This window comes from Janthinobacterium sp. DSP2-3-3 (assembly GCF_049897325.1).
Taxonomy (GTDB): domain Bacteria; phylum Pseudomonadota; class Gammaproteobacteria; order Burkholderiales; family Burkholderiaceae_D; genus Janthinobacterium.
The window spans coordinates 1-56,363 of sequence record NZ_JAFCWA010000008.1 but is presented as its reverse complement, the minus strand read 5'-3'; the positions used below and the strand labels follow the sequence as shown (position 1 = coordinate 56,363).

The window sequence follows — 56,363 nt, the reverse complement described above, 5'->3', positions numbered from 1 at the left end:
AGTTTTCTGCGCCATGCACGCGCACGTCGAGAAAATACGGGCCGCTTGATTCCAGGCAGGCTGCCAGCGCTGCGTCGAGTTCCTCGCGCCGGCTCACCGTGTGCGCCTGCCAGCCAAACGCCCGCGCCAGGGCGACGAAATCGGGCAGCGCTTCCATGTAGCTGTGGCTGTAGCGCCCGCCATGGATGAGTTCCTGCCACTGGCGCACCATGCCCATGGTGCCATTGTTCGACAACACCACTTTCACAGGCAGACGGTGTTGCGTGGCGGTCGCCAATTCCTGGATATTCATCAAAATCGAGGCATCGCCGCTGACGCACACCACGCACTTTTCAGGATGGGCGACCTGCGCGCCGATGGCGGCCGGCAAGCCATAGCCCATGGTGCCGGCGCCGCCCGAAGTCAGCCAGCGGCGCGGCTGCTCGACGCGCAAGTGCTGCGCCGCCCACATCTGGTGCTGGCCCACGTCGGTGGACACGATGGCGTCCATTCCGTCGAGCGCTGCCTGCAGCCGGCGCATCAGCGCCTGCGGCGCGATCACCTCCGGCGTGTCGTCGAACGCCAGGCTGTCTTGCGCGCGCCAGCCATCGATGCGCCGCCACCACGGCTGGCGGTCCGCCAGCAATCGCCCGCGCAGCTGCGCCAGCAAGGTAGTTAGCAATGCGGCCAGCACGGGCGCGCAGTCGCCGCGCAGGGCCACGTCGGCGCGCACCACCTTGCCGATGGAGGCCGGGTCGATATCGATGTGGATGATTTTCGCGCCGGGGCAGAAGGCGCCCAGCCGCCCCGTGACCCGGTCGTCGAAGCGGGCGCCGACGCAGACGATCAGGTCGGCATGGTGCATGGCCAGGTTCGCCTCCAGCGTGCCGTGCATGCCCAGCATGCCCAGGAAGGCCGGGTGCGAGGCGGGAAAGGCGCCCAGGCCCAGCAGGGTCAAGGTGCAGGGTGCGGCCGCCAGCTTGACCAGCTGCCCGAACGCGGCGCAGGCATCCGGGCCGGAATTGATGAGGCCTCCACCACCATAGAACACGGGCTGGCGCGCGCTGGCGATCAGGCTGGCGGCCCGTTCGAGGTCGCCACTGCCGGGCAGGGGGGCGCTGGCCGGCATACTGGGGGCAAGCGTCGCCGTTGCCTTGACCGGCGCCAGCTGCAAGTCTTTGGGAAAGTCGATCAGCACGGGGCCGGGCCGGCCCTGCGTGGCCTGCGCGTAGGCCTCGTGCACGACGGCCGCCGTTTCCTCTGCCGTGCGGATTTGCCGGTTCCACTTGGTGACGGGGCGCGAGATGCCCAGCGCGTCGCATTCCTGGAAGGCGTTGGTGCCGATGCTGCTGGTGGCCACCTGGCCGCTGATGCAGATGAGGGGAATCGAATCGCACAGGGCGTCGAGCAAGCCCGTGGTGGTGTTGCTCATGCCGGGGCCGGAGGTGACGAAGACCACGCCGGGCCGGCCCGTGCTGCGCGCATAGCCTTCGGCCGCGTGCACGGCTGCCTGTTCGTGGCGCACCAGCACGTGGCGCAAACGGGGCTGGGCGTGCAGCGCGTCGTACAGGGGCAGCACGGCGCCGCCCGGGTAGCCGAAGACGGTGTCGACGCCCAGGGCCAGCAGGGTGTCGATCAGGGTGCTGGCGCCGTTGCGCGGCGCAAGATCGTGGGCGGGAGCGAGGAGGGGAGCGGGATCGGGTTTCATGGGATCTATTTTCTGCTTGCCTTGGCAGAAAAGGCTGCTGGTTTTCTCGGATAGAATGCGATATTCAGTAAAATTTGCTGTGAAATAAGGATGTGACAGAATGAATGTGGGAAATAAGCTCGACAAATTCGACCTCGCCATCCTGACGGCACTGCAACAGGATGCCCGTATCAGCCTGCACGAGCTGAGCGCGAAGGTGGGCCTGACCTCGTCGCCATGCTGGGCGCGCATCAAGCGTATGGAAGACGATGGCGTCATCGAGGGCTACACGGTGAACGTCAACGCGGCCAAGGTGGGGCTGGCCGACACCGTCATCGTGCAAGTGACCTTGGACGACCATTCCGACCAGGCCCTGTTCGAATTCGGCCACGCGCTGGCCATGATCCCGGAAGTGCTGGAAGCGTTTCTCGTCTCGGGCGACTATGATTACTACCTGCGCATTGCCGTCAGCGACACGCGCGATTACGAGCGCCTGCTGCGCGAGCGCCTGTATAAAATTCCCGGCATCCGCCACAGCAAATCGAGCTTTGTCTTGCGCCAGCTCAAACAAAGTTACTTGCCGCTGCAGCGCTGACTTTTTTACCCCTTCCCTGCACGGCGGGAGTTTTTCCCTAGTTCATCCCTGGTGGCTGTTCGATACTGGACGCAATAAAAACCACTATAAAAACGGGGATACGCATGAAACTGACTTTATTCGCCGCCACCGCCACCGCCATGGCGCTGTGCCAGGCGCAGGCCGCCGACCTTGCCGGCGACGCCAACCCGGCCTCCAGCCTGGCCACCTCGGGCGACTTGCCCACCGTCATCATCACGGGCAGCATGCCGCTGCCCAGCGTGGAGCAGCCGCGCGATACGCTGGCCGCGCCCGTGCAAACGGCCAGCGCGCAGCAGATTACCCGCAGCGGCGCGCTCGATATTTCCGCCTTCTTGCGCCGCAACCTGGGCAGCGTCTACGTGAATGAAGTGCAGAACAACCCGTTCCAGCCCGACGTCAGCTATCGCGGCTATACGGCTTCGCCCCTGCTGGGCACGCCGCAAGGGCTGTCCGTGTATCTGGACGGCATGCGTTTGAACCAGCCGTTTGGCGATGTCGTCAGCTGGGACTTGGTCCCGCGCATGGCGATAGCCTCGCTGACCCTGATGCCCGGCTCGAATCCCCTGTTTGGCCTCAACACCCTGGGCGGCGCGCTGGCCCTGCAAACCAAGGATGGCCGCAGCAGCCCCGGCACCGCCATCGAGGCGCGCCTGGGTTCGCACCAGCGACGCGCCGTCGAATTCGAGCATGGCGGCAGCAATGCGCAGGGCTGGCACTGGTATGTGACGGGCAACCGCTTCAAGGAAGACGGCTGGCGCGACAATTCGCCGTCCGACGTGCGCCAGGTGTTTGGCAAGCTGGGCTGGAGCGATGCGCGCACGGACCTTGCCGTCACCGTCGCCCATGCGGACAATGCGCTGACGGGCAACGGCTTGCAGGAGCAGCGCTTGCTGGCGCGCGACTACCGCAGCGTGTACACCAAGCCCGACTTGACGCAGAACAAGTCGACCCTGCTGAACCTGACGGGCAAGCACCAAGCCAGCGAGGCCTTGCTGTTGTCCGGCAATGTGTACTACCGCAAGATCGACACGCACACGTTTAACGGCGACCTGAACGACGAGTCGCTCGACCAGTCTGTCTACCAGCCCGGCGCGGCCGAGCGGGCGGCGCTGGCGGCGGCCGGCTACATGGGCTTCCCCGCCAGCGGAGCGAATGCAAGCAATACGCCGTTTCCGCAGTGGCGCTGCATCGGCAATGTCTTGTTGAACGATGAGCCGGCCGAAAAATGCAACGGCATGATCAATCGCAGCCATACGCAACAGGAAAACTATGGACTCTCTGGCCAGTTCACTGCGCTGGCCGACCTGGCGGGAGCGCGCCATGCCGTCACGGCCGGCGCCGCCTTCGATGCCAGTTACGCCACCTTCCGCCAGACCAGCCAGTTCGGCTACCTGAACCCGGACCGCAGCATTACGCCCGTCGCATTCTTTGCCGACGGCACGGAAATCGATGACGATGGCACGCCAGTGGACAACCGGGTCGACTTGAGCGGGCGCATGCGCACCTGGAGCGTGTATGCGAGCGACAGCATTGCGTTCAATCAAAATTTGACCTTGACCGTCTCGGGCCGCTACAACCGCAGCACGGTGCGCAACCGCGACGCCATCACGCCCGGCGGCGGCAGCGGTTCGCTGGACGGCGACCATCGTTTCAGCCGCTTCAATCCCGCCATCGGCCTGGCGTATGCGCCAGCGGCCGGCATCGGCGCCTACCTGGGCTACAACGAAGGCAGCCGCACGCCGACGGCCATCGAACTCGGTTGCGCCGACCCGGAAAACCCATGCCGCCTGCCCAACGCCATGGCCGGCGACCCGCCATTAAAACAGGTGGTGACGAAGACGTGGGAAACGGGCGTGCGCGGCAAGTGGGGCGAGCTGGCCCGCTGGAGCGCGGGCGTGTTCCACGCGGAAAACCACGACGATATCCTGTTCGTGGCCGACAACCAAGCCGGCTTTGGCTATTTCAAGAATTTCGGCAAGACGCGCCACCAGGGCGTCGAACTGGCGGTGGATGGCAAGGCGGGCGCGCTGGATTTCGGCGTCAACTACACGTGGCTGCAGGCGACCTATCAAAGCCGCGAAGTGGTCAACGGCAGCGCCAACAGCAGCAGCGACGCGGACGCGCCCGGCCTGGAAGGCAATATCGTCATCACGCCGGGAAACCGGATTCCCCTGACACCCAGCCATATTTTCAAGGCGCACTTGGATGTCCAGGGAGGACGCGACTGGACGGTGGGCCTGGCCATGACAGCCGTCTCCAGTGCCTATGCGCGCGGCAATGAAAACAAGCAGCACCAGGCGGGAGGACCATCGTATCTGGGTTCGGGCAAGAGCGGCGGCTATGCCGTGGTCGAACTGAATGGCAAGTATCAGCTGACGCCACGCCTGAGCGTATTTGCCCAGGTGAACAACCTGTTCGACCGGAAATACGCGACGGCGGCCCAGCTGGGGGCCACGGGTTTCGATGCCAACGGCAACTTTGCCGCCAGGCCGCTGCCGGCCGTGAACGGCGACTATCCGATGGTCAATGCGACGTTTTATGCGGCCGGCGCGCCGCGCAGCGTGAATGTGGGCTTGCGCTACGCTTTTTAAGGGTGGATATGCTCAATGACGCCATTGCGCAGCGCAAGATGGACGAGGGCGGCGGGGCCGGGCACGTCCAGCTTTTCCTTGATGCACGTCTGGTGGTTGGCCACTGTCTTGCTGCTGACGTGTAGCAGGCGGGCGCAGTCGGCGGCGCTGCGGCCTTCGGCCAGCAGGCGGAAGATTTCGAATTCGCGCTGGCTCAGGCTGCTCAAACGCTGCGCTTCCATGCGGGCCGTGCCCTGCAGCACGCCGGGCGCGCTGTGCGGATCGAGGTAGCGCCGGCCCGCGTGGGCGGCGCGCACGGCGTCGATCAGGTGTTCCGGGTCGGCTTGCTTGCTGACGTAGCCGCAGGCGCCGCCGTCGAGGGCACGCGCGATCAGTTGCGGCGTGTCGTGCATGCTGAACACCAGCACGCGTGCAGCGGCGTCGCGGGCGAGCAGCTTGCGCAGCAATTCCAGGCCGCCGATGCCGGGCATGGACAAATCCGTCACGCAGACGTCGGGCGCGTGCTCCAGGTACAAGCCATACGCCGTTTCGCCATTGCCTGCCTCGGCTACGACGGCGATCTCGCCGCCCTGTTCCAGCAAGCGCCGGTAGCCCGTGCGAACCACCGGGTGGTCATCCACCAGCATCACGCGGATCGGGCGCATGTTCATGCGGCGCTGGCCGTCAATGGCATGGCCACTTCGATGCGCAAGCCCTTGCCCAGTGCGCTGATCCAGCGGATATGGCCGCGCAAGCCAGCCACTCTTTCACGCATGCCCAGCATGCCGAAACCGGCATCCTGCTGCCTGTCCTGGCGCAAACCCTGGCCATTGTCTTCGATGGCCAGGTGCAGCGAGCCGTGCGCATCGGCGCGCAATTCCACCGTGGCATGGTCGGCGCCGGCGTGGCGTGCCACATTCGTCAAGCCCTCCTGCACCAGGCGGTAGATGGCGGTGGCGGTGCTATCGTCGAAGTCGGCGGGGATGGCCTGCTGGGCGAAACGGCAGGCGATGCCGTGCTGCTGCGCCCAGCTGTCGCACAGCGCCTGCAGAGCCGCTTCCAGGCCCAGGCTGTCGAGCACGGGCGGGCGCAGCCGGCGCAGCATGCTGCGCACCATCGCCTGCAGCGCTTCCGCAGAGCGGGCGATGCTGGCGGCGCACGCTTGCACGTTCGCCTGGTCGCCATCGCGCGCGCGCAGGATGTAGCTGGCGGCGGCGCGGATGGCGGTGCAGTCTTGTCCCACTTCGTCGTGCAGCTCGCGCGCCAGCGCGCAGCGTTCCTCTTCCTGCGCGCGCAGCAGGCGCTGCGTGAGGGCGCGGTTTTGCGCCAGCAGCAGCGCCACCTGGCGTCCGCGTCGCACGGCAAAGCCGGCCAGCGCCAGCACCAGCAGCAGCAGGCTCAGGACCAGTTCATCGAGTTGCCAGTGCTCCTGGCGCCAGAGGGCATGCGTCAGCCGTTCGGCCAGGTTTAGCCTGGCGGCCAGCAGGAAAAAAGCCAGCGCCAGCGCGCAGCACAGCAGGAAGAACCCGCGCGGCCGGGCGCGCGCGCTTGCCTGGGCGCCAAGTTGATGGTGTTGCATGATGCTGCTCCCTAAGCACGGTCGATGTCCTTATCGTGCAAGCTTCATGCCATCGGCGCAGGGGGCGCAAGGGGGGCGTCTGGCGGAGCGCCGGCAGACCAGGCAGTGTTCCAGGATGGAACAGGTGTACCGCGATGTGACGCTGCGGCAAGCACGGATTTCGAGCTTATCTGAAGTCGCGTCGGCACGCTGGCGCGCACGCCTGGGCCGCCATGAACTGTTGTTCAAATGTAACGTTGAGATTCCTCAAGCTTTCATAGATAAAACAAAACAAAGTTTCGCAGAGTTAGACAAAAAATAAATAAATGATATTAAAAATATGATATTTATTTTATGTAATTTGCTATATTTGTTGACACTTTTGTGAAAAAGCTGAAAGTGGGCGTCAGACCTGCCGACCTATCTATCCACAACAATCAAGGGAATAGAATGAATCGTTTATCACATGCGCGGGTATCGCCCGCCACCGTCAATCCGCCCGCTACCCGCGGTCGCTCCACCGTCTTTGCCGTATTCGCCACCTTGTCCGTGCTGGCCTCGGCGCCGGCCATGGCCGGTGTCCTGAGCTTTGACAACTTGCGCCCCGACGTGTATGCAAGCGGCCAGACGCTCAATACGTCGAGCTACAACCTGCTGTTCCTGGCCGACCCGACCACGGCGGCCGGCGGCGGCGTCAGCGGCGTGGGCGCCATCCTCGATGGCCGCGCGGGCTCGTCGTGCGATATCGCTGCCTGCCCGCAGGGCGCCACCGGCAACTACCTGGCCATCCTCAACGATGGCGGCGTGAATTTCGCGCGTGCCGACCACCAGGCATTCACCCTGGCCGGTTTCGACTATTCCTTCATCGCGCCCGTGTCGGGCTTGCCGAACATGAATTGGGGCGAACTGCAACTGAGCGGCACCCTCAGCAACGGCCAGGTGATCAGCACCTCGCTGGCGTTTCCCGGCCAGGGCAGCGATGGCAATTACCATTTCCAGAGCGCTTCCCTGCTGAGCGGCTTCAGCAACTACGCCTTCACGGGTCTGACCTTCAACGCCTGCATTTTCAATGACACCGGCGCGTGCAGCAATTCCCTCGATTTCCCCGCCTTTAACCAGGGCCAGTTTGCGCTCGACAATATCAATATCAGCGCCGTGCCGGAGCCGTCGACCTACATGCTGATGCTGGCCGGCCTGGGCGCCATCGGCATGCTGTCGCGCCGCCGCGCCGGCAAGTTCGCAGCTTTCACCGTGCAAGGAGCGTGAGATGAAACTACGTCCCGTTTCACTCGGTATCCTTCTGCTGGCCGCCAGCCTGGCGCAAGCGGCGCAGGCGCAGGAACGCCGCTCCTACATCGTGCAGCTGGTCGACAAGCCGGCCGCCACCTACACGGGCCAGGTCGACGGCCTGGCCGCCACCAGGCCGGCCCCGGGCGCCCGCATCGATGTGGGCGCCGCCGATGTGCAGGCCTACCTGAGCTACCTTGACACCAAACAGGCCGCCGTGGCCGGCACCGTCAGCGCGGCTGAAATCACGCACCAGTACAGCGTCGTCTTTAACGGCTTTTCCGCCTTGCTGACGGACGATGAAGTGCGGGCCCTGAAGAAGAACAGCGGCGTGGCCAGCATCAGCGCCGATTCCATCCTGCAGCTCGACACCAGCTACACGCCGAGCTTCCTGGGCCTGGACAAACCGGGCGGCATCTGGGAACAGCTGGGCGGCAAGGCGCACGCGGGCGAAGACATCATCATTGGCATCGTCGACAGCGGCATCTGGCCCGAGAACACGGCCTTTGCCGACCGCCTCGACGAGAATGGCGTGCCCAGCCACAGCGGCAACAACGTCGTGTACGGCGCGCCACCGGCCAGCTGGCAGGGCACATGCCAGACGGGCGAAGGCTTCTCTGCCGACAATTGCAACAATAAGCTGATCGGCGCGCGCTACTACCGTGCCGCCACGTCGGCGCTGCACTGGACGGAATTCTTGTCGCCGCGCGATTCCGTCGCCGGCCTGACGGGGCACGGCGGCCATGGCACGCATACGGCGTCCACGGCCGGCGGCAACAATGGCGCCCTGGCCACCTCGAACGGCGTCTCGCTGGGCAAGGCGTCGGGCATGGCGCCGCGCGCCCGCATCGCCGCCTATAAAGTCTGCTGGACGGCCGCCTCGACGGGGCGCAACGGCTGCGCCACGGCCGACAGCGTGGCCGCCATCGACCAGGCGGTCAAGGACGGCGTGAATGTCATCAACTTCTCCATCGGCCCGAACGCGGGCGGCGGCGCCTTCGACGAACCGACGGAAGTGGCCTTCCTCGGCGCGGCGGCAGCGGGCGTGTTTGTCGCCACGTCCGGCGGCAATTCCGGTCCGGCCACGCCCGCACCCGACGTGCCGGCGCCCGTGTCGCACATCAGCCCATGGCTGGCGACGGTGGCCAATTCCACCCACAACCGCCTGTACGCGGGCAATGTGATACTCAGCAACGGCAGCAAGCTGGAAGGCGCATCGAGCAATGCGAAGACGCCCGCGCTGGCGCTGATCCGGTCGCGCGACGCTGGCCTGGCCGGCGTGTTGCCAACGGATGTCAAGCTGCTGCGCTGCTTCGGCGCGGCCGATGCCAGCTCGGCGTATCTGGACCCGGCGAAGGTGGCGGGCAAGGTGCTGGTGTGCGATCGTGGCGGCAATGTGCTGGTTAACAAGAGCGCGAACGCCAAGACGGCGGGCGCGGCGGGCGTCATCATCGCCAACGTGGCCGGAGGCGCCAATACCATCATCAACCAGGCGCACGCGCTGTCGACCGTGCACCTGGCGCAGGCGCAGGGCGACGCGCTGAAGGCTTTCATGGCGGCGACGCCCGACGGCACGGCGGCCCTGGGCGAAATCCATACCATTGCCGACACCACGGTGCAGGCGCCGATCGTCAGCGACCGGTCCTCGCGCGGGCCGAACGTGGCCAATGCGAACATCCTGAAACCCGACTTGTCGGCGCCCGGCACCAACGTGCTGGCCGGCGTGACGGCCGACCTGACGCAGGCGCAGCGCGATGCCGTGGCGGCCGGTGGCGTGGCGCCGTCGGCCGAGTGGGATTTCTATTCCGGCACCTCGATGGCCAGCCCGCACGTGGCCGGCGTGGCGGCGCTGCTCAAGCAGCAGCATCCGGACTGGTCGCCCGCGGCCATCAAGTCGGCGCTGATGACGACGGCCTTCAGCACCTATTCGGATGGCTTGAACGGTTCCGTGTCGTGGGATGCCACGGCGAAGAACTCGGGCCAGCTGCCGTGGGGCCAGGGTGCCGGCCACATCGCGCCGAACAGCGCGGCCGATCCCGGCCTCGTGTATGACATGTCGGAAATCGACTATGCGCGCTTCTTATGCGGCCTGAACCTGAAGGTCTACAGCGCAGCCACTTGCCAGGCCATCGGCAGCATCGCTGCCTACAACCTGAATCTGGCATCGCTGACGGCGGCCAACGTGCTGGGCACGCAAACGCTGACGCGCACGGTGACCAACGTGGGCGCCAGCGGCGCCGTCTACAACGTCTCGGCCAGCCTGCCCGGCTATACGGTGGCGGTGACGCCAACCAGCCTGAGCCTGGCACCGGGCGCCAAGGGCCAGTTCCAGGTCAAGCTGACGCGCACCACGGCGCCGGCCAATACCTGGACTTACGGCGCCCTGAGCTGGACGGATGGCAGGCACACGGTGCGCAGCCCGCTGACGGCGCGCGGCACCTCGCTGGCCGCCATTTCGCGGGTCAGCAGCGAAGCGGCCACGGGCAGCAAGGTGCTGACTCTGGGCACGGGTTTCACTGGCGCGCTGGTGGGCGTCAAGTCGGGGCTGGTCGAAGCCGTGCGCGAAGCGCGCACGATCGGCCAGGCGACGACCGGCGCCAGCGCATCGGCCGCCTGCAAGGCCGGTGGTGCCACGGGTGTGAACGTGCACAACGTGGTGATACCGGCCGGCACCCTGGCGGCGCGTTTTGCCACCTACGATGCGGAAACGACGGGCGGCGCGAATACCGACATGGACATGGAGGTTTACAACGCCGCCAATGTGCTGGTCGGCAGCAGCGGCAATGAAAGTTCCAATGAGCAAGTGGAATTGCGCCTGCCTGCCGCCGGCACGTACAAGGTGTGCGTGATCGGTTTCGCGCCGCAAAACGGCCAGGCCGACTACAACCTGTCGTCGTGGGTGCTGGCGCCGGGCTTGAACAATGGCAGCTTCAAGGCGCTCATGCCGGGCACGGCCTACACGGGCGGCACCGCATCTGTCTCGTTGAGCTGGTCCAACCTGGCCGAAGGCAAGCGTCACCTGGGCGCCGTCGGCTACCAGGTGGCTGGCGTGGTACAGGGCGTCACGGTGGTGGAAGTCAATACCAATGACCCCGTGCCGCTGTCGCAGAACGCGCGCGGCGCCAAACCGGTGCTGGCTGAATAAACCGTTCCCTGTGTGAACGCAAGGCGTGCCTTCGGGCACGCCTTTTTTTATTCGCTCACCCCCGTTCGGGAGGAATAGCACTTGCATGGCGGTAACGCCCCCGGTATCTTGTCGGATAGCCATGGCTTTGTGCCCTGGCATTCTTGGGGAGTCGCGCGTGACCAGTTTCCGCACCAATACCGACCGCCTGCTGGAAGTGCGCCTGCAGGATGAAAAAGTGCTGGCGATAGCCGGCGCCATGGTCGCCTATACGGGCGCCATCAAATTTGAAAAATCCCTGCTCGGTGGCGAGGGCCTCTTCGGCGCGCTCAAGCGCAAGGTAACGAACGAAGGCATGCAGGTGATGCAGGCCGCCGGCACGGGCACCGTGTTTTTTGCGCAGAATGCGGCTGAGATCACTGTCATGGCGCTGGCCGGCGAAAAGCTGACCATCGAAAGCAGCAGCCTGCTGGCCTATGACACCAGCCTGAAGACGGGCACCAGCTTTGCCGGCTTGCGCGGCGCCAGCTCGGGCCAGGGCCTGTTTTCCACCACCGTCGAAGGTCACGGCAACCTGGCCGTCATTTCGCGCGGCAACCTGATCATGCTGGAAGTGACGCCGGCGCACCCGCTGCGCGTGGACCCGGACGCCTTCGTCGGCTTCAAGGGAGATATCCGCCAGGAATTCGTCTTCGACGTCAACTGGCGCACCATGATCGGCCAGAGCTCGGGCGAATCGTACCAGCACAAATTCACCGGCCAGGGCGTGGTGTTCATCCAGCCCGCCGAACGTTAAGTTAGCGAGGACCCGCCATGCCTGTCTATCAGCAGATTAATGAAAAGATGCTAGAGGTTAAACTCGGCAATGAAGAAGTGTTCGCGCGCAAGGGCGCCATGGTGTCGTACCAGGGCGATGTGGCGTTCAGCCGCTCCTTCCTGGCCGGTCAGGGCGTGCAAAGCCTGGCCATGCGCGCCGTCACGAACGAAGGCTACGCCATGATGTCGGCGCGTGGCACGGGCAGCGTGTTTTACGCGCAGGGCGGCCTGTTCGTCACCATCGTTCCCGTGCGCGGTGAAACATTCTATGTGGAAAGCGATTCCCTGCTGGCCTTCGATGCGCGCCTGACGGCCGGCACCATGTTCCTTGGCAACCAGGGCGGCGTGCAGGGCGTGGTGCGCGGCATGGCCTCGGGTCAGGGCTTGTTTACCACCACCTTGCAAGGCACGGGCGACGTGGCGATTTTGTCGGATGGCAATGCCATCGGCTTGCCCGTCACGCCGGACGTGCCCGTGTTTGTCGACCCGCAAGCGTATATCGGCCACACGGGGCAGCTGAGCTCGACCATCGTCACGGACCTGAACTGGAAAACCTTTGTCGGCCAGGCGTCCGGCGAATCGTACCAGGTGAAGTTTACGGGCCAGGGCACGGTCTACATCCAAGCGAGCGAAAGGTAAGCCATGACGATTTACACTCCCGATACCTTGCCGAAGAACGATAACCTGAACCGTTTTTCGTATGTCATCGACGTCAAGGAACAGATCTTCATTCGCAAGGGCAAGATGATCGCCTTTTATGGCGAACTGCGCTTCGAAGCCATGGGCAGCAGCGTGCTCGATTTGATCGTGCGCAATGCCTTCAATGCACCGAAATACATCCACCACTTTGTCGTGGCGCAAGGCCAGGGTCAATTGATTTTGGGCGATAACGGCAACGACCTGGCGTGCTATGACCTGGACAATGCCAACATGACCATCCGCGCGAAAAACCTGCTGGGTTTTACCAAGAATGTGATTTGCCAGGAATCGACCTTGCCCGGCTATCTGACCATGATAGGCACCGGTAAAGTGATCGCCTCGTCGAACGGCCCCGTGCACTTCCTGGAATTGCCATGCCGCGTGGATGAGCAGGCCGTGCTCGGCTGGGCAGATTGCCCCAGCCCTTCCTACCATTACGATTATGCCCACGTGCAGGGCTGGGCCTCGGCCGCCGGCGCGCTCACGGGTTTTACCCTGTCGGGCGAGGAAAAGCAGATCGACTTCACCGGTGCCGGCACGGTGCTGGTGCAATCGTCCGAGCTGGACGTGACGGGCAGTTCCGCCCTGATGCAACTGCTGGCGCAATTGCCGTTGCTGGGCAAGGAAGACCTGGGTACCTTGAGTCTTTCCGTGCAGCAGCAGATGAAGCAAGAGCGCTAAGTTACACTAAGTTACGCTAAATTAAGTTACGGCCGCGCCCAGCTGGGCGGCCGCTTTTCCAGGAAGGCGGTCACGCCTTCCTCTGCATCCTCTTCCATCATGTTGCGTGCCATCACGTCTCCCGCATACGCATACGCGTCGTCCAGCGGCAACTGGCGCTGCCGGTAGAACATGGCCTTGCCGTAGCGGATGGCTGTCGGGCTTTTTGCCATGATCTGTTGCGCCAGGCGCGCCACGGCTTCGTCGAGCGCCGCGTCGGCCACCGTTTCATTGATCAGGCCCCAGTCGGCGGCCGTGTCGGCGTCGATGAAGCGGCCCGTCACCAGCATGTCGAAGGCCCGCTTGGGCGACACATTGCGCGACAGGGCCACGGACGGCGTGGCGCAGAACAGGCCCACGTTGATGCCGGACACGGCAAAACGGGCGGAGGCGCCCGCCACGGCCAGGTCGCAGCTGGCCACCAGCTGGCAGCCAGCCGCCGTGGCGATGCCATGCACGCGGGCAATCACGGGCACGGGCAAGGCCTGGATGGCTTGCATCACGCGCGAGCATTGCGCGAACAGGGTTTGATAATACGCAAGCTGGCGCGCAGCTTGCATCTGGCGCAAATCGTGTCCCGCACAAAATGCCTTGCCTTCGGCGGCCAGCACCACGCAGCGCACGTGCGGCTGCTGCGCGATGGTATCCAGTGCTTCTTGCAGCGCCGCCAGCATGGCTTCCGACAAGGCATTGAATTGCAGGGGGCGGTTCAGGCGCAGGGTGACCAAGCCACCCTCATCCTCGCGCAGCACCAGCGGCGCTTCCGTGTCATGTGTTGCGGTCATGCGGTCTCCAGTGGCCTGATGGCCTTGTTGTTTTAGGAAATCTTATTTGGCGGCATTGACGCTGCCGATGCCGGCGATCGACTTGTGCACGATCTTCGGCTTGCCGTAATACGTCAGTTCGCCCATGCCGCGCACCACGGCGTTCAGTTCGCCCGAGGAATACACCTTGACGGAACCGATGCCTTCGAAATTGACGTCGACGTTTTTCGCCAGCAAGGCTTTCGTATCGACTTCGCCCACGCCTTGCGCCTTCAGGCGCAGCCAGTCGACCTGACCATCGGCGGCCAGGCGGCCCGCGCCCTTGTAGCTAATGTCGACTCGTGGACCATTGAGCTTGGTCAAGATCTTCTCGCCCGCGCCTTCCGCGATCAGCTTGCGCAAGGTGGGCATGGTGATAATGACCCGCGGGTCGCCCTCCGTTTTCTTGATCTCTTTATCCTTCATGGAAATCTTCAGCTCGCCATCGACCACTTCCGTGATGACGCCGCTGAGGAATTTCTGGTCGCCGCGCAGCAGCAGGGTCTGCTCCTTGCCCGATTCGACTTCGATGCTGATGGGGCCGCGGATGTCGATGGCATTGAAGGCGCCGACCGTGCGGGTTTGCTCGTCGGCATGCGCGAGGGTAGCGATGCAAGCCAGGGACAGGACGGACAACAGGAACAGAGGGCGCATGGCGGTTTCCTTGAGTAGTTGATCAGTGTATTCTATTGTGCAACATCTCCATTGGGGAGAAATTTGCGACGAACTGCACAAATCGCGGCGCGGATGACAGCGGCCATCGGCCAGCCGCGCGCCCGGCCAGACGCCGTTGGTCTATGCTATGGCGTACCGCGTCCTGGAGACCAGATGAAAAATTATCACAAAGAAGATTATCCCGTCGCCGACATCCGCCGTTTCCTTGAACCGGGGCCGGTGGTGCTGGTCAGTTCAACGTGGAAGGGTGAAAGCGACGTCATGACGATGGCCTGGCACATGTTGATGGAATTGTCGCCATCCTTGCTGGGCTGCTTCATTTCCGACGCGAATCACAGCTATGAAATGATCAAGCGCAGCATGGAGTGCGTGATCAACCTGCCCACGGCCGACATGGTCGATCAGGTGGTCGCCATCGGCAATTGCAGTGGCGAAGACACGGACAAGTTCACCGCTTTCGGCCTGACGGCGCAGCCGGCCGAAAAGGTGGGCGCGCCCCTGATTGCCGAGTGCTACGCCAACTTCGAATGCAAGCTGGCCCAGGTGGCGGGCAATCCGAAGGGTGGCTTCTTCATCTTCGAGTGCGTGAAGGCCCACGTGGCCACCTCGCCCAAGCTGCCCGAAACCCTGCACTACCGCGGCAACGGCGAGTTCATGGTGTCGGGCCGCACCATCAGCCGCAAGAGCCTGATGAAGCCTGAAATGCTTTAAATCACTCCCTGTGCCAGCATCGCATCGGCCACTTTCACGAAGCCGGCGATGTTGGCGCCATCCACGTAGCTGACGGTGCCATCGGCGCGCGTGCCGTATTGCTTGCATGCGGCGTGAATGCCTTGCATTATCTGCAACAAACGCGCATCGACTTCTTCGCGCGGCCACGCCATGCGGGCCGCGTTCTGGCTCATTTCCAGGCCCGACGTGGCCACGCCGCCCGCATTGCTGGCCTTGCCCGGCGCATACAGCACGCCGGCCGCTTCGAACGCTTTGGCTGCCTCGATGGTGGTGGGCATGTTGGCGCCTTCGGCCACGCACTGCACGCCATTGGCGATCAGGATGCGCGCGTCGTCGATGTTCAATTCATTTTGCGTGGCGCAGGGCAGGGCGATGTCGACCGGCACATGCCATGGTGACACGCCCGCCTCGAAGCGCACGCCCGTGCGTTCGGCGTAGTCGCTGACCCGGCCATACAGATGGTTCTTGATCTCCATCAGGATGGCCAGTTTTTCCGGCGTGAAACCGCCTTCATCGATGATGGTGCCGCTCGAATCGGAGACGGTGATGACTTTCGCGCCCATGGCCATGGCTTTTTCCACCGCGTATTGCGCCACGTTGCCCGAGCCGGAAACGGAAACGCGCATGCCTTCGAACGAGCGGCCCCGCGTTTTCAGCATTTCCTCGGCAAAATACACGGTGCCGTAGCCCGTCGCTTCCGGACGCATCAGCGAGCCGCCAAAGCTGGCGCCCTTGCCCGTGAACACGCAGTCGGCGCGGTTGCTGAGTTTTTTCATCATGCCGGCCATGTAGCCCACTTCCCGTCCGCCCACGCCGATGTCGCCGGCCGGCACGTCCGTGTCCGAGCCCACATGACGGAACAGTTCGCTGACAAACGCCTGGCAAAAGCGCATCACTTCGCCCGGGCTCTTGCCCTTCGGATCGAAATCGGCGCCGCCCTTGCCGCCGCCCATCGGCAAGGTTGTCAGGGCATTCTTGAACGTCTGTTCGAAGGCGAGGAATTTCAGCACGGACAAGGTCACGGAAGGGTGGAAGCGGATGCCGCCCTTGTACGGCCCGATGGCCATGCTGTGCTGGATGCGGTAGCCGCGATTGACTTGCACTTGCCCATGGTCATCGACCCATGACACGCGGAACATCACCACGCGCTCCGGCTCGATCAAGCGTTCCAGCAAGCCTTGTTCCGCGTATTTCGGGTGCTGTTCCAGGAACGGCCACAAGCTCTCCATGACTTCGGTGACGGCTTGCAGAAACTCGGCTTGACCTGGATTGCGTGCGGCGACATGCTGGACATACTCGTGAGCAGATGCGTATTTCATCAGAATTCCATGGAGGTAATCGGTTATTTGGGCAATGATCATCGCAGATTTCGCACAAAAATGGTGCGAAAATTTGGTTTTGAGGGGTTTCTGCTACATTGTGGTGATTTTTGGGAGGCTCTCCGGCAGAGGGAAAGGGCACTGATCTTGTTGGGTGCAAGTGATGAGGTTGGTTCAGCGCCAGGCCCGGCGAGCCCGATCAGGCCCAGCAGGAAAGGCGAGTCGAGCAAGGCACCGAGGTCCATGTGCATGCCGATGGTGGCCAACAGCAGGTACCGCATGGCCGAGCCATTGGCCGAGGCGCCCGCACCTTCCAGGCTGCGCGCGCTGGTAAAGCTGAGCAGCAAGCCGAAGGTGGTGGCGAGGACGACGATCCAGAAGAAGTTTGACGTCAGCCTGTAATCCTGCAAGCGCCATGTGGCGGGCAGGGTGTTGATCCAGCTGATGATGGGGCCGGCCACGCCCGCGCACCAGAGTGGTGCTTACAAATACCGCGCTAGCAAGGCCTTGTCGAGTGCCCCGTCGAGTTCGATGCGCACGAAGTGGCCGCTGCCGGGCGCGACCTGGATCTCCTTGCCGTCATCACTGAGCATGCGTACTATGGTGAAATCGCGGTTGCCGCCCGGATGCAGGGCCTCGATGCGGTCGCCCACGGCGAAGCGGTTTTTCACTTCCACCCTGGCCCAGCCGTCCGTCACGCCCAGCACGTCGCCCACGTACTGGCTGCGGTCCGCCTCGGAGGCGCCGCGCATGTAGTTCTGGTGCGTTTGCGTGTGGTGGCGCTGGTAAAAGCCGTCTGTGTAGCCACGGTTGGCCAAGCCTTGCAGCTGGCCCAGCAGGCCGATATCGAAAGGACGGCCCGCCACGGCGTCGTCGATGGCCTGGCGGTAGACCTGCGCCGTGCGCGCCGCATAGTACAGCGACTTGGTACGGCCTTCGACCTTCAGCGAATCGACGCCGATCTTCACCAGGCGCTCGATATGCTCGACGGCGCGCAAGTCCTTCGAGTTCATGATGTAGGTGCCGTGCTCGTCTTCGAGGATCGGCATCAGCTGGCCCGGGCGCTGCGCTTCTTCAATGAAATAGGGCTGGTCGGCCAGTGGATGGCGCGGCTGCTGGTGCAGCGCGGAAAACGCATTGTTGTCGGCCTCGGCCAGCGCCTGGTGAAATTCCAGCGGCACCACCTGCATGCCGCCCAGGTCGCCGCTGGCGTCTTCCGTGGCATTTTTCACCTTGTAATCCCAGCGGCAGGAATTGGTGCAGGTACCCTGGTTCGGGTCGCGGTGATTGAAATAGCCGGACAGCAGGCAGCGGCCCGAATAGGCGATGCACAGGGCGCCGTGGACGAACACTTCCAGTTCCATCTCCGGGCAGCGCTGGCGGATTTCCTCGATCTCGTCGAGCGACAGTTCGCGCGACAAAATCACGCGCGTCAGGCCCATGCGGTGCCAGAATTTCACGTCGGCCCAGTTGACGGCATTCGCTTGCACGGACAGGTGCACGGGAATCTCCGGCCACTTGTCGCGCACCATCATGATCAGGCCCGGGTCAGCCATGATCAAGGCATCGGGATGCATGGCGATCACCGGCTCCATGTCGCGCACGTACGTCTTCAGCTTGGCGTTATGGGCGAAGATATTGCTGGCGACAAAGAATTGCTTGCCGCGCGCATGCGCGCCATCGATTCCTTCCTGCAAGGCTTGCAAGGTCGAAAAATCGTTATTGCGCACGCGCAAGCTGTAACGTGGCTGGCCCGCGTAGACGGCGTCGGCGCCATAGTCGAAGGCGGCATGCATCTTGGCCAGCGAGCCGGCAGGCAGGAGTAATTCGGGAGCGTGGCGCATGGAGGAGGGGCAAAGCCGGCGATCTTATGCTGGCTGGCGCCGTATTGCATTGCTTTGGGTCAAGGAAACCCTGATTCCGGGTCGCTGCCAGGCAACATCACGCGTAAGGCGTACCCGCCATGGCGGCGTTCAAGCCTGCGTGCCCCTGGTCCACCAGGGCAAGAAAGCCGGTCTTGGCTTGCTGCGCGTCGCCATGCTGACAGAAGTGCCGGTGTGCCTCGATGAGCGCTGTGCTCCAGGTGGCCAGCAGCAGGCTGGCCGCAAGGTGGGCCTGGGGATCGCGCGCGTCGCGCCCGGTGCACTCGGTCAGCGCTTGCGCCACCACTTGCGCCAGCTCGTCGCGTATCGCCCGTGCCCGCGCTTTGAGGGTATCGCTGGCCTCGATGGTGGCAATGAAACCCTGGCCGGCGGCGGAAAACGTGATGTAGGGACTGTCTTCCAGTGCCAGCCGATGCGCCAGCAAGCGCAGGGTCTCGATGGGGGCGATGGCGTGATCGCGCTGGCGCAGCGCCTCGCGCAGCAACTCGCGTCCCTCTTCCTCGCGGTCGAAGAACATGTCTTCCTTGCGCGGGAAGTGGTTGAACACGGTCATGCGTCCGACGTTGGCGGCGGCCGCGATCTCGTCCACCGTCACCTGCTCGAAGCCGCGCACGAAAAACAGGCGCGTGGCGGCATTTGAGATGGCTTGCCGGGTGGCAAGGCGTTTGCGGGAGCGTAGGTCGGAAGGCAGCGTCATGTTGCCACGATCATACACCATGTGTACTGAGTACAGATAACGCTTGATGGCGCAGCAAGGCGTGGCGTATTATTTATGTACTGAGTACATATTTAGATTGAGTATATGAAAATATCCGTTCCAGCGACAGCGCTGCCTGTCATCTTCGCCACTGTGCTCCTCGACGCCATCGGCATCGGCCTGATTTTCCCCATCCTGCCCGCGCTGCTGCAAGATGTCACGCATGTGGCCAACGTGGCACCGTATATCGGCATCATGACTGCCCTGTACGCGCTGATGCAGTTCATTTTTGCACCGGTGTTGGGAGCGCTGAGCGACCGCCTGGGCCGGCGTCCTGTGCTGCTACTGTCGCTGGCGGGCGCCGCCGTCAATTACCTGTTCCTGGCCTTTGCACCCAGCCTGTGGATGCTGCTGCTGGGACGTGCCATCGCGGGCTTGACGAGTGCCAACATCTCCGTGGCGACGGCCTACATCACGGATATTTCTCTTGAAAACCAGCGGGCGCGCCGTTTCGGCTTGCTCAACGCCATGTTCGGGGCAGGCTTCATCATCGGCCCCGTGCTGGGCGGCGCGCTGGGCGATTACTGGCTGCGCCTGCCATTCATGGCGGCCGCCGTACTGAATATGGCTAACCTGCTGCTGGCGTTGTTGACGTTGCCCGAATCTCGCCCGCTCATGCGCCCGCCCATGCGCGCAAAAATCGACCTGGCGGCATTGAATCCCGTGCGCCCGCTGCGCTGGGTTTTCTCTGAGAAAAGCTTGCTGCCGATTACCGTCATTTTCTTTACCCTCAGCGCGGCCGGTGAAGTGTATGGCGTGTGCTGGGCGCTGTGGGGCCACGATGCGTTCGAGTGGAACGGGCTGTGGATCGGCCTGTCGCTGGGCGCCTTTGGCGTGTGCCAGGCGTTGGCCCAGGCCTTCTTGCCCGGCCCGGCAGTGAAACTGCTGGGCGAGCGCGCCACCATCCTGGCGGGCGTGGCCTGTGCCTGCCTGGCGCTGCTCGTCATGGCCTTCGCTACCCGCAGCTGGATGATCTTTGCCATCATGCCCGTGTTCGCTTTGGGCGGCATCGGCGCGCCGGCCCTGCAATCGCTGGCCACGCGGCAAGTTGCCGATGACCGGCAAGGCCAGTTCCAGGGCGTACTGGCCTCGTCCGTGAGCCTGGCATCCGTGCTGTGCCCGCTGGTGTTTTCCAGTATTTATTTTGGCGTCAGGGCGCACTGGCCCGGCGCCATCTGGCTCTCCGCCATCGTCGTGTACGCGGCCTTGGTACCGCTCGTGCTGCGCTTGTCGCTGGCATCAAACACGCCTGCGTCATCGCGGGGATAGGCAAGCGAGGCTTGCGGCGCGGCGGGGGCGAAATCGTCGACCTGTATCAAGCCGTCGACCAGGCGCGCATATTCCAGCAAGGTATTGTGCTCCTGGCAGCTGACCGAGCCAGCCGGCTTGGCCGTCGCCAGCCACTGTTGCATGGCGGACAGGCTTTGCGGCAGGTGCCGGAGGGCCGCCCCTGCGGGCGTGTCTTTCAGGCGGTTTTCGATGTGCAGGACCTCGGGCAGCAAGGCCAGCGCCCGCTCGGCGCAGGCCAGCGGATCGTCGCCGTGGCTGCCCTCGCTGGCGACATGGCCGTCGGCCAGCAGCCGTTCGCGGTCGGCGCCCGGCGTTTGCAAGGCCTGCGCCACCGCGCTGCCCAGTTCGTCGGATGGCGGACGATGGGGCAGGCCGAAGGGCAAGAGCAGCATGCGCAGCAGCACCGCCAGTGCGCGCGCGGGGAAGTTATCGAGTACGCCCGTCAAGCCCTGTTGCGCCTTGAGCAGCGCATCTTGCAGCGACCAGTGCACATAGGGCAGGTCGGCCTCGGGCCGGCCATCGTCCTCGTAGCGCTTCAGCACCGCCGAAGCCAGATACAGTTGCGCCAGCACGTCGCCCAGGCGCGCGGACAACCGTTCGCGGCGCTTGAGCTCGCCGCCGAGCACGAACATCGACATATCCGTCATGACGGCAAAGGCCGTCGAGATGCGCGTCAGGGCACGGTAGTAGGGCGCCAGTGCGGGCGCGCTGGCCTCGGGCACGGCCGCCAGGCGCGCGCCGCCCAGTCCGTACCACAGCCCTCTGGCCAGGTTGCCCAGCACAAAGCCCACGTGGCCAAAGAAGGCAGAGTCGAAATCGCGCACGGCTTTGCGACCGTCGCTTTCGCTGACGGCGGCCATTTCCCTGAGCACATACGGGTGCGCGCGGATGGCGCCCTGGCCAAAGATGATCAGGCTGCGCGTGAGGATGTTGGCGCCTTCGACCGTGATGGCGATGGGGATTTGCTGGTAGGCGCTGGCCAGGAAATTGTTGGGGCCGATGCAGATGCCCTTGCCGCCGAGGATATCCATGCCGTCATTGACGAGCGCGCGTCCCCGCTCCGTGACGTGGTATTTGACGATGGCGGAAATGACGGCCGGCTTTTCGCCCAGGTCGACGGCGTGCGCGGCCAGGGTGCGGGCCGCATCCATCAGGTACAAGTTAGCGCCCATGCGGGCCAGCGCTTCCTGCACGCCTTCGAACTTGCCAATAGGCATGTTGAACTGGCGCCGCACGGCCGCATACGCGCCGCTGCCGCGCACGGCCATCTTGCCCATGCCCACGCTGGACGAGGGCAGCGAAATGGCGCGCCCGGCCGCCAGGCATTCCATCAGCATGCGCCAGCCCTTGCCCACTTGCGCCTGGCCGCCGATGACCCAGTCGATGGGGATGAAGACATCTTGACCTGACGTCGGGCCGTTCTGGAATGCCGCGTTCAATGGGTGATGGCGGCGGCCGATCACCACGCCGTCGTGGCTGGCGGGGATCAGGGCGCAGGTGATGCCGGGCGCATCGTTATCGGAGAGCAAATGTTCGGGATCGCTGGTTTGGAATGCCAGGCCCAGCAAGGTCGCCACGGGCGCCAGCGTGATGTAGCGCTTGTTCCAGGTGAGGCGGAAACCCAGGGTGGCGCGCCCCTCATGCATGCCCATACACACCACGCCCAGGTCGGGAATGGCGGCCGCGTCGGAACCCGCATACGGGCTGGTCAGCGCAAAGCAGGGAATGTCGGTGCCGGCAGCCAATCGCGGCAAGTAATGGTTTTTCTGTTCTTCGGTACCGTAGTGCAACAGCAATTCGGCCGGCCCCAGCGAATTGGGCACCATCACGGTCACCGCCAGCGCCGAGCAGCGGCTCGACAATTTCATGACCACTTGCGAATGCATGTAGGCGGAGAACTGTTTACCGCCGTATTGTTTCGGGATGATCATGCCGAGGAAACCTTGGCTTTTCATGTAGGCCCACGCTTGCGGTGGCAAGTCGAGTTGCTGCTGCGTTTCCCAGTCGTTGACCAGTTCGCACAGCCGCTCGACGTCATGCTCGAGAAAGCGGCGCTCCTCGGCGGTGAGCGAGGCGCGTCCGTAGGCCAGCAATTTTGGCCAGTCGGGCCGCCCGGAAAACAGGTCTGCGTCCCACCACGTGGTGCCCGCCTCGAGCGCGTCGCGTTCCGTCTCGGACATGGTTGGCAAGATGCGCTTGAACAGGGCCAGCAGGCGTGGAGCGAGTAGGGCGCGGCGCACGGGGCCGGGCGCGAACAGTGCGATCAGGCAGAGCAAGGCTGCCAGTATCATCATCATCATCATCATCAGCATGCGATATCTCCTGTTGAATAAGAACAGGATAGGCCGATGCAGCCGATGCTACTGTACGGTACTGCGCATACGCACAACGCCAACCGCAAGGGTTGGCGTTGTGCGGGAACAAGGTTCCCGGTGATTCACGGTGTTGCTCGTCTTAGCGTTGTGGAACGACAATCACGGTATCGCCCGTGTCGCCCGTTTTGCCCTTGGCGCCATCGTCACCCTTGGCACCTTCGTTGCCTTGTGCACCAGTGGCGCCCTTGGCACCATCGTATCCTGTAGCACCGCTGTCGCCGGTCTGGCCCGTGGCGCCGGTGGCACCGGTTGCGCCGGCAGGGGCTTCGGCGCCTTTGGCACCCGTAGCGCCGGCAGGACCAGGCGCGCCGGCAGGGCCGGGAACGACTTGCACGACAGGTGGTGATTCGCGCTGGCAAGCGGTCAAGGCGAGGGTAGAGGCGAGCGCGAGTAATATCAGGGTAGTTTTCATGATGCATCCTTTGGCAGTGTGCCGTTAGGTACGGAACGGCTCGACGGCGTCGGGCGCGAGTTTCGCATGGCGGTGTGACGGAGAGAATCTGACCAGGTGGCCGTTCCGCCGTGTCGCGCAGGGCGCTGGCGGCGGGATGGGAAGTGCTGGTCTGCATGCAGCATGTGCTCTTGGACGGCTGCAGTCCGTACGTTTGCGTACACAGCGGAGGGGCGTGGCGGAAGTTGTGTGGAAAGGAAACAAAAACGCCACCCGAAGGTGGCGTTTTTGATAGGTGCTGCTGAATTCTTGGTGGCCCGGGGCGGAATCGAACCACCGACACAAGGATTTTCAATCCTCTGCTCTACCGACTGAGCTACCAGGCCAAGGCGGCGAATTATAGCAGAAAGACTTTCTACCTGACCAGAGCTAGCTGTGTTCAAATGCAACAGATGACCAAAACATGGTGTTTTGGCATCCTTGTATGACCTGAAGGGATGTGGCGATGCAGCGACGTATTGGAGTGCAAGGCTTGGCGGTGGCGGGCTTGTTCAGTTTGTTTTGCGGTGCGGCACAGGCCGACGGGCTGGCCGATTTGAATGCGGCACTGGCGCGTTTGCAGGGGCAAATGCCCATCAAGGCGCAGGTCGAGTCGAAAACCTGGCGCCGCGAGGGCGAGGGCAAGACGGCGGATGAGGATAGCGGCCAGGCCACGGTGGCTGTCGAGGGCGGGCCGGCGGGCTTGCAGGTGCTCTACAGTAAGGACTTGTTGGCGAAAGTGGAAGCCGAACAGCGCGCCAGGGTGAAAGATCCGAAGGTCAAGACGCCGATCGGCTTTGCGTTGGGGGAAATGAAGGCGGCGGAGCTGCGTGCCATGGTGTCGGCGGCGGATACCCTGTCGCGCGAGATTGAGGAAGCCGTGTTCAGCGGCGAAAAAATGGATAGCTACAAGGGCAAGCCGGCGCGCCTGCTCAGCTTTACTTTGTCGCTCGACAAGGTGCCTGAAAAAGACCGCAAGTATGTGAAGAAGTTCGAAGGCGGCATTGAGGTGTGGATCGCCGCGGACGGCACGCCGCTGGCCAGCCATTTCCACGTGGATGTGAGCGGACGCGCCTTTGTCGTTATCAGCTTTACGCAAAAGACGGACGAGACGCGCCAGTATGGTGTCAGCGGTGACCATTTATTGTTGCTGCGCAAGGAAAGCAGGAATGCCACTTCAGGCGCGGGCGAGAAGGTGGAAAGCAAGATCGTCAAGACCTTGCAATTGCAGTCCTGACGCGTAGCAAAACCCCAAAAGCCGCTGACCCAGCGGCGTGGTTATCCTTGCCTACAGGGCCGAACTGCCGCCCAGGCCGCTCTTTTGCAGCACGCAGCGTCCCGCCTCGCAGGTGGTGCCCGGGTCGGTGACGATGGAGCAGGTCGACATCATGCCATCCGCTTGCTGCTGCTTGCGGCTCGCCTCGGCGTGCGCCTGGGCCAGTGCCTTGAGTTTTTTGCCGTCATTGTCCTTGCTGGACCAGGCTAGGTAGCGTTCCGGTCCGCCGCACGCCTTGGCGCCGATGGCGATGGTTTGACATTGCTGGGTGGAATCGCAGGCAGCACTGCCCACTTCCGCCTGGATCTGCGCCAGCAAGCCGGCATTGCCGGGGGCGGGCGGCGCATCATTGTGTGTGGGGGCGCTGCAGGCGCTGGCGGCCAGCAGCAGGAGGCCGGCGCACGCGGCGCGCAGCAGTGGCAACAGGGCGGGGTAGGTTGGCGTTTGCATGCCCTCATCATGTGCCACGCTTGCCCAAATGGCAAGCTCGATTCGCGCGCTCGACTATCCTTGATCCCCGTCATTTTCATTGTTAAGCAGTCAAAGTTAATATAAATCAACATCCAACCAGCGATGGTCGGGTGGCAACCGGGCCGGCGTGCTGCATTCCCGCGCCGGCGCGTGCCGCCGATTCGGGAATGTTTCCAGGAGTTAGACTATGCGCCGCACCTTATCCCCCTTTGTCTTCATCGCCAGCCTGGCTTTTGGCGGTGCTCTTCATGCCGCCGAGAAAGAGCCGATCCAGCCGATCACTGCCGCCAAGGTCGCCAATCCGGCGATGGTCGAGTTGGGTAAAAAGCTGTTTTTCGACCCGCGCCTGTCGCGTTCGGGCTTCATTTCCTGCAATAGCTGCCATAACCTGAGCATGGGCGGCACGGATAACATCAAGACGTCGATTGGCCACAACTGGCAGCGGGGGCCCATCAATTCACCCACGGTGCTCAATGCCAGCATGAACGTGGCGCAATTCTGGGATGGCCGCGCCAAGGATTTGCAGGAGCAGGCGGGCGGCCCCATCGCCAATCCCGGCGAAATGGCTTTTACGCATGAGCTGGCCATCGACGTGCTGGCCTCGATTCCCGCCTACCGCGCGAAATTCAGGCAAGTCTTTGGCCAGGATAAGCTGACCATCGAGCAAGTCACGCGCGCCATCGCCGCCTTTGAAGAGGTGCTGGTGACGCCCGGTGCGCGCTTTGACCAATGGCTGGTCGGCAAGAAGAGCGCGTTGACGAAAGACGAGCTGGCTGGCTACCAGCTATTTAAATCGAGCGGCTGTATCGCCTGTCATAACGGTCCCGCCGTGGGCGGCAACACCTTCCAGAAGATGGGCGTGGTGGAACCCTATAAAACGGCGATGACGGCGCAAGGGCGCTCGGCCGTGACGGGCAAGGATGCAGACCGCTTCAATTTCAAGGTGCCCACCCTGCGCAACGTGGAATTGACCTACCCCTACTTCCATGATGGCGAAGCGGCGACCCTGACGCAGGCCGTTGACGTGATGGGCCGCTTGCAACTGGGCCGCACGTTTACGCCCGATGAAAATGCCAAGCTGGTGGCTTTCCTGAAGACCTTGACGGGCAAGCAGCCGCACATCGTGCTGCCGATCTTGCCGCCATCGTCGGACACGACGCCGCGGCCGGTGCCGTTTGACTGAGTGAGCTGCATATAAAAAATGCCCGCTTGAAAGCGGGCATTGGAGGTTTACTTCAGCGTGCGCTGGAACAACTGATAAATCCGGCGGTACTCGTCATACCACGCTTCCGGCTGCACGAAGCCGTGGCGTTCCATCGGGTAGCTGGCCATTTCCCAGTGATCCTTTTTGAGTTCGATCAAGCGCTGCGACAGGCGCACCGAATCCTGGTAAAACACGTTGTCGTCGATCATGCCATGGGCAATCAAGAGGTTGCCTGTCAGTTTGTCGGCGTATTCGATTGGCGACGAGATTTTGTACGCTTGTGGATCGATGTCCGGCGTGTTCAGGATATTTGCCGTGTACTCGTGGTTGTAGGTGGTCCAGTCAGTCACAGGGCGCAGGGCGGCGCCGGACTTGAAGACGTCCGGCGCGCGCATCAGGGCCATCAGGGTCATGAAGCCGCCATAGCTGCCGCCATAGATGCCCACATTCTTGATATCGCCCTGGTGTTGCTGCGCCAGCCAATTGGCGCCGTCGATAAAATCTTCCAGTTCCGGGTGGCCCATCTGGCGGTAAATGGCCGTGCGCCAGGCGCTGCCGTAGCCCATCGAGGCGCGGTAATCGACGTCGAGCACGATGTAGCCTTGCTCCACCAGCAGGTTGTGGAACATTTGTTCGCGGAAATACACGGGGTAGCGCTCGGTCACGTTTTGCAGGTATCCGGCGCCATGCGCGAACATGACGATCGGATACTGTTTACCCGCTTGCAGTTGCGCGGGACGGTACAGCTTGGCCCAGATGGGCGCTGCGCCATGCGAGGACGGCACTTGCACCAGCTGCGGCATGATCCAGTTGCGCGCCTTGAAGGCGTCGCTGCGCGTATCGGTCAGGATATTCGCCTTGCCGCCGGAGACAGGAATGGTCGCTAGCTGGGCCGGCACATAGCTGGTCGAATAGCGCAGCAGCAGCTTGCTGCCATCGGGCGACAGGCCGAAGTTTTCCACGCCTTTCAAGTTCGTCACTTCGCGCGCGCCGCCCTCCCTGGCCGTGCTGGCGCACACTTCATACGTGCCCGGCGCCTGCCGGTTGCATATAAAATAGGCGTGCTTGCCGTCGCGGCTCCACTCGACGGCGCTCACTTCCCACTGGCCGCTGGTCAAGGCGCGTGCGGGTGCTGTGCCGGTTTTCGTGTACAGGTGGGCGTAGCCGCTTTCCTCGGACAAATACCACAAGGTGGCATTGTCGGGCAGCCAGCCGAATTCGTCGGCGCGGCGGTTGACCCAGGCCGCGTCGCTGATGCGGTGCACGGGCATGAGGGCGCCGTTGGCCAGGTCGACATTGGCAATCCAGCCGTCCTTGTTGTCGATGGCGCGGATGCGCACGGCCACCTTGGAACCGTCATCGGTCCAGGCGATGCCGTCGCGCTGGGCGTCGATGCGCACGGGGCGGTTGCCCTTCAATGGCGGCAGCTTCTGTTCGGCGCGCAGCTCGGCCAGCGGGTCCACGGCGATGCCGGGCAGGCTGTCGAAAGCGATCTCGCGCACCTGGCCCGTGCGCAGGTCGGCCAGTTTCAGGCTTTGTGCGATGGGCATGTTGCGGCCCACGCGCGTGCGCTCGTCATCCACGTCCGGGTAGCCCGTTTCCGTGACGTAGCGGGCCAGTTTGCCCAGCTTGCCCTTCTCGGCGGCTTTATCTTGCGTGAGGAACAGCAGCCAGCGGCCGTCCGGCGACAGGGCGCTGCCCGAAATCGTGACTTTCTCGCCCAGGTAGATCGGTTCCGGCGCGCGCGTGCTGTCCAGGCGGCGCTCTTCGTGACGGCGCTCGCGGCTGGCATCGCGGTCTTCCTTCTGGCGCGCCAGGTTGACGATCAGGCGCAGTTGCAGGTCGCGCAGGGCGTCCGCTTCCGGCTTGGCGTCCGGGTCCTTGGCCGCGCGCAGCAGGGCCACCGGGGCGCTCAGGCGGTCAGAGCGGCTCCAGCTAAACCAGTCGGTGCCGCTGCGGTACTGTACCGCGCTGCCGTCGGCGGAATATTGCGGGTCGCTGATGGCCGGGACGCCACGCGTGATTTGCGTCAAGGCGCCGTTTTTCAGGTCGCGTTCGAACAAATCCCCGTTGCGCAGCAGGATGGCGCGCGTGCCGGCCCGGTTGACGACCATCTGCTGGCCATCGAGATTCGCCAGTTGCGCATCGTCGACCTTCCTGCCGCTATTGAGCCTGGCGTTCGCGCCTGGCAATTGATAGGTGTCGCGCAGGGGCGAGCCGAGGCGTTTTTGCTTGTAGTAGAGCTGGCCATGCCAGCCCCACCACGCCGCTTCGACGGGCGTGCCGATCCAGTCGGGATCGGCCATGGCCTGGTCCAGGGTGATCGGCGTGGGCGTGATGGTGGTGGAGGGGGCCGCATGGGCGGCGGGCAGCAGAGATAGCAGCAGGAGCGGCAGCAGGGGAAGAACCAGACGCATCGGGGATCACTTTAATCAAAGGGGATGGTGAAGGTACAGGCTATGAGGCCGGTATTCTAGCGGAGGAGTTTCGTGCAGGAAATGTCGGAAAGCTAAGCTTGATGCCGGGCCAGCCAGGCGAGAAAGTCTTCGAGCGGCATCGGCCGCGCATACAAATAGCCCTGCAAGCCGTCGCAATCGTGGGCGATCAGGAAGTCGGCCTGCTCCTGCGTTTCCACGCCTTCGGCCACCACGCGCAAGCCCAGGTGGCGCGCCATGGCCAGTATCGCTTGCACGATGGCCGTGTCGCGCGCATCGCGCGGCGTGTCGTCGATAAAGCGCTTGTCGATTTTGAGTTCGTACAGCGGCATTGAGGTCAGGTAGGCGAGGCTGGAATACCCGGTGCCGAAATCGTCGATGGAAAAGCGGATGCCGAGCTCGGCCAGTTCGCGCATGCGCGCCAGCGAGGCGTCGCGCTGGTCGATCAGCAAGCCTTCCGTCAATTCCAGGATCAGGGCGGCCGCCGGCGTGCCGTGTTCGGCCAGCGCCGCCTGCACGCGGGAGGCGAAATCGGGCTGGCGGAACTGGGCCGGGCTGACGTTCACCGACAGGGCGATGGGCGATCCGGCCTGCGCCAGCAACGTAGCGGCGCGGCACGCTTCGCGCAGGGCCCAGTGGCCCAGCCTGACGATCAGACCCGATTCTTCGGCGATGGGGATGAAGACGCCCGGCGCGATGTGCGTGCCGTCCGCCTGCGGCCAGCGCATCAGCATTTCGGCCCCCGTCACCCGTCCATCGCGGTCGACCTGCGGCTGTACGTGCATGCATAATTCATGGTCATCGAGGGCGCGCGCCAGCGCCCGTTCCAGGGTCAGGCGCCGCTCCACGCCCGCCTGCATGGCCGCTTCAAAGAAGGCGACGCCGTTGCGCCCTTCGGCCTTGGCGCGGTACATGGCGATATCGGCTTCGCGCAGCAGGTCGTGCGCCTGCCGGCCCGCTTTCGGCAGCAGGGTCACGCCAATGCTGGCGCTACAATGGTAGGACTGCCCGCCGATATCGAAGTCGCGTGCGATGGCGGCGCGGATTTTCTCGGCCACCTGGGATGCAGCATGGGCGGCGCTGTCCAGGTCCTCGGCCAGGTGCGCCAGCAGCACGACGAATTCGTCGCCGCCCAGTCGTGCCACCGTGTCGGCCTTGCGCATCAGTTGCGCCAGCCGTTCGCCCGCCAGGCGCAGCAGCGCGTCGCCGGTGGCATGGCCGCGCGCATCGTTGATGTGCTTGAAGTGGTCGAGGTCGATGAACATCAGCGCACTGATTGTATGGTCGCGCGGCGCGGCGGCCAGCAAATGGGCGATGCGGTCCATCAGCAGGCGCCGGTTGGGCAAGCCAGTCAGCACGTCGTAGAAGGCCAGGCGGTGGATGTCCGCTTCCGATTTCTTGCGCTCGTCGATTTCGCGCTCGACGGCCACCCAGTGCGTCTGCTTGCCGTCCGCATCAGTGAACGGCACCAGTTCCGCTACGACCCAGTACGCCTTGCCGCTCTTGTTGTAGTTCAGTAATTCCGCGCGTGCCGGTTGGGCGCGGGCCATGGCGGCGGCGATGCGCGCCAGTTCGTCTGCATCGGTGGCGGGGCCGTGCTGGAACAGCAGGCTGCGGCCCAGCACCTCGGCGCGCGCATAGCCGCTGCTGCGCTCGAAGGCGTCGTTGACGAAGATGATGTGCGTGGCCGGCACCGCGCCGGGGCCGGGCGGTGCATCAGCCACTTCGGCCACTTCGGCCACTTCGGCGATCATCACCATATCGTTCAGGCGGGCCAGCGCCGTGGCGGTCAAGCGCAGCTCGGCGTTGCGTTGCGACAGGGCCTGGCTGCTGTCTTCCAGGTGGCGCAGCAGGAAAGCGCAGGACAGGGTCAGCACGGCGGCGATAAACAGGAAGTTCAGGGCCACGATCAGCGCGCGCAGCACGGGAGAATCGGGCGTGCCCGGCAGTTGCAGGGCGACGTCGGGATGCAGGCCGAGAAAAAAGAGGGTCAGCGAAGTCAGGATCAGCGTCGTCAGGGCTGGCCGCATTCCAAGCAGCAAGGCCGCCAGCACGGGCATGAGCATCATGTAGATCTGGCTGACGGGGCCGATTTTCAGCAACAGACCCACGCCCACCAGGTAGGCGACGATGAGGAGTTGCCACACGCGCCAGCGGTAGGGCATGGCCCGCAGATGCCAGATGACGCCGACCCAGCCGATGGCCAGCAAGTCGAGGGCGACAATCGACCAGATAGCTTCGCTCGCGGCCAGCAGCGCGCTGGGAATGGCCGTCACGAAGCCAAGCAGCAGCACCACCTGCAGCAGGCGGTTAAAGACCTGGCCGCGCCAGTGCGCGAGATCGTTCGACGCCGCCACGCTGCCGTCCTTTCTCCAGAATGCCGTGTAACCGTACTGAGCAGTAGGTTGATTAAATACTACGCGCTATCTTTCCCCATGTCATCTTGATCATTCATCATGATTGCCGGCGTTCAGCGTTCAGCCTTGTCGCGTGGCCGTGTGACAGCCTGCCAAGAGGGGGGCGAGGCAGGCGGTGGCCAGCAGGCTGCTGGCAGAGGACGGGGACTGGCGATAGGGCAAGAGGGAACTCCATATCGGGAACAAAAAAAAGCCAGCCTTCCGGCTGGCGCTGTGGAGTGAAGCGCCCACTGGCGCTTCGAACCGGCGCTTATTTCTTGGGCGCGCTCAGGCATTCTTTCATGAACGCCTTGCGCGTGTCGCCCTTCATGTCCTTGGCGTCGGCATTGCACGCCTTCATCTTGTTTTGCTGCGTCATGGCCGGTGCCGGCTTGGCGCTCAGGCATTCCTTCATGAAGGTTTTGCGCTCATCGCCTTTCTTGCCGGCAGCATCGGCATTGCAAGTGGTCATTTTTGACTGTTGCGCCGTCTTGGCGACGGGAGCCGCTTCCGGTGCGGCGGCAAAGGCGGTGCTGGCAAACGCGGCGGCGATGCAGAGGGCGATTAATTGTTTCATGGCAAATCCTTGTAGACGCAGTCAGTGGAAGGGGGTATGCAACCGGCAGCTAAGCCGATATGCAGAACGTAACTAACTATATGACATTTATCAACAAAATTTCTAATCGAGTGTGTCTTTTTGTTACTGCCAGGCGCCAAGCCTCCACCGGCTGGCCCGGGCAGCCATTCTGCGGCGGCAGCGGCCCTGTTTTTTGCTATGCTAGCGTCTTTCCACCGGTCGATGCCGCTGTCTTGGCCGGCGCACCCTCAATACGGAGTAGTTATGGTCTCGTTGCAAGAGCAGTTTTTAAAGGCCGGTCTGGTCGACAAGAAGAAGGTCAAACTGGCCAACCAGGACAAGAGCAAGCAAAAAAAGGACGAGCGCAAGAGCGGTACGCAAAGTGTCGATGAGGTGCGCCTGGCCGCCTTGGAGACGCAGCGCAAGAATGCCGAACGCGCGCGCGAACTGAACGCCCAGCGCGACGCGGCCGCCAACCAGAAGGCCATCGTGGCGCAGATTGCGCAAATGGTGCAAAAGAACCGCCAGAGCAAGGGCAACAACGGCGACGTGCCGTACAACTTTACGTTCAACAACAAGATCGAGCGCCTCTACGTGACGGCTGCCGTGCAAGCCCACCTGGTGGCGGGCCGTTTGGTGATCGTCTGCCTGGGCGGCGCCGTGGAACTGGTGCCGCGCATCATCGCCGACAAAATCGCCGAACGCGATCCCGCCATCGTCGTGCGTGTAAAACAGGCCAGCACCGAAGTGGACGAGGATGATCCGTATGCGGCGTTCCAGATTCCTGATGATTTGATGTGGTAAGGAGGCGATTTCCCGGCGCCAGGTGCGTTGGATGATGGTAGCGAGCGGGCCGGAAACGGCTCGTTCAGGACGGAGTTTATAACAGCGCCAGATCCGTTTTTCCGTAAGATTGTGGCGCCGCCCGAATGTGGCATACTCGATCGAGCGGGCCGTCAGGCCGCCCAGTTGCGACCGGCTTCTGTTTCGGCTGCCTCCCGTGACACCCTGCGTCCTTCGTTAGCCAGAGTTATCAACATGCGTATGCGAAAAAAATCTGACCTTCCGACCAAACGCTGTCAGCAATGCCAGTTGTCGTTTGCATGGCGTAAAAAATGGGAAAAGGTCTGGAACGAGGTGAAATACTGTTCAGATCGCTGTCGCCAGGATAGCAAGCGTCAGACATGAATATCGCCCCCGTCGCAAGGTCGGCACAAACGCATATTTACTGGTTCCGCAATGACTTGCGGCTCGAGGATAATCCGGCCTTGCGCCAGGCCTGCCAACGCGCCGGCCATCTGTTGTTTGTGTATTGCCATCGCAGCGCATCGGTCGCGACGCGCTGGAATGTGCCGCGCACCAGCCCGCATCGCCAGCATTTTCTCCGGTCGGGTCTGACGGACTTGGCGACGCAGCTGGTGTCGCACGGCAGTCAGTTGCTGGAGGTCGAGGGCGACCCCGCCCAGGTGTTGTTGGCACTGGCGCATTCCATCGGCGCGACGACTATCCATTGCGAGGAGATTGCCGCGCCAGAAGAGCAGGGCGACCTTGCCGCACTGCGTGCTGCTGGCCTGACAGTAGAAGCGCTGTGGCAATCGAGCTTGCTCGATCCGGCCGCGCTGCCGTTTCCGTGCGCTGCCTTGCCCGATGTATTCACCAACTTCCGTATACTCATAGAGCGAGAGCAGGTGGCACCGTCGACCCCGCTCGCGCGGCCGACGACAATTCCGCCCTTGCCGCCGACCTTCGAAGCACTGGCTGAAACCTGGGCAGTGGTGCCGTACGTGCTCCAGGACGCGCATCTTGCCACCGCACGGTCGTCGTTCCCGTACGCGCTACCGGCTTTTTATGGTGGCCCGAGTGCCGCCGCTGAACATCTGCGCCAGTATTTCGGTGGCGAGCTGGCACACACCTACAAGCTCTCACGCAATGGTTTGACCGGCGTGGGCTATTCCACCAAATTTTCTCCATGGCTAGCCTGCGGCGCGCTATCCGCGCGCGTGGTGTGCGCCGCACTCAGGCAATTTGAAGCAGAGCATGGCGCCAACGACAGCACTTACTGGATCTGGTTTGAATTGATGTGGCGCGACTATTTTCGCTTTCTGCACCTGCAGCATGGGGGCGCGCTGTACCGTGCGCAAGGCTTGAGCAGCCTGAGCCAGCCCAGTCACGATGCGCATCGATTCGAAGCATGGTGCCAAGCCCGCACCAGTGAACCGCTTGTCAATGCGGGCATGACCGAGCTCAGTGCCACCGGTTATCTCTCCAACCGGCTGCGTCAAATTGTTGCCAGTTACTTGGTGCACGATCTGGGCTGCGATTGGCGCGCCGGCGCTGCCTGGTTTGAAGCGCAACTGATCGACTACGACGTTTACAGCAATCAGGGTAACTGGCTGTACGTTGCCGGCCGAGGGACCGACCCGCGCAATGGGCGACGGTTCAACCTGCAAAAGCAAATGCGTGACCATGATCCAGACGGGGCCTATCGGCGCCTCTGGGCGACGCAAGGCACGGCGCAGGTCGAGCTGAAGTGAGGGATGTCAACGGGGTGCAGCTTTTGCGCCGGAAATGAAACGGCGCCAAGGACTGCGCACCCCAGAAACGACAACGCCCACTAACATGAGTGGGCGTTGCGTGAACGAATTCTTGGTGGCCCGGGGCGGAATCGAACCACCGACACAAGGATTTTCAATCCTCTGCTCTACCGACTGAGCTACCAGGCCAAGGTGGCGAATTATAGCAGACCAAAACGGGAATGCAAGAGCCGGCTGTGACTTTTCCCGGATTTCTTGCAGCGGCAGGTCCTTACTTGCCTGTGGATCAAATATTATTTGAGGTAAACGGTATTTTTCTCAACAAAAGAAGGGTGCACAGTGTGCTCATCGTTACTGATTTGAGAGGACTACCGCATGAACGCCACCACCGATCACACCGCCATCCCCGCCATCGGCCTGGGCACTTTCCGCCTGCAGGGCCAGGTCGTTATCGATTCCGTCACCACGGGCCTGGACGTCGGCTACCGCCATATCGATACGGCGCAAATCTACGGCAATGAAGCCGAAGTGGGCCAGGCGATCGCCGCCAGCCCCGTCCCGCGCGACGATCTGTTCGTCACCACCAAGATCTGGATCGACAATCTGCAGCGCGACAAACTCATTCCCAGCCTGAAAGACAGCTTGCACAAGCTGCAGCTGGAGCAACTGGACCTGACCCTGATCCACTGGCCGTCGCCGCAAGACGCGATTCCCGTCGCCGAGTACATGGCGGCGCTGCTTGACGCCAAGGCGCAGGGGCTGACCAAGGCCATCGGCGTGTCGAATTTCACGAATGCGCAGCTGCAGCAAGCGATCGATACGGTGGGGGCATCTGAAATCGCCACGCAGCAGGTCGAGATCCACCCCTTCCTGCAAAACCGCAAGGTGATCGAGTTCGCGCGCAGCCAGGGCATCCACATCACGGCCTACATGCCGCTCGCGTATGGCAAGGTGGTGGCCGACCCCGTGATTGCGGCCATCGCAGCCAAGCATGGCGTGACGCCGGCGCAAGTGGCCCTGAGCTGGTCGCTGCAGCAGGGCTTTGCCGTGATCCCGTCATCGACCAAACGCGCCAACCTGGAAGCGAACCTGCATTTCCAGCGTATCACCCTGTCGCCGGATGACATGGCGCAGATGGCGACCCTGGAACGGGGCGAGCGCCTGGCCAACCCGGACGGCCTGGCGCCGCAGTGGGATTGATATGGGCGCCATGACGAAGCTGGGGCAGGGCGGTTTCAATATCGGCCTGGAACTGCCGCTCGATAATGACTGGTCGTCCGTGGGACGCCAGGCGAATGCGGCGTCGCGCCGCGTACCGGGGGAGCCTGACATGAAGCAGCATGCGGATCTGGCGCAGCTGGCCGATCGCCTGGGTTTCAGAGCGCTGTGGCTGCGCGACGTGCCCTTGTACGATCCATCGTTCGGCGATGCTGCCCAGGTCTTCGAGGTATTTACGTATCTGGGCTACCTGGCCGGCATCACCAAGAACATCTTGCTGGGCACGACCGCCGTGGTGCTGCCGCTGCGCGAACCGGTATTGACCTTGAAGGCGGCGGCCAGCGTCGACCAGCTGAGTGGCGGGCGCTTGCTGTTGGGCGTGGCCAGCGGTGACCGGCCTGTCGAGTATCCCGTGTTTGGCCGCGACTTCGATCAGCGTGGCGCTGCCTTCCGCGAGCAGGTCGCCATGCTGCGCGACTGGGGCGAGACGCGCCTGCCAGCGGGCATCCGCCTGCTGCCCAAGCCCGCCGCGCCGTTGCCGCTGCTGGTGGCGGGGCTGGCGCAGCAGTCGCCCGCGTGGATCGGCGCACAGATGGATGGCTGGCTCGCGTATCCGGGCACGCCGGACGACCATGCGCGGCGGGCGGCGCAATGGCGCGCAGTGGCCGGTGACGACAAGCCCTACGTCAGCTTCATCCACCTGGACCTGGACGAAGATCCGAACTTGCCGCTGCAGCGTTTTCGTTTCGGCGGGCGCATGGGGCGCGATGGCCTGATCGCGGAGCTGCACGCGATGCGCGAGGCCGGCGTGCGGCATATCGGCCTGCAGCTGCGGCAGAACCGCCGCCCGCTGGCCGAGACGCTACAGGAGATCGCGGACCACGTGCTGCCCGTATTTCATGGCGCCGCTTGATCTGGGACACGCGTCCTGTACTTCCGGACTATCTGAAACAGCTGAGGCAAACGCTATAATGGCCGCATGAACAGTCCCACTCCCCCTACCATGCGGCGCTTCATGCATAGCCACAGCGACGTTTGCATCGTCGGCAACGGCGCCATCGCGAAAACCACGGCGCTGGCGTTTGCCCAGGCAGGACAAAGCGTCACCCTGTTATCCCCGGTCAGCCCTCCCGCGCCGGCCGCCAAGCCGGTCGAAGCCAGCTGGGATGTGCGCGTGTATGCGCTCAATCACACGGCGCACCAGTTGCTGTCGTCGCTGAAGGTATGGGGCGCGCTGCAGGCCGACAGGGTGGCGCCCGTCGACGCCATGCTGGTCAACGGCGACGGCGCGCAGGCGGGCGGACTCGGTTTCGACGCCTATGGCGCCCATGTGGGCACGCTGGCGTGGATCGTCGAAGACCGCAACCTGGGCCAGGCCCTGGACGCCGCCCTGAAGTTCGCGCCGAACGTCAGCGTGGTGCAGGGCCGCGCCAGCCGCCTGGAATGGACGAATGAGTCGGCCATCGTGCACCTCGATGGCGGCGACAGCATCACCTGCGCGCTGGTGGTGGGCGCGGACGGCGCCCAGTCGTGGGTGCGCGGTCAGTGCGATATCGGACTCGATTACCGCTCGTATGGCCAGCGCGGCGTGGTCAGCAACTTCGCCTGCGAAAAGCCGCATCATGGCGCGGCCCACCAGTGGTTCACGGGCAGCCAAGGCATCGTCGCGCTGCTGCCGCTGCCGGGCGACCGCGTTTCGCTGGTCTGGTCGGCGCCCGATGCGCTGGCCGACACCTTGATGTCCGAATCGGCCGATGCCCTGGCCGCGCGCCTGGCCGCATATTGCAACGACAAACTGGGCAAACTGACGCCGTTGCAGCCGGAGCTGGTGCGCGCGTTTCCGCTGACCTTGATGCGCCCGCACGCCATGTTGGCGCCGCGCGTGGCTCTGGTGGGCGACGCCGCCCACGTGGTGCACCCGATGGCCGGTCACGGCATGAACCTGGGATTTGCCGACGTGGCGCAGCTGGTCAAGACGATCAGCGAACGCGAGGCGCACCGCGGCATCGGCGACGAGCGCGTGCTGGCCCGCTATGCGCGCGCGCGCAAGGAAGACGTGCTGCTGATGCAACTGGCCACCGATGGCCTGGCGCGTTTGTTCGGCGCCGATCTGGAGCCGTTGCGCGTGGTTCGCAATTTGGGATTAAACTTGCTGGATAAATTACCGGCCCTGAAGAGAAAAATGATTTCACACGCATTGGGACATCAGTAAGTCTTAAGCGTTGGGATATCAGTGATTCTTAAGATATCGCCGGATAATGGTAGCAGTGAAAATTCATGGTCGCCGCAGCTGGTCTGCGGCGTTCGTTTTGTTAAAAAGATCGCCGCCGGACCAGATGCCAGTTCCGCCAGGCGTTTCAAGTGGAGAAGTGATAGTGATAAAAATGAGCAGAATCGCATTAGTGCTGGCCTCGGGCCTGATGATGTCGTGCGCCGGCGCGGAAACGCCAACGGAAGCGAGCATCAAAAAGCTGATCGAGCCGCGCCTGGGCGAAGGCGCCAAGGTCGATTCGGTCAAGGAAACCCCGTATGGCGGCCTGTACGAAGTGCGCACGGGTGGCGACATCCTGTACACGGACAAAGCCGCGCAATACCTGTTCGTCGGCCACGTCTTTGACGCCAAGACGTCGCAAGACCTGACCAAGGTGCGCCTGGACGAAGTCAATCGTATCAAGTTCTCCGACCTGCCGCTCGATTCGGCCATGAAAACCGTCAAGGGCAATGGCAAGCGCGTGATCGCCGTGTTCGAAGATCCGAACTGCGGTTATTGCAAGCGTTTCCGCCAGAACGCGCTGAAGGAAATCGACAACGTCACCGTCTACACCTTCATGTACAACATTTTGTCGCCCGATTCCATCGCCAAGTCGCGCAATGTCTGGTGCGCACCGGACCGCAATAAGGCCTGGGATGACTGGATGCTGAACGGCAAGGCGCCAGCTACGGTGGCCGCCACTTGCGCCAACCCGCATGAAAAAATCCTGGCTCTGGGCCAGCAGTTGCGCGTCTCGGGCACGCCGGCCATCTTCTTTGCCGACGGCAGCCGCATTCCGGGCGCAGTCGATGCGAAAACGCTGGAACAGAAATTCTCGACCATTAAGTAATCCGGGCTGTCGCCAGGAAGGCTGGACGGCGCGCCCTCGCAAGGCGCGCCTTTTTTTGCACTTTTTTCCGCTGTCGTATCATCAAGTGTTGTTTGTAAATGCCATAACAATCCAAAAAAGGGGAAGCAGCAGATGATTACCTTGAATATCAACGGACGCGACACGCAGGTCGACGCCGATCCTTCCACGCCCATCCTGTGGGCGTTGCGCGATAACCTGAACATGACGGGCACCAAATTCGGTTGCGGCGCGGCCCTGTGCGGCGCCTGCACGGTGCACCTCGACGGCCAGCCGATCCGCTCGTGCATTACGCCGATTTCCTCGGTCGGCGCACAAAAGATCACCACCATCGAGGCGATGGAAAACGATCAGGTGGGCAAGGCGGTGCAGGCGGCATGGGTGCGCCACGACGTGCCGCAATGCGGCTACTGTCAAAGCGGCCAGGTGATGAGCGCCACGGCGCTGCTGCGCACCAACAAGGCGCCCAGCGATGCCGAAATCGATGGCGCCATGAGCGGAAATATCTGCCGCTGCGGCACCTATCAACGGATCCGCGCGGCCATCAAGGACGCGGCCAAGACCCTGGCCTGAGGAGAACGACATGCGTATCGAATGGTTGAATCAGGAAGCATTGCAGCATGGCGGAGTGACCCTGGGCGCGGCGCTGGCATCGGCGCCGATGGCTGTGGTTGGCGCGGCCGATGGCGTGTCGCGGCGCGGTTTCATGAAGGCTGGCGCGGCGGCTGGTGGCGGCTTGATGCTGGGTTTTTTCCTGCCGGGCGCGGGCAAGCTGGCGATGGCGGCCGATAGCGCCCCCGCCAAGCCCGTATATGCGCCGAATGCCTTCCTTCACATCGCCCCCGATAACACGGTGACGGTACAGGTGAACCGGCTGGAATTTGGCCAGGGCGTGCAAACCAGCTTGCCCATGCTGATCGCCGAGGAACTCGACGCCGACTGGAGCCAGGTGCATGGCGCTCTGGCGCCGGCCGGGGAACAGTACAAGGATGCCGCCTACGGCATGCAGATGACGGGCGGCTCGGGCAGCATCGCCCATTCGTTTACGCAGTACCGCGAAATCGGCGCCAAGGCGCGCGCCATGCTGGTGGGCGCCGCCGCCGCGCAGTGGAAAGTCCATCCCGACCAGGTGCGCGCCGCCAAGGGCGTGCTGTATGGTCCTGGCGGACAAAAGGCGACGTATGGTGAACTTGCCGACGCGGCCATGCGTCAACCCGTGCCCACCACCGTCAAGCTGAAAGACCCGCGCGAATTTGTCATCATCGGTAAACCCGTGAAACGCCTGGACGCGGCAGCCAAATCCACTGGCAAGCAGCAGTTCGGCATCGACTTCAAACCGCCCGGCGCGAAAGTGGCCATGGTGGCCCGCCCGCCCGTGTTCGGCGCGAAGGTGGCGAAGTTCGACGCCAGCAAGGCCAAGGCCATCAAGGGGGTACTTGAGGTGCTGGAAGTGAAAACCGACCGTGGCGGCAGCGGTGTGGCCGTCATCGCCGACGGCTACTGGCCGGCCAAGCAGGGACGCGATGCGCTGGTGATCGAATGGAATAGCAGCGCCGTGGAAAAGGTCAGCAGCGACAAGCAACTGGCGGCCTTCAAGGCGCTGGCCAAAACGCCGGGTACGGTGGCGCGCGCATTCGATGTCTCCGCATTGTCCACGGCGCCGAAAAAGATCGAAGCCGTCTACGAATTCCCCTACCTGGCGCACGCGCCGATGGAGCCGCTCAATTGCGTCATCGACCTGCAGGCTGACAAATGCACGATGTGGGTAGGCTCGCAATTCCAGACGGGCGACCAGGCGGCCATCGCGGCTACCTCCGGCCTGAAACCCGGGCAGGTGACCCTGCATACGATGATGGCCGGCGGTGGCTTCGGCCGGCGCGCCGTGCCGTCGTCCGACTATGTGGTCGAAGCCGTCAACGTCGCCAAGGCGTACCTGGCTGCCGGCAAGAGCGGGCCGCTGAAACTGATGTGGAGCCGCGAGGATGACATCAAGGGGGGCTACTACCGGCCGTCGCATGTGCACCGCGCGCAGATTGGCCTCGACGCCAAGGGCAAGATACTCGCCTGGGACCATACCATCGTGGGTCAGTCCATCATGGCCGGCACGCCGTTCGAAGCCTTCATGGTGAAAAATGGCGTCGATGGCACCATGGTCGAAGGCATGGGCGAACCGTACACCTTGCCGATGAAGCTGTCCGTGCACACGGCCAAGGCGAACGTGCCCGTGCTGTGGTGGCGCTCCGTCGGCTCGACGCATACGGCCTTTGTCATGGAAACCCTGATTGACGAAGCGGCGCATGTGGCAAAGATGGACCCCGTCGCTTACCGCAAGCAGCTGATCGATGCCAAGCACACGCGCCATATCGCCGCGCTGGACCTGGCCGTGGCCAAGTCCGGCTATGGCAGGAAAAAGCTGCCGAAAGGGCAGGCCTGGGGCGTGGCCATGCATGAATCGTTCAATTCCGTAGTCGCCTACGTGGTGACGGCGTCGGTGGTGGAAGGCGCGCCCAGGCTGCACCAGGTCTGGGCGGGCGTGCATTGCAACCTGGCCGTCAATCCGCTGACGATCGAGGCGCAAGTGCAGGGCGCCGCGCTGATGGCGTTGGGCATGACCATTCCCGGCGCGGCCATCACGCTCAAGGATGGCGTGGTGGAGCAGCAGAACTTTGGTGACTACCCCGTGCCGCGCATGCCCGACATGCCGGTGATCGAGGTGCACCTGGTGCCGTCGGGCGACGCGCCGACGGGCATGGGCGAGCCGGGCGTGCCACCGCTGGCGCCCGCCTTCGCCAATGCGCTGTTCGCCCTGACGGGCAAGCGCCTACGCAAGCTGCCGTTTGATTTGGCGGCCGCATGACGGTAGCAGTTTTTTGAGTACGGTCGGCATCTTGCTGGCAGCCGGAAGGGGACGCAGGTTCGATCCTTCCGGCGTGCAGAATAAATTGATGCAGCCCTTGACGGAAGGTCCGCATGCGGGCTTGCCCGTGGTGGCGGCGGCGGCCAGGAACATGTTGGCGGCCTTGCCGCGCGTGCTTGTCGTGGTGCGTGCCGACGACATGCGGGTGGCGCGCGTGCTCGGCGCGCTGGGCTGCGAGGTGCGCGTCTGCCATGATGCCGACATGGGCATGGCCGCCTCGCTCACCTGCGCCATCGACTATGTGCGTGCCGCGCCGGGCTGGCTGATCGCGCTGGGCGACATGCCTAGTGTGGAACCGGCTACAATCGCCGCCTTGTCGCAAGCCATCGGCGATGGCGCGCGCATCGCCGTGCCGGTGTTCCAGGGGCGGCGCGGCAATCCTGTCGCCTTCAGCGCCTTTCACTTGCCGCTGCTGCTGGCGCTCGATGGCGACCAGGGCGCGCGCAGCATTGTCAACAGCCATGCCGTGTGCGACGTGACAGTAGACGACAGCGGCATCTTGCGTGATATTGATACACCTGACGATTTGTCGCCGGTGCATGGCGCGCCCGGGCGACTTTAGAACATCCATGCCAGACACGAGAAAAACATGAAAAAAGCTCCAATTAAAAAAAGCATCGCCAAGGTGCCCGCCGCCGGCATCATCTACAGCATCGCCGCAGCCGACTTGGCCGGTCATATGTTCAAAGTGACATTGACAGTCAAGTCGCCGGCCGCCATCGGCCAGGTCTTGTCCTTGCCGGCCTGGATCCCGGGCAGCTATATGATCCGTGAATTTTCGCGCAATATCGTCAGCATCCGCGCCGAGTCCGAGGGCAAGGCCGTGGCGCTGGCCAAGTTGGACAAGCATTCGTGGCAAGCCGCCCCATGCAAGGGGACCTTGACGGTCGAATACGACGTCTACGCCTGGGATTTATCCGTGCGCGCCGCGCACCTGGACCAGAACCACGGCTTCTTCAACGGCACCAGCGTGTTCCTGCGCGTGCTGGGCCAGGAATCCGATACGCACGAGGTGCACATCGTGCAGCCGAAGGATGCCGCTTGCAAGACATGGCGCGTGGCCACCACCCTGCCGGAACTTAACGCGAAGCGCTATGGTTTCGGCAGTTACCAGGCCGCCAATTACGATGAGTTGATCGACCACCCGGTGGAAATGGGCGACTTCGCGCTGGCCACCTTCAAGGCGCATGGCGTGCCGCACGATATCGTCGTCACGGGCAAGGTGCCAAACCTGGACCTGGCCCGTTTGTGCCGTGACCTGAAAGCCATCTGCGAAACGCAGATCGCCTTCTTTGAGCCGAAGACAAAAAAAGCGCCGATGGACCGCTATATGTTCATGACCATGGCCGTCGGCGACGGTTACGGCGGCCTCGAACACCGTGCCTCGACGGCGCTGATCTGCGCCCGTGCCGACTTGCCGACGACGGCGTCAAACAGCACCGAGATCGGCGACGGCTACCTGAAATTCCTGGGCTTGTGCAGCCATGAGTATTTCCACACCTGGAACGTCAAGCGCATCAAGCCGGCCGCCTTTGCGCCGTACAACCTGCAGGCGGAAAGCTATTCGCCGCTGTTGTGGCTCTTCGAAGGCTTCACCAGCTATTACGATGACCTGATGCTGGTGCGCGCCGGCATGATCGACGAGGCAGCCTATTTCAAGCTGCTGGGCAAGACCGTCAACAGCGTGCTGCGCGGTAGCGGTCGCAGCAAGCAAAGCGTGGCCGATTCCAGCTTCGACGCTTGGGGCAAGTACTATCGCCAGGATGAAAACGCGCCGAACGCCATCGTCAGCTACTACACCAAGGGTTCGCTGATCGCGCTGGCCTTCGACCTGACGCTGCGCACAAAGACGAATGGCGAGCAATCGCTGGACGACGTGATGCAGGCACTGTGGCAGCGCTATGGCCGCGATTTTTACAATGGCAAAGGAGAAGGTAAAGGCCGCGGCGTGACGCCGGCCGAAGTCGAAGCCTTGTTCGATGAGATCTCCGGCACGCGCATGAAGTCGTTCTTCGAGCGCTACATCCGCGGCACGGACGACGTGCCGCTGGCGCGTCTGCTGGCGCCATTCGGCGTGAAGTACAGCGACCAGCGCAAGGCGGAAAAGCCCAGCCTGGACGTCAACCTGGGCCGAGACGGCAACGATGCCAGGCTGGCGCAGGTACACCAGGGCGGCGCCGCCCATGCGGCAGGCCTGTCGGCGGGCGACGTGCTGGTGGCCATCGATGGCTTGCGCGTGACGGGCAACCCGGCCAACCTGGACACCTTGCTGGGCCGTTACGCCGTCGGCGCCAAGGTGGCCATCCACGCCTTTCGCCGCGATGAGCTGATGACGTTTACTACCGTATTGCAGGGCGACCGCGTGCCTGGCGTCAGCCTGGCGTTGTTGCCGGCGCCAAAGAAAGCCACGGGGCCGAAGCGTCCTAGCGCGGCATGATGTTGTTTGTCATGCAGTAAGACAGAAAACCGGCCGTCACTGGCCGGTTTTTCATTTCAAGCAGTAATTTCTCAGATGCAACTCATCCGCCAGCACTGGTGGATTACCATCATATTTACTGCAAATGAACTAATTTTTCTTTAACTAAACTAGAATTGCCGAACTGTTTCTTTTAGATCGCGCCAACGTGCAAACTCTCGATCCACGAACGATTATGTTGATGACGACCCTGATGTGCGGGGCGATGAGCATCGTCATGTTCTCGGTCTATCGCAGTTTTCGGCGCGAGGTGCATGGCCTGGGACATTGGGCGGCCGGTTTGCTGTTGCTGGTGTGCGCGTCCATGCTGTTCGGTACACGCGAGGTGCTGCCGCCGGCATTGTCCCTGATCACGGCCAATGCGGCACTGGTGGCCGGCATCGGCCTGTCGATGCTGGGTACAGAGAAATTCTTTGGCCTGGCAACGAGTCGCCGCGCCTATCTGCTGATACTTGTTCTGGCCATCGCTGGCAGCAGCTGGTGGTTGCTGGTGCACCCCGATTTCTCGGCGCGCGTGGCGGTCTTCTCCCTGCTGGTCTTCCTGTTTTATGCGCGGCAGGTGCAGCTGGTATGGCGCTACGGCGAGCGCCATTTTTCGAGTTTTTTCTTTGGTGCGCTGATGCTGCTGCAAGCTGTTGTGGTGCTGGTGCGCGGCGTGTCGGCGTTGCTGCATGGCGGCGCCAGCGTGAACCTGTGGGTGAGCGGTACGCCGGCCGGCATCTATCTGGCGGTCGCCAATTTCATGGCGCTGCTGCTGACGGTGGGCTTCATGACGGTGGCGACGCGCCGCCTGCAACAAATACTGGAGCGCCGCTCGACCCACGATCCGTTGACGCAGGTGCTGAACCGGCGCGGCTTTGGCGATGCTTATGCGCGCGAAATAGATAATCTGCGCCGCCGCCGTTTGCCGCTGACACTGCTCAGCATCGACCTCGATTACTTCAAATCGATCAATGACCGCTATGGTCACGCGGTGGGGGACCAGGTGCTGGCGCATGTGGCCACCGTTATCAAAGGTGCCCTGCGCGAATCGGATTGCGTGGCGCGTTTCGGCGGCGAGGAGTTCGTCGTGCTGATGCCGGACATGCCTGCGCAAAGTGCGTTGGGCGTGGCCGAACGCATTCGCGCCTTGCTGCGCGAGTCCAGTCATACGGGGTTGCCATCGTGTACGGTCAGCATTGGCGTCGCTTGCCAGGCATCGGTGGTGGAGGGGCTGGAACAGTTGCTGTCGCGCGCCGATGCTGCCCTGTACCTGGCCAAGGAGCGGGGACGCGACCGCATCGAACTCGATGCTTGCGCGTTTACTGAGGACCGGACAAGGTGCGTAACTGGAATCGGTACTGGTCGTTGAACAGGAAGGTTTCGGAGAAATCGAAGGTCCGTGCGTGGCGGCGCATCAGGTGTCCCGCCGGCGGAAAGAACGCTGGCACGCGCCGCACGGCGGCCAGCGCCGCGGCCGATGCTTCGCTGTCGCGCGAACGGTGGACATGCACGCTTTTCAGTTCGCCGTCGGGACCCACGCTCAGGTCGAGCACGACGATGGCCGGCAACATGGGCGGCAGGCGCCCGTTGAACGTGTATTCCCCGTTGGCCGCCATGATCTGCTGCGCCACCAGCGACTTGTAAGCGTCGATGCTGGCGGCGAGCTGTATCGCGGCCGGCGTGCGAGGGGGCGTGCGCTCCACAGGCAAGGGCATGCGCCCCGCTGGCGGGGATGCATTCTGGCAAGCCGACAGCAAGGCAGTGGCGGCAAGGATGGTGATCGCGTGTCTCATGTCTTCCAGACTACCACGGTTTAACTGAACAGGCGCTCCAGCTCCACGCCGGGGTCCGGCGCGCGCATGAACGCTTCGCCCACGAGGAAGCTGTGGATGTGCGCATCGCGCATGCGTTGCACGTCGGCCGTGCTGTGGATGCCCGATTCCGTGATGATCAATTTGTCTTGCGGGATACGCGGTAACAGGTTGATGGTCGTGTCGAGCGACGTTTCGAAGGTGCGCAGGTTGCGGTTGTTGATGCCGATCAGCGCGCTCTTGAGCTTGAGCGCCGCCGTCAGTTCTTCGCCGTCGTGGCTTTCGATCAGCACGCCCATGCCCAGTTCGTGGGCACACGCTTCCATCTCGGCCATCAGGCCATGGTCGAGCGCCGCGACGATCAGGAGGATGCAGTCGGCGCCCATGGCGCGCGCTTCATAGATCTGGTACATGTCGACCATGAAATCCTTGCGCAGCACGGGGATGGCGCAGGCGGCGCGCGCCTGCTGCAGATATGCCACGGATCCCTGGAAGAACTGTTCGTCCGTCAGTACGGACAGGCAAGCCGCGCCATGCGCCGCATAGCTGGCGGCGATATCAAACGGGCGGAAGTCTGCGCGGATCACGCCTTTCGACGGCGACGCCTTTTTTACTTCGGCGATGATGCCGGGCTTGCCGGCGGCGATGTGCTGGCGCAGGCTCGCTTCAAAACCGCGCAGGCCGGCGCGCAGGGCGCTGTCGCTTTCCACGTCGCCGCGCAGGCTGGCCAGGCTGCGGTGGGCTTTGGCCTTCGCCACTTCATCGGCCTTCACGGCCAGGATTTTATCGAGTATGTCGGACATGATGGTCGCTATTCTATAAAGGAGGGCGGAAGCTTACGCTTGCGCCGGGGTGCCCAGCTGCTGCGTCACCTGCACGAATTGTTCCAGTTTTGCCAGGGCGGCTCCCGAGCTGACGGCGGTGCGCGCACGCGCCAGGCCGTCTTCAATCGAGCTGGCCACGCCGGCCGCGTACAGCGCCGTGCCCGCGTTCAGGGCGACGATGTCGGCGGCAGCACCGGGCTCGCCGCGCAGCGCTTCCATCATCTTGGCCTTTGACTCGATGGAGTCGGCCACTTTCAGGTTGCGACTGGCGATCATCGACATGCCGAAATCTTCGGGATGGATTTCATACTCGCGGATCTCGCCGTTGACCAGTTCGCCCACCATGGTCGCCGCACCCAGCGATACTTCATCCATATTGTCCCGGCCATATACGACGATGGCATGCTGCGCGCCCAGGCGCTGCAGCACGCGCACCTGGATGCCGACCAGGTCGGCGTGGAATACGCCCATCAGAATGTTGGGCGCACCGGCCGGATTGGTCAGCGGGCCGAGGATATTGAAGATCGTGCGCACGCCCAGCTCTTTGCGCACGGGCGCCGCATGCTTCATGGCCGCGTGGTGGTTGGGCGCGTACATGAAACCGATGCCCGTCTGCGCGATCGACTGGGCGATCTGCTCGGGTTGCAGGTTGATGTTGACGCCCAGGGAGTCCAGCACGTCGGCGCTGCCGGACGATGACGAGACGCTGCGTCCACCATGTTTGGCCACGCGCGCGCCGGCTGCTGCCGCCACGAACATCGAGGCGGTGGAGATATTGAAAGTGTGCGCGCCGTCGCCGCCCGTGCCGACGATGTCGAGCAGGTTGGTGGTGTCGGCCATGGGCACCTTGGTGGAAAACTCGCGCATCACTTGCGCGGCGGCGGCGATTTCGCCGATGGTTTCCTTTTTCACGCGCAAGCCCATGGTCAGCGCTGCAATCATGGTGGGCGACATTTCGCCGGACATGATCTGGCGGAACAGGTACAGCATTTCGTCGTGAAATATTTCGCGGTGTTCGATGCAGCGCAACAGGGCTTCTTGTGGGGTGATCGGCATGATGCTTCCTTCTTCAATGATGGCGCAGGAGGACACTGATGGCACGCCGTGGCGTGCGCATGGAATCAGCGCTCGAGGAAATTCTTCAGCAGGGCGTGGCCGTGCTCCGAGAGGATCGATTCGGGGTGGAACTGCACCCCCTCGATATCGTATTCCCGGTGGCGCACGCCCATGATTTCGCCGTCGTCCGTCCACGCCGTCACTTCCAGGCAGGAAGGCAGCGAGGCGCGTTCAATCGCCAAAGAGTGGTAGCGGATCACTGTGAAGGGGCTGGGCAAGCCTTTGAAAACGCCCACGCCCGTATGCGCGATAAGGGAAGTCTTGCCATGCATGACCTGTTTGGCGCGGATGACCTTGCCGCCAAACGCCTCGCCGATGGCCTGGTGGCCCAGGCACACGCCCAGTATCGGCTTCTTGCCGGCGAAGTGTTTCAGCACGTCGACCGAAATGCCCGCCTGCTTTGGTGCTTTCGGGCCGGGCGAGATGCAGATGCGGTCCGGATTCAGCGCTTCGATCTGTTCGATCGTGATTTCATCGTTGCGGTAGACCCGCACGTCTTCACCCAACTCGCCGAAATACTGCACGATGTTGTAGGTGAAGGAGTCATAGTTGTCGATCATTAGCAGCATCTTAAAACTCCCCATCCAGGCCATCTTGCACTTGTTCGGCGGCGCGCAGTACGGCGCGCGCCTTGTTTTCAGTTTCCTGCCATTCCATTTCGGGGATCGAGTCGGCCACGATGCCGGCCGCGGCCTGCACGTACAACATGCCGTCCTTGATCACGCCTGTGCGGATGGCGATCGCCACATCCATTTCGCCGCCAAACGACAGGTAGCCGCAGGCGCCGCCATAGATGCCGCGCTTGGTGATTTCCAGCTCGTCGATCACTTCCATGGCGCGCACTTTCGGCGCGCCCGTCAGGGTGCCGGCGGGGAAGGTGGCGCGCAGCACGTCCAGGTTCGACAAGCCGTCTTTCAAGGTGCCTTCCACGTTCGAGACGATGTGCTGCACGTGCGAGTATTTTTCGATGACCATGCGGTCGGTGACGTGCACGCTGCCCGTTTCGGCGATGCGGCCGATGTCGTTGCGGGCCAGGTCGATCAGCATCACGTGCTCGGCGATTTCTTTCGGGTCGGCCAGCAGTTCCCTGGACAATTCAGCGTCGCGTTCCGGGGTGGCGCCGCGCGGACGCGTGCCGGCGATGGGACGCAGCGTGACTTTTTTCCCGCCGTCCGTCGTCGTCTCGTTGCGCACCAAAATTTCGGGCGAGGCGCCGATGATCTGCATGTCGCCGAAATTATAGAAGTACATGTAGGGCGACGGATTGAGCGAACGCAGGGCGCGGTACAGGGTCAGCGGCGAATCGACATACGGTTTGCGGATACGCTGGCCGATCTGCACTTGCATCAAGTCGCCGGCCATCACGTATTCATGCGCCTTGGCGACCGCCTTCAGATAGTCTTCCTTGGAAAAGTCGCGGATGGTTTCCGTGCGCACGGAGGCACTGGTGACCGGCGCATCGACGCCGCGGCGCAGCATCATGCGCAAGTCCTTCAGGCGCTGGCGCGCTTTCGAGAACGACTCGGGCTGCGTGGTGTCGGCATACACGATCAGGTACAGCTTGCCGGACAGGTTGTCGATGACGGCCAGTTCCTCCGTCACCATCAACTGAATGTCGGGCAGGTTCAAATCATCTTTCGGTGCGCCACCGGCCAGTTTTTTCTCGATGTGGCGCACGGTGTCGTAGCCGAAGTAGCCGGCCAGGCCGCCGCAAAAGCGCGGCATGCCTGGGCGCAGGGCCACCTTGAAGCGGGACTGGAACTGTTCGATGAAGTCGAGCGGATTGCCTTCGTGCTCTTCGATCACGGCACCGTTCTTGACGATCTCCGTGCGGTTACCATGGCTGCGCAAGACGGTGGTGGCGGGCAAGCCGATGAAGGAATAGCGGCCGAAGCGCTCGCCGCCGACGACGGATTCGAGCAAGAAAGTGTTCTTGCCGCCTTGCTGGGTCTGCGCCAGTTTCAGGTACAGCGTGAGCGGGGTTTCCAGGTCGGCAAAAGCCTCCGCAATCAGGGGGATGCGGTTGTAGCCTTGCTGGGCCAGCGATTTGAATTCGAGTTCGGTCATGTGTCTCTCCATGCCGCCAGGGTACGCGTGTGCGCCGTGCTTACAAAGCACAAACCCTGCGGTGGGTTATCAAAAAACCTGCCGGTGCATACAGCACGCACATGCGCGCCTGCCGCCGACAGCAATCTTACACGGCTCGGCCCTTAGGCCTGCCAGGATTGCCAGCGTCGCCAAAGCCAGGCCTCAATCGAGCCGGTTTGGGTGACATTGTGTTTTTTGATGAGAAACGTGTTCACGATATGGTGTTGGGGTTGGTCAGTATGCTGGTCTGTTGTGCATGCTAATAAAATTGGCCGCTTCGAGCAGCGTATTGACTATACCATCGGAATCGGTGTCGTGTATAGAGTGTCCGTGGTTGTAGCCATACGGTACCGTCAAGACGGGGCAAGCCGCAGCCCGTGCCGCTTGCGCGTCATTCGAAGAGTCGCCGATGGCCACCACTTTGGCTGGCGCCAGGTCGAAGTCCGCACACACTTGCAGCAGCGGCATGGGGTGGGGTTTTTTCTTCGGCAGCGAATCGCCGCCGTAGACGATCTCGAAATACTGTGCCAGGTTTTTCTGCTTTAGCAGGGGCAGGGCGAAGGCGATCGGCTTGTTGGTGACGCAGGCCAGGCGCAAGCCCGCCGCCTTCATTGCCGCCAGCCCAGCTTCCACGTCCGGATACAGGGTGCTGAACTGGCCATTGATGGCCAGGTAGTGGCGCTGGTAAGCCTCCATCGCCTGCTCGAAACGCTGCTCCACGCCGGCCGCATCGAAGTCGAGCGCGAGCACGGTGCGGATCAGGTTTTCCGAGCCCTTGCCCACCATCAGCTTGATGGCCTCGGCGCTGATGGGTGCCAGATTCAATTCGGCGCGCATGCCATTGATGGCGACATGAAAATCGGGCACGGTGTCGAGCATCGTGCCATCGAGGTCGATGATGGCGGCGCGCACGCCGGCCAGTACGTGGTCTTTCACCGTGCCCGGCTGCATCAGTTGCCCACCGTTTTGGCTAATTCGGCGCGCATGGCGTCGATCACGGCCTTGTAGTCCGGCTTGCCGAAGATGGCCGAGCCGGCGACGAAGGTGTCGGCACCGGCGGCAGCGGCGGCGGCGATGTTGTCGATCTTGATGCCGCCATCGACTTCCAGCATGATGTCACGGCCCGATTCGTCGATCATGCGGCGCGCTTCGGCGATTTTCTTGAGCGTATGCGCAATGAAGGACTGGCCGCCAAAGCCCGGATTGACCGACATGATCAGGATGATGTCGATCTTGTCCATCACGTGTTCCAGGAAGTGCAGCGGCGTGCCCGGGTTGAACACCAGGCCCGATTTGCAGCCATTGTCGCGGATCAGCTGCAAGGAACGGTCAACGTGATCCGACGCTTCCGGGTGGAAGGTGATGATGTTCGCGCCAGCCTTGGCGAAATCCGGGATAATGCGATCGACAGGCTTGACCATCAGATGCACATCGATGGGTACTTGCACGTGCGGGCGAATCGCTTCGCACACCAGCGGGCCGATGGTCAGGTTCGGCACATAATGGTTATCCATCACGTCGAAGTGGATGATGTCGGCGCCGGCGGTAACGACGTTGCGCACCTCTTCGCCCAGGCGGGCAAAGTCGGCGGACAGGATGCTGGGAGCGATACGGAATGTTGTCATGGTGGCTAAGGGCTAAGAGTAGAAAATGCGAAGATGCGCTATTTTACGCTTGACGCCGTTACCATGCCTTACTGGAACGCAGAATACACGGCGCGCGATGGCCAAGGCGGCGCGCGCGACACACAATATACGACTGGCAATGCTTGAATAGGAATAACGATGGCGACTTATGAATTTACGGTAACGGTTAAGACGCAATATCTGCCCGAGCAATCGGCACCGGACGAGGGGCGGCATGTGTTCAGCTACACGATTCGCGTCGTCAACACGGGCACGGCCGGTGCGCAACTGATTTCGCGCCACTGGGTCATCACGGATGCGAACAACAAGGTGGAAGAGGTGCGCGGCCTGGGCGCCGTCGGCCACCAGCCGCTGCTGCAGCCGGGCGAGCAATTCGAATACACAAGCGGCACCATGCTGGGCACGCCGCAAGGCTCGATGCACGGCGAATACTTTTGCGTGGCTGAAGATGGCCATCAGTTCGAAGCGCCGATTCCCGAGTTCGTGCTGTCGGTACCGCGTACCCTGCACTGACGTGACGCCGGGGGCTTGTGCCCCCTTACTTCAATTTTTCGGTGCTGTCCTGTTCTTTGCTGAGCTGCTTGCGCGCCGGTGGCGCGGGCTTTTTGCCCGAATACATGGTCCACCAGACTATAAATGCCAGCAAGAAGAACGCCACCAGCGCCTCTATCATCAAGATCCACATACGCACTCCTATGTTATTTACCCGCAGCTTAGTATTTACCCGCCGTCTGTTGACACGCGGTAGTCTACCCGTTTCAGTCGGCGCCGTCGCGCTTGCGCTTTCCGCCTGTACCACGCCGCCGGCAGCGCCGGTCACCGCGACTGGCAAGGCGCCGGCCATCGCTCCGACCGTCGTCAAGCCGGTGCCGGCCAAGCCGGCCGATGCCAGGGATATCACGGATGCGGCAGCGCCCACCTTCGTACCCGCCAAATTTGCCGCCTTACCTGGCTGGGGCCGCGATGACATGCGCGCCGCCTGGCCAGCGTTCATGGCTTCGTGCGGCGTGCTGGTGAAACGTCCGGATTGGAAAGAATCATGCACGATAGCGCGTCAGGTGAATGCCGACAGCGACAAGGCCATCCGCCTGTTCTTCGAGACCTTCTTTGTGCCCAATCAAGTCATCACTGCCGATGGCGTCAGTACTGGCCTCGTCACGGGCTACTATGAGCCACTGCTGCACGGCGCGCGCAAGCGCGGCGGTCCATACCAGACGCCGCTGTACAAGGTGCCGGACGATCTCGTGTCCGTCGACCTGGCTGGCGTGTACCCAGAACTGAAAAACATGCGTTTACGGGGCAAGCTGGTCGGCAAGAAGGTGATCCCGTATGCGACCCGCGCCGACATCGAGCGTGCCACGGCCGTCACGGGCAAGGAATTGCTGTGGGTGGATGACGAAGTCGAGGCCTTCTTCCTGCAAGTGCAGGGTTCCGGGCGCGTGCAGCTGACCGATACGCAGGAAACCGTGCGCGTGGCATACGCGGACCAGAATGGCCACCCATACAAATCGATCGGCCGCTACCTGGTCGACAAGGGGGAGCTGACCCTGAGCCAGGCGTCCGCGCAGGGCATCAAGGCGTGGATCGCCGGCCATCCCACGCGCAAGGATGAATTGTTCAACGCCAACCCGAGCTATGTCTTCTTCAAGGAGGAGCGTTTGCCCGATCCGAAAGTGGGGCCGAAAGGCGCATTGGGCGTGCCGCTGACGCCGCAACGCTCGGTGGCCATCGATTCGCGTTTCCTGCCGCTGGGTGCGCCCGTGTTCCTGTCCACCACGCAAGCCAATAGCGAGATTCCCATGCAGCGCCTGGTGATGGCGCAAGATACGGGCGGAGCCATTCGCGGGCCCATCCGGGTCGATTACTTCTTTGGTTTTGGTGCGGAAGCGGCGGAGAATGCGGGCCGCATGAAGCAGAGCGGCGCCGTGTGGGTATTGCTGCCGAAACAGGCCCCGGCGCGCTGAGTTTCTCGCGGCGCCGGGCGGGGGTGCGCTAGCGCAAGGTTAGCGCAAGACCATGACTGGCAGCTGGGTATGCGCCAGTACTTTTTGCGTTTCGCTGCCCACGAACAGCTTGTTCAAGCCTTTGCGGCCATGCGAGGCCATCAGGATGATGTCGCAATGGTAGGTTTGCGCCGCATTGACGATTTCCTCGTGCGGGCTGGGCGAGACGGCGACCACGCCTTCGAAGGGCACGCCGACGGCGCGCGCCGCTTCACCGATCTTGTCGACGGCGCGTTGCGATGCTTCCTGCATTTGTTGTTCGTACAAACCGGCGTCGAGCACGATGCCGCCATCGGCCATCGGCGAGAACGGGAAGGGCTGCACCACGCTGAGGGCGACCAGCTTGGCCTTGTTCAATTGAGCGAAGGCGAGGGCCGTCTCGGCCGCTTTGTCGGACAGCGGCGAGCCGTCGGTGGGAAATAAAATGGTGTTAAACATGACGTGCTCCTAGAGTGATGTAAGACAGCTTATGGATTTACATCAACTAAAACCTTGATGTAAATCAAACCTCACAGGCTTTGGCATGAATAGTGTCGCCAAGGCAATCTTTCAGCAGTGTATGCCCGTTTATCGCTTCAGGTGCGCACGCTACGCAGCGGCGTGCCCCACACCATGGCGACGGTCAACAAGATACTGCCCGCCGCGATGCAGACCAGGCCATTGCGCACGCCGAAGTGTTCCGCTACCCAGCCGGCGGCCAGCGCGCCCAGCGGCGCCGTCGCCACCGTCAGGAAGCGCATGGTCGAGGTCATGCGGCCCAGCATGGGGTCGGGTGTGACTTTCTGGCGCAGGCCCAGGTAGGGAATAAAAAACAGCATCACGCCGCAATCGAAAAAGAACATCAGCACGGCATACGCCACGGCGCTGGCGGCCGCGCTGCCGAATAGCGCGGCGGGGATGGTGGGCGTCATGGCAAAGCACACGGAGGTGGACGCCAGTCCGATGAGAATGGTGCGGCCGGCACCATAGCGGCGCGTCAGCGGCTTGACGATGAAGGCGCTGAGCAATACGCCGGCGCCGCCGAGCATCTGCGTCATGCCCAGCACCCCAGGACTCATGCCAAGGTCGCGCGTGGCGAACAGCACCGTCAAGGCCATGCTGGCGTAAAACAGGAAGTGCCAGATGCCGGCACCCCAGGCCAGCGCGCGCAGCAGCGGTTCACGCCAGACAAACAGCAAGCCGTCAGCGATGTCGCGCAAGGCGTGCTTGTCGGATGGTGCGGGACGCGGATCGCGTACGCTCATGGCACGCAAATTGAAGACGGAAACCAGATAGCCGCAAGCCGTGCACAGGATGGCGACGGGCGCTGACAAAACTTGCACCAGCACGCCGGCCAGGCCTGGGCCGATTAGGCGCGAAGCCGATTCAGTGGCGGCAAATTTCGACTGTGCATCGATCAAGCCATCGCGGCCCACCAAAAAGGTCAGGAAAACCTGTTCGGCGCCGCCGCCGACGACAAAACCTGTGCCGATGATGAATCCTACTATATATAACCACGGCATCGACAGTACGCCGCACCAGTAGGCGACGGCCACGCTGGCCAAGGCCAGGCCCGACATGCTTTCGCTGAAGAGCATGATCGGGTGCTTGCTGCGCCGGTCCAGCAGCACGCCGACTGGCAAGCCGAAGAGGGCGAACGGCAGCGCCTGCAGGGCAACGAGCACGCCCATCTGTTCCGGCGTCGCATGCAGCAAGAGTACCGCACACAGGGGCAGGGCCAGCGAGGTGATCTGGGCGCCAAAGCAATTGAGGCCGTTGCTGAACCACAGGCGGCGAAAATTGACGCTGGCGGCGCTGCCGTCACCGCGCAGGTAGTGGGTGCAGTACTGAAAGAAGGAGGAGAAAATACGCTGCTCGATAAAGGTGATCGGGCTCACAATAATAGCAGCGCACCTGTCGCGCCGCTGCCGTTAGCCGCTACAATCGTCACACCGTTCATCCAGAGGAGACACTATGCAATACGAAGATCTGATCATCGACATCCAGGACAAAGTGGCGATCATCCGCCTGAATCGCCCGAAGGCCTTGAACGCTTTGAATGACAATATGATGAATGAGTTGGGCGACGCCCTGCTCAAATTCGACGCCGATGACAATATCGGCTGTATCGTGCTCACGGGCAGCGAAAAAGCGTTTGCCGCCGGCGCCGATATTGCCGCCATGGCCGATTACACTTATCCCGATACCTTTACCCAGGGTTATATCAGCCGCAACTGGGAGCATATCTTGCGCGTACGCAAACCGGTGGTGGGCGCAGTGGCTGGCTACGCGCTTGGTGGCGGCTGCGAATTGGCCATGATGTGTGATTTCCTGATCGCTGCTGACAGCGCCAAATTTGGCCAGCCGGAAATCAAGGTCGGCGTCACGCCAGGGGCGGGCGGTACGCAGCGTCTGCCGCGCGCCATCGGCAAGGCCAAGGCCATGGACCTGTTGCTGACGGCGCGCACCATCGACGCCGCCGAGGCGGAACGCATCGGCCTGGTATCGCGCGTGGTGCCGGCCGATAAATTGCTGGAAGAAACCCTGGCCGCCGCCAAGACTATCGCGGCCATGCCGACCTCGGTGGCCATGATGATCAAGGATTGCGTCAACCGCGCCTTTGAAACCACCTTGACCGACGGCGTCGCCTACGAGCGCCGTTTGTTCCAGGCCGCCTTCGGCACCCCTGCTCAAAAAGAAGGCATGCACGCTTTCCTGGAAAAGCGCTTGCCAAACTTCGATGGTCTTTGATATGATTCGCCTCCCCGATGAGACGCACTAGTTTGCGGCACAAAAGGGACAGCCTTCAGGGGCTGGGCAGTAAAAGAAGGAGTTGACGATTGTGCTGAAATGCTTCATACTCTTCCTTCTTCGCAGCTGACAAACACAACGCTTTGTCGATAGCGCGAGAGTAGTAAATAAGCAGTACCGAATACCGTTCTTTAACAATTAACAGTCGATAAGTGTGGGC

General features: G+C 62.8%; 51 protein-coding genes, 2 tRNA genes and 1 pseudogene (1 of these 54 running past the window's edge). 27 read left to right on the top strand and 27 right to left on the bottom strand.

What is annotated here, in order from left to right; genetic code table 11:
• Positions 1-1,687, bottom strand: partial view of a biosynthetic-type acetolactate synthase large subunit gene (gene ilvB, locus ACP7DE_RS16960; protein WP_426073203.1) — the 5' portion only. The gene continues 74 nt to the left of window position 1, outside the view; the window shows 1,687 of its 1,761 coding nt (coding positions 1-1,687); its start codon is at positions 1,685-1,687; its stop codon lies beyond the left edge, outside the window.
• Positions 1,688-1,787: 100 nt separating this feature from the next.
• Between ilvB and ACP7DE_RS16955 the strand changes: the two genes are divergently transcribed.
• Positions 1,788-2,261 carry an Lrp/AsnC family transcriptional regulator gene (locus ACP7DE_RS16955; RefSeq protein WP_426073201.1) on the top strand — a complete coding sequence of 158 codons (474 nt, stop codon included), beginning with the start codon at positions 1,788-1,790 and terminating at the stop codon, positions 2,259-2,261.
• A gap of 104 nt (positions 2,262-2,365) precedes the next feature.
• Positions 2,366-4,873: a TonB-dependent receptor gene (locus tag ACP7DE_RS16950; protein WP_426073200.1), complete on the top strand. Its 2,508-nt coding sequence runs from the start codon at positions 2,366-2,368 to the stop codon at positions 4,871-4,873.
• Here ACP7DE_RS16950 and ACP7DE_RS16945 read toward each other — a convergent pair.
• Both ACP7DE_RS16945 and ACP7DE_RS16940 read right to left on the bottom strand, forming a co-directional pair.
• Complete coding sequence (locus tag ACP7DE_RS16945; protein WP_426073199.1) at positions 4,870-5,523, bottom strand: response regulator transcription factor; 654 nt, start codon at positions 5,521-5,523, stop codon at positions 4,870-4,872. The two genes, ACP7DE_RS16950 and ACP7DE_RS16945, sit on opposite strands and share 4 nt — an antisense overlap.
• Positions 5,520-6,431 carry a histidine kinase gene (locus ACP7DE_RS16940; protein ID WP_426073198.1) on the bottom strand — a complete coding sequence of 304 codons (912 nt, stop codon included), beginning with the start codon at positions 6,429-6,431 and terminating at the stop codon, positions 5,520-5,522. Before ACP7DE_RS16940 ends, ACP7DE_RS16945 begins: the two co-directional genes overlap by 4 nt.
• Here ACP7DE_RS16940 and ACP7DE_RS16935 point away from each other — a divergent pair.
• The 6 genes from ACP7DE_RS16935 to ACP7DE_RS16910 all read left to right on the top strand — a co-directional run bounded on the left by ACP7DE_RS16935 (position 6,430) and on the right by ACP7DE_RS16910 (position 13,017).
• A complete protein-coding gene (locus tag ACP7DE_RS16935; protein ID WP_426073197.1) occupies positions 6,430-6,732 on the top strand; it encodes a hypothetical protein in 303 nt (100 codons plus the stop codon). The two genes, ACP7DE_RS16940 and ACP7DE_RS16935, sit on opposite strands and share 2 nt — an antisense overlap.
• A 128-nt stretch (positions 6,733-6,860) precedes the next feature.
• Complete coding sequence (locus tag ACP7DE_RS16930; protein ID WP_426073196.1) at positions 6,861-7,676, top strand: NF038120 family PEP-CTERM protein; 816 nt, start codon at positions 6,861-6,863, stop codon at positions 7,674-7,676.
• 1 nt (position 7,677) lies between these two features.
• Complete coding sequence (locus ACP7DE_RS16925) at positions 7,678-10,842, top strand: S8 family serine peptidase (protein ID WP_426073195.1); 3,165 nt, start codon at positions 7,678-7,680, stop codon at positions 10,840-10,842.
• Positions 10,843-10,963: 121 nt separating this feature from the next.
• On the top strand, positions 10,964-11,617 hold the full coding sequence (locus tag ACP7DE_RS16920) for an AIM24 family protein (protein ID WP_426073194.1): 654 nt from the start codon (positions 10,964-10,966) through the stop codon (positions 11,615-11,617).
• A gap of 47 nt (positions 11,618-11,664) precedes the next feature.
• Positions 11,665-12,276 (top strand): AIM24 family protein, encoded by a 612-nt coding sequence (locus ACP7DE_RS16915; RefSeq protein ID WP_235211788.1) that lies wholly within the window; start codon positions 11,665-11,667, stop codon positions 12,274-12,276.
• A 3-nt stretch (positions 12,277-12,279) separates the two neighbouring features.
• On the top strand, positions 12,280-13,017 hold the full coding sequence (locus tag ACP7DE_RS16910) for an AIM24 family protein (RefSeq protein ID WP_426073193.1): 738 nt from the start codon (positions 12,280-12,282) through the stop codon (positions 13,015-13,017).
• A 26-nt stretch (positions 13,018-13,043) separates the two neighbouring features.
• Here ACP7DE_RS16910 and ACP7DE_RS16905 read toward each other — a convergent pair whose 3' ends face one another.
• Together ACP7DE_RS16905 and ACP7DE_RS16900 are read right to left on the bottom strand one after the other, a co-directional pair.
• Entirely contained in the window at positions 13,044-13,841 is a 798-nt protein-coding gene (locus tag ACP7DE_RS16905) for an enoyl-CoA hydratase (protein ID WP_426073192.1), read from the bottom strand.
• A gap of 42 nt (positions 13,842-13,883) precedes the next feature.
• Positions 13,884-14,513, bottom strand: a complete 630-nt coding sequence (locus tag ACP7DE_RS16900) for a head GIN domain-containing protein (RefSeq protein WP_426073191.1) — start codon at positions 14,511-14,513, stop codon at positions 13,884-13,886.
• Positions 14,514-14,687: 174 nt separating this feature from the next.
• Here ACP7DE_RS16900 and ACP7DE_RS16895 point away from each other — a divergent pair, with 174 nt between their 5' ends.
• Entirely contained in the window at positions 14,688-15,245 is a 558-nt protein-coding gene (locus ACP7DE_RS16895) for a flavin reductase family protein (protein ID WP_426073190.1), read from the top strand.
• Here the strand turns inward: ACP7DE_RS16895 and gdhA are convergent.
• The 4 genes from gdhA to ACP7DE_RS16875 form a co-directional block, all read right to left on the bottom strand.
• Positions 15,242-16,585, bottom strand: coding sequence for an NADP-specific glutamate dehydrogenase (gene gdhA / locus ACP7DE_RS16890; protein WP_426073189.1), 1,344 nt, complete (start codon positions 16,583-16,585; stop codon positions 15,242-15,244). The genes ACP7DE_RS16895 and gdhA overlap by 4 nt on opposite strands.
• A gap of 38 nt (positions 16,586-16,623) precedes the next feature.
• Positions 16,624-17,046 carry a DUF819 family protein gene (locus tag ACP7DE_RS16885; protein ID WP_426073188.1) on the bottom strand — a complete coding sequence of 141 codons (423 nt, stop codon included), beginning with the start codon at positions 17,044-17,046 and terminating at the stop codon, positions 16,624-16,626.
• A 21-nt stretch (positions 17,047-17,067) separates the two neighbouring features.
• Positions 17,068-18,429 (bottom strand): tRNA 5-hydroxyuridine modification protein YegQ, encoded by a 1,362-nt coding sequence (gene yegQ / locus ACP7DE_RS16880; protein ID WP_426073187.1) that lies wholly within the window; start codon positions 18,427-18,429, stop codon positions 17,068-17,070.
• Positions 18,430-18,526: 97 nt separating this feature from the next.
• Entirely contained in the window at positions 18,527-19,165 is a 639-nt protein-coding gene (locus tag ACP7DE_RS16875; protein ID WP_426073186.1) for a TetR/AcrR family transcriptional regulator, read from the bottom strand.
• Positions 19,166-19,270: 105 nt separating this feature from the next.
• Between ACP7DE_RS16875 and ACP7DE_RS16870 the strand changes: the two genes are divergently transcribed.
• The gene (locus ACP7DE_RS16870) at positions 19,271-20,494 is read left to right on the top strand and encodes a TCR/Tet family MFS transporter (RefSeq protein WP_426073185.1); all 1,224 of its coding nucleotides are present in this window, start codon (positions 19,271-19,273) and stop codon (positions 20,492-20,494) included.
• 29 nt (positions 20,495-20,523) lie between these two features.
• Here the strand turns inward: ACP7DE_RS16870 and ACP7DE_RS16865 are convergent.
• The 3 genes and pseudogenes from ACP7DE_RS16865 to ACP7DE_RS16855 form a co-directional block, all read right to left on the bottom strand.
• A pseudogene (locus ACP7DE_RS16865) lies at positions 20,524-22,827 on the bottom strand (acyl-CoA dehydrogenase); the annotation flags it as partial.
• A gap of 142 nt (positions 22,828-22,969) precedes the next feature.
• A complete protein-coding gene (locus ACP7DE_RS16860; RefSeq protein WP_426073184.1) occupies positions 22,970-23,302 on the bottom strand; it encodes a collagen-like protein in 333 nt (110 codons plus the stop codon).
• A gap of 289 nt (positions 23,303-23,591) precedes the next feature.
• Positions 23,592-23,667, bottom strand: a tRNA-Phe gene (locus ACP7DE_RS16855).
• 119 nt (positions 23,668-23,786) lie between these two features.
• Between ACP7DE_RS16855 and ACP7DE_RS16850 the strand changes: the two genes are divergently transcribed.
• On the top strand, positions 23,787-24,557 hold the full coding sequence (locus ACP7DE_RS16850; RefSeq protein ID WP_426073183.1) for a hypothetical protein: 771 nt from the start codon (positions 23,787-23,789) through the stop codon (positions 24,555-24,557).
• A 51-nt stretch (positions 24,558-24,608) separates the two neighbouring features.
• Here the strand turns inward: ACP7DE_RS16850 and ACP7DE_RS16845 are convergent, their stop codons facing one another.
• Positions 24,609-25,046 carry a hypothetical protein gene (locus ACP7DE_RS16845; RefSeq protein WP_426073182.1) on the bottom strand — a complete coding sequence of 146 codons (438 nt, stop codon included), beginning with the start codon at positions 25,044-25,046 and terminating at the stop codon, positions 24,609-24,611.
• 208 nt (positions 25,047-25,254) lie between these two features.
• On the opposite strand from ACP7DE_RS16845, the gene ACP7DE_RS16840 reads away from it, so the two are divergent.
• Positions 25,255-26,250, top strand: a complete 996-nt coding sequence (locus tag ACP7DE_RS16840; RefSeq protein ID WP_426073181.1) for a cytochrome-c peroxidase — start codon at positions 25,255-25,257, stop codon at positions 26,248-26,250.
• Between the two features lie 47 nt (positions 26,251-26,297).
• Here ACP7DE_RS16840 and ACP7DE_RS16835 read toward each other — a convergent pair whose 3' ends face one another.
• The 3 genes from ACP7DE_RS16835 to ACP7DE_RS16825 form a co-directional block, all read right to left on the bottom strand.
• Entirely contained in the window at positions 26,298-28,688 is a 2,391-nt protein-coding gene (locus ACP7DE_RS16835) for a prolyl oligopeptidase family serine peptidase (RefSeq protein ID WP_426073180.1), read from the bottom strand.
• A gap of 92 nt (positions 28,689-28,780) precedes the next feature.
• On the bottom strand, positions 28,781-31,063 hold the full coding sequence (locus ACP7DE_RS16830; RefSeq protein WP_426073179.1) for a putative bifunctional diguanylate cyclase/phosphodiesterase: 2,283 nt from the start codon (positions 31,061-31,063) through the stop codon (positions 28,781-28,783).
• Between the two features lie 310 nt (positions 31,064-31,373).
• Positions 31,374-31,679, bottom strand: coding sequence for a PsiF family protein (locus ACP7DE_RS16825; RefSeq protein ID WP_426073178.1), 306 nt, complete (start codon positions 31,677-31,679; stop codon positions 31,374-31,376).
• A gap of 264 nt (positions 31,680-31,943) precedes the next feature.
• On the opposite strand from ACP7DE_RS16825, the gene ACP7DE_RS16820 reads away from it, so the two are divergent.
• From ACP7DE_RS16820 to ACP7DE_RS16810, 3 genes are all read left to right on the top strand, one after another.
• Positions 31,944-32,483 carry a DUF2058 domain-containing protein gene (locus tag ACP7DE_RS16820; protein ID WP_426073177.1) on the top strand — a complete coding sequence of 180 codons (540 nt, stop codon included), beginning with the start codon at positions 31,944-31,946 and terminating at the stop codon, positions 32,481-32,483.
• 234 nt (positions 32,484-32,717) lie between these two features.
• Entirely contained in the window at positions 32,718-32,867 is a 150-nt protein-coding gene (locus tag ACP7DE_RS16815; protein ID WP_426073388.1) for a DUF2256 domain-containing protein, read from the top strand.
• Complete coding sequence (locus ACP7DE_RS16810) at positions 32,864-34,213, top strand: DASH family cryptochrome (RefSeq protein WP_426073175.1); 1,350 nt, start codon at positions 32,864-32,866, stop codon at positions 34,211-34,213. Before ACP7DE_RS16815 ends, ACP7DE_RS16810 begins: the two co-directional genes overlap by 4 nt.
• A 113-nt stretch (positions 34,214-34,326) precedes the next feature.
• On the opposite strand, the gene ACP7DE_RS16805 is transcribed toward ACP7DE_RS16810, so the two are convergent.
• Positions 34,327-34,402: transfer RNA gene (locus ACP7DE_RS16805), tRNA-Phe, on the bottom strand.
• A 186-nt stretch (positions 34,403-34,588) separates the two neighbouring features.
• On the opposite strand from ACP7DE_RS16805, the gene dkgB reads away from it, so the two are divergent.
• From dkgB to ACP7DE_RS16760, 9 genes are all read left to right on the top strand, one after another.
• On the top strand, positions 34,589-35,413 hold the full coding sequence (gene dkgB / locus ACP7DE_RS16800; protein WP_426073174.1) for a 2,5-didehydrogluconate reductase DkgB: 825 nt from the start codon (positions 34,589-34,591) through the stop codon (positions 35,411-35,413).
• 1 nt (position 35,414) lies between these two features.
• Positions 35,415-36,344, top strand: a complete 930-nt coding sequence (locus ACP7DE_RS16795; RefSeq protein ID WP_426073173.1) for an LLM class oxidoreductase — start codon at positions 35,415-35,417, stop codon at positions 36,342-36,344.
• Positions 36,345-36,410: 66 nt separating this feature from the next.
• Positions 36,411-37,643, top strand: a complete 1,233-nt coding sequence (locus ACP7DE_RS16790) for an FAD-dependent monooxygenase (protein WP_426073172.1) — start codon at positions 36,411-36,413, stop codon at positions 37,641-37,643.
• A 172-nt stretch (positions 37,644-37,815) separates the two neighbouring features.
• Positions 37,816-38,532 carry a DsbC family protein gene (locus ACP7DE_RS16785; RefSeq protein WP_426073171.1) on the top strand — a complete coding sequence of 239 codons (717 nt, stop codon included), beginning with the start codon at positions 37,816-37,818 and terminating at the stop codon, positions 38,530-38,532.
• Between the two features lie 132 nt (positions 38,533-38,664).
• Positions 38,665-39,123, top strand: a complete 459-nt coding sequence (locus ACP7DE_RS16780) for a (2Fe-2S)-binding protein (RefSeq protein ID WP_426073170.1) — start codon at positions 38,665-38,667, stop codon at positions 39,121-39,123.
• Positions 39,124-39,133: 10 nt separating this feature from the next.
• On the top strand, positions 39,134-41,407 hold the full coding sequence (locus ACP7DE_RS16775; protein ID WP_426073169.1) for a molybdopterin cofactor-binding domain-containing protein: 2,274 nt from the start codon (positions 39,134-39,136) through the stop codon (positions 41,405-41,407).
• A 13-nt stretch (positions 41,408-41,420) separates the two neighbouring features.
• Positions 41,421-42,029 carry a nucleotidyltransferase family protein gene (locus tag ACP7DE_RS16770; protein WP_426073168.1) on the top strand — a complete coding sequence of 203 codons (609 nt, stop codon included), beginning with the start codon at positions 41,421-41,423 and terminating at the stop codon, positions 42,027-42,029.
• A 27-nt stretch (positions 42,030-42,056) separates the two neighbouring features.
• Positions 42,057-43,904, top strand: coding sequence for a M61 family metallopeptidase (locus ACP7DE_RS16765; RefSeq protein ID WP_426073167.1), 1,848 nt, complete (start codon positions 42,057-42,059; stop codon positions 43,902-43,904).
• Between the two features lie 214 nt (positions 43,905-44,118).
• A complete protein-coding gene (locus tag ACP7DE_RS16760) occupies positions 44,119-45,294 on the top strand; it encodes a GGDEF domain-containing protein (protein ID WP_426073165.1) in 1,176 nt (391 codons plus the stop codon).
• Here the strand turns inward: ACP7DE_RS16760 and ACP7DE_RS16755 are convergent.
• The 7 genes from ACP7DE_RS16755 to rpe form a co-directional block, all read right to left on the bottom strand.
• Complete coding sequence (locus ACP7DE_RS16755; protein WP_426073164.1) at positions 45,245-45,718, bottom strand: hypothetical protein; 474 nt, start codon at positions 45,716-45,718, stop codon at positions 45,245-45,247. The two genes, ACP7DE_RS16760 and ACP7DE_RS16755, sit on opposite strands and share 50 nt — an antisense overlap.
• Positions 45,719-45,738: 20 nt before the next feature.
• Positions 45,739-46,539, bottom strand: coding sequence for an indole-3-glycerol phosphate synthase TrpC (gene trpC / locus ACP7DE_RS16750; protein ID WP_426073163.1), 801 nt, complete (start codon positions 46,537-46,539; stop codon positions 45,739-45,741).
• 33 nt (positions 46,540-46,572) lie between these two features.
• Positions 46,573-47,616, bottom strand: coding sequence for an anthranilate phosphoribosyltransferase (trpD, locus tag ACP7DE_RS16745; protein ID WP_426073162.1), 1,044 nt, complete (start codon positions 47,614-47,616; stop codon positions 46,573-46,575).
• A gap of 65 nt (positions 47,617-47,681) precedes the next feature.
• The gene (locus ACP7DE_RS16740; protein ID WP_426073161.1) at positions 47,682-48,245 is read right to left on the bottom strand and encodes an aminodeoxychorismate/anthranilate synthase component II; all 564 of its coding nucleotides are present in this window, start codon (positions 48,243-48,245) and stop codon (positions 47,682-47,684) included.
• A gap of 1 nt (position 48,246) precedes the next feature.
• Positions 48,247-49,743, bottom strand: coding sequence for an anthranilate synthase component I (gene trpE / locus ACP7DE_RS16735; RefSeq protein WP_426073160.1), 1,497 nt, complete (start codon positions 49,741-49,743; stop codon positions 48,247-48,249).
• A 255-nt stretch (positions 49,744-49,998) separates the two neighbouring features.
• Positions 49,999-50,715 carry a phosphoglycolate phosphatase gene (locus tag ACP7DE_RS16730; RefSeq protein WP_426073159.1) on the bottom strand — a complete coding sequence of 239 codons (717 nt, stop codon included), beginning with the start codon at positions 50,713-50,715 and terminating at the stop codon, positions 49,999-50,001.
• Positions 50,715-51,389 (bottom strand): ribulose-phosphate 3-epimerase, encoded by a 675-nt coding sequence (gene rpe, locus ACP7DE_RS16725; protein WP_426073158.1) that lies wholly within the window; start codon positions 51,387-51,389, stop codon positions 50,715-50,717. Before rpe ends, ACP7DE_RS16730 begins: the two co-directional genes overlap by 1 nt.
• 159 nt (positions 51,390-51,548) lie before the next feature.
• Between rpe and apaG the strand changes: the two genes are divergently transcribed.
• Positions 51,549-51,923: a Co2+/Mg2+ efflux protein ApaG gene (gene apaG / locus ACP7DE_RS16720; RefSeq protein WP_426073157.1), complete on the top strand. Its 375-nt coding sequence runs from the start codon at positions 51,549-51,551 to the stop codon at positions 51,921-51,923.
• A 25-nt stretch (positions 51,924-51,948) separates the two neighbouring features.
• On the opposite strand, the gene ACP7DE_RS16715 is transcribed toward apaG, so the two are convergent.
• Positions 51,949-52,095, bottom strand: a complete 147-nt coding sequence (locus ACP7DE_RS16715) for a hypothetical protein (RefSeq protein WP_426073156.1) — start codon at positions 52,093-52,095, stop codon at positions 51,949-51,951.
• A 49-nt stretch (positions 52,096-52,144) separates the two neighbouring features.
• Between ACP7DE_RS16715 and mltA the strand changes: the two genes are divergently transcribed.
• A complete protein-coding gene (gene mltA / locus ACP7DE_RS16710) occupies positions 52,145-53,374 on the top strand; it encodes a murein transglycosylase A (protein WP_426073155.1) in 1,230 nt (409 codons plus the stop codon).
• Positions 53,375-53,413: 39 nt separating this feature from the next.
• On the opposite strand, the gene ACP7DE_RS16705 is transcribed toward mltA, so the two are convergent.
• Positions 53,414-53,851, bottom strand: coding sequence for a universal stress protein (locus tag ACP7DE_RS16705; RefSeq protein WP_426073154.1), 438 nt, complete (start codon positions 53,849-53,851; stop codon positions 53,414-53,416).
• Positions 53,852-53,988: 137 nt separating this feature from the next.
• Complete coding sequence (locus ACP7DE_RS16700) at positions 53,989-55,290, bottom strand: MFS transporter (RefSeq protein ID WP_426073153.1); 1,302 nt, start codon at positions 55,288-55,290, stop codon at positions 53,989-53,991.
• Positions 55,291-55,366: 76 nt separating this feature from the next.
• Here ACP7DE_RS16700 and ACP7DE_RS16695 point away from each other — a divergent pair, with 76 nt between their 5' ends.
• The gene (locus ACP7DE_RS16695; protein WP_426073152.1) at positions 55,367-56,143 is read left to right on the top strand and encodes an enoyl-CoA hydratase; all 777 of its coding nucleotides are present in this window, start codon (positions 55,367-55,369) and stop codon (positions 56,141-56,143) included.
• Positions 56,144-56,363: the final 220 nt, after the last annotated feature.

Bases quoted from the DNA above. Each gene is read 5' to 3' on its own strand.
- ACP7DE_RS16955 (WP_426073201.1), top strand. From the start codon at position 1,788: ATGAATGTGGGAAATAAGCTCGACAAATTCGACCTCGCCATCCTGACG.
- ACP7DE_RS16950 (WP_426073200.1), top strand. From the start codon at position 2,366: ATGAAACTGACTTTATTCGCCGCCACCGCCACCGCCATGGCGCTGTGC.
- ACP7DE_RS16945 (WP_426073199.1), bottom strand. From the start codon at position 5,523: ATGAACATGCGCCCGATCCGCGTGATGCTGGTGGATGACCACCCGGTG.
- ACP7DE_RS16935 (WP_426073197.1), top strand. From the start codon at position 6,430: ATGATGCTGCTCCCTAAGCACGGTCGATGTCCTTATCGTGCAAGCTTC.
- ACP7DE_RS16940 (WP_426073198.1), bottom strand. From the start codon at position 6,431: ATGCAACACCATCAACTTGGCGCCCAGGCAAGCGCGCGCGCCCGGCCG.
- ACP7DE_RS16930 (WP_426073196.1), top strand. From the start codon at position 6,861: ATGAATCGTTTATCACATGCGCGGGTATCGCCCGCCACCGTCAATCCG.
- ACP7DE_RS16925 (WP_426073195.1), top strand. From the start codon at position 7,678: ATGAAACTACGTCCCGTTTCACTCGGTATCCTTCTGCTGGCCGCCAGC.
- ACP7DE_RS16920 (WP_426073194.1), top strand. From the start codon at position 10,964: ATGGCTTTGTGCCCTGGCATTCTTGGGGAGTCGCGCGTGACCAGTTTC.
- ACP7DE_RS16915 (WP_235211788.1), top strand. From the start codon at position 11,665: ATGCTAGAGGTTAAACTCGGCAATGAAGAAGTGTTCGCGCGCAAGGGC.
- ACP7DE_RS16910 (WP_426073193.1), top strand. From the start codon at position 12,280: ATGACGATTTACACTCCCGATACCTTGCCGAAGAACGATAACCTGAAC.
- ACP7DE_RS16905 (WP_426073192.1), bottom strand. From the start codon at position 13,841: ATGACCGCAACACATGACACGGAAGCGCCGCTGGTGCTGCGCGAGGAT.
- ACP7DE_RS16900 (WP_426073191.1), bottom strand. From the start codon at position 14,513: ATGCGCCCTCTGTTCCTGTTGTCCGTCCTGTCCCTGGCTTGCATCGCT.
- ACP7DE_RS16895 (WP_426073190.1), top strand. From the start codon at position 14,688: ATGAAAAATTATCACAAAGAAGATTATCCCGTCGCCGACATCCGCCGT.
- gdhA (WP_426073189.1), bottom strand. From the start codon at position 16,585: ATGAAATACGCATCTGCTCACGAGTATGTCCAGCATGTCGCCGCACGC.
- yegQ (WP_426073187.1), bottom strand. From the start codon at position 18,429: ATGCGCCACGCTCCCGAATTACTCCTGCCTGCCGGCTCGCTGGCCAAG.
- ACP7DE_RS16875 (WP_426073186.1), bottom strand. From the start codon at position 19,165: ATGACGCTGCCTTCCGACCTACGCTCCCGCAAACGCCTTGCCACCCGG.
- ACP7DE_RS16870 (WP_426073185.1), top strand. From the start codon at position 19,271: ATGAAAATATCCGTTCCAGCGACAGCGCTGCCTGTCATCTTCGCCACT.
- ACP7DE_RS16860 (WP_426073184.1), bottom strand. From the start codon at position 23,302: ATGAAAACTACCCTGATATTACTCGCGCTCGCCTCTACCCTCGCCTTG.
- ACP7DE_RS16850 (WP_426073183.1), top strand. From the start codon at position 23,787: ATGCAGCGACGTATTGGAGTGCAAGGCTTGGCGGTGGCGGGCTTGTTC.
- ACP7DE_RS16845 (WP_426073182.1), bottom strand. From the start codon at position 25,046: ATGCAAACGCCAACCTACCCCGCCCTGTTGCCACTGCTGCGCGCCGCG.
- ACP7DE_RS16840 (WP_426073181.1), top strand. From the start codon at position 25,255: ATGCGCCGCACCTTATCCCCCTTTGTCTTCATCGCCAGCCTGGCTTTT.
- ACP7DE_RS16835 (WP_426073180.1), bottom strand. From the start codon at position 28,688: ATGCGTCTGGTTCTTCCCCTGCTGCCGCTCCTGCTGCTATCTCTGCTG.
- ACP7DE_RS16825 (WP_426073178.1), bottom strand. From the start codon at position 31,679: ATGAAACAATTAATCGCCCTCTGCATCGCCGCCGCGTTTGCCAGCACC.
- ACP7DE_RS16820 (WP_426073177.1), top strand. From the start codon at position 31,944: ATGGTCTCGTTGCAAGAGCAGTTTTTAAAGGCCGGTCTGGTCGACAAG.
- ACP7DE_RS16815 (WP_426073388.1), top strand. From the start codon at position 32,718: ATGCGTATGCGAAAAAAATCTGACCTTCCGACCAAACGCTGTCAGCAA.
- ACP7DE_RS16810 (WP_426073175.1), top strand. From the start codon at position 32,864: ATGAATATCGCCCCCGTCGCAAGGTCGGCACAAACGCATATTTACTGG.
- dkgB (WP_426073174.1), top strand. From the start codon at position 34,589: ATGAACGCCACCACCGATCACACCGCCATCCCCGCCATCGGCCTGGGC.
- ACP7DE_RS16795 (WP_426073173.1), top strand. From the start codon at position 35,415: ATGGGCGCCATGACGAAGCTGGGGCAGGGCGGTTTCAATATCGGCCTG.
- ACP7DE_RS16790 (WP_426073172.1), top strand. From the start codon at position 36,411: ATGAACAGTCCCACTCCCCCTACCATGCGGCGCTTCATGCATAGCCAC.
- ACP7DE_RS16785 (WP_426073171.1), top strand. From the start codon at position 37,816: ATGAGCAGAATCGCATTAGTGCTGGCCTCGGGCCTGATGATGTCGTGC.
- ACP7DE_RS16780 (WP_426073170.1), top strand. From the start codon at position 38,665: ATGATTACCTTGAATATCAACGGACGCGACACGCAGGTCGACGCCGAT.
- ACP7DE_RS16775 (WP_426073169.1), top strand. From the start codon at position 39,134: ATGCGTATCGAATGGTTGAATCAGGAAGCATTGCAGCATGGCGGAGTG.
- ACP7DE_RS16765 (WP_426073167.1), top strand. From the start codon at position 42,057: ATGAAAAAAGCTCCAATTAAAAAAAGCATCGCCAAGGTGCCCGCCGCC.
- ACP7DE_RS16760 (WP_426073165.1), top strand. From the start codon at position 44,119: ATGTTGATGACGACCCTGATGTGCGGGGCGATGAGCATCGTCATGTTC.
- ACP7DE_RS16755 (WP_426073164.1), bottom strand. From the start codon at position 45,718: ATGAGACACGCGATCACCATCCTTGCCGCCACTGCCTTGCTGTCGGCT.
- trpC (WP_426073163.1), bottom strand. From the start codon at position 46,539: ATGTCCGACATACTCGATAAAATCCTGGCCGTGAAGGCCGATGAAGTG.
- trpD (WP_426073162.1), bottom strand. From the start codon at position 47,616: ATGCCGATCACCCCACAAGAAGCCCTGTTGCGCTGCATCGAACACCGC.
- ACP7DE_RS16740 (WP_426073161.1), bottom strand. From the start codon at position 48,245: ATGCTGCTAATGATCGACAACTATGACTCCTTCACCTACAACATCGTG.
- trpE (WP_426073160.1), bottom strand. From the start codon at position 49,743: ATGACCGAACTCGAATTCAAATCGCTGGCCCAGCAAGGCTACAACCGC.
- ACP7DE_RS16730 (WP_426073159.1), bottom strand. From the start codon at position 50,715: ATGCAGCCGGGCACGGTGAAAGACCACGTACTGGCCGGCGTGCGCGCC.
- rpe (WP_426073158.1), bottom strand. From the start codon at position 51,389: ATGACAACATTCCGTATCGCTCCCAGCATCCTGTCCGCCGACTTTGCC.
- apaG (WP_426073157.1), top strand. From the start codon at position 51,549: ATGGCGACTTATGAATTTACGGTAACGGTTAAGACGCAATATCTGCCC.
- ACP7DE_RS16715 (WP_426073156.1), bottom strand. From the start codon at position 52,095: ATGTGGATCTTGATGATAGAGGCGCTGGTGGCGTTCTTCTTGCTGGCA.
- ACP7DE_RS16705 (WP_426073154.1), bottom strand. From the start codon at position 53,851: ATGTTTAACACCATTTTATTTCCCACCGACGGCTCGCCGCTGTCCGAC.
- ACP7DE_RS16695 (WP_426073152.1), top strand. From the start codon at position 55,367: ATGCAATACGAAGATCTGATCATCGACATCCAGGACAAAGTGGCGATC.